The organism is Nonomuraea longicatena, assembly GCF_039525605.1.
In the GTDB taxonomy this organism is placed as follows: domain Bacteria; phylum Actinomycetota; class Actinomycetes; order Streptosporangiales; family Streptosporangiaceae; genus Nonomuraea; species Nonomuraea longicatena.
This window is the reverse complement of record NZ_BAAAHQ010000035.1, coordinates 1-54,825: the sequence shown is the minus strand read 5'-3', so window position 1 is coordinate 54,825 and position 54,825 is coordinate 1. Positions and strand designations below refer to the sequence as shown.

Here is a 54,825-nt window from a genome sequence, read left to right as displayed (position 1 = left end):
CGGATCTCCGACGTGACCGAGTTCCTCGCGGCCGTCCGGCAGGTGGCCGCGGGCGGGACGGTCATCGACCCTGAAGTGGTGCTGCAGTTGCTGGGAAGACAGCGCAAGGGGACACCGATGGACACGCTCTCGCCCAGAGAGCGGGAGGTGCTGGCGCTGATGGCCGAGGGCCGCTCGAACGCGGCGATCGCCGCCCGGCTGGTCGTCACCGACGGCGCGGTGGAGAAGCACATCTCGGCGATCTTCTCGAAGCTGGGCCTCGGGCCCGCACCCGACGACCACCGGCGGGTGCTGGCCGTCCTCGCCTATCTCGAACGCTGACAGCGGCCCGCCGCGACGACGGGCCGTTGCCGATGCGTGGTTACTTCACGTCCACGTGCTTCTGCGGCGACCACGAGGTCCTGGTCTTGCTGGTGCCGGGAACCTTGACCTTGAAGTAGCCGTCCTTCTTGCCGGTGAAGGTCTTGGCGTACTTACCGGCGGCGTCGGACTTGGCCAGGCCCAGGAGCCGGTACTTCTTGGCGTCCTCGGACTTGAAGTAGACCTCGACGACCTTCTTCTTGTACGCCTTGCTGCCCCTGTAGACCTTGCCGTAGACCTTGGCGGTCTTGCCCGCCTTGACCTTCTTCGGCACGGTCAGGGTCACGCGGGTCTTGGTCTTCTTCGACGCGCCGCCCTCGGGGGCGCTGACCGTGAAGTCGAGTTCGCCTCTGAGCGCCTCGCCGCCCCGGTTGGCGGTGACGACCAGCGTCCAGTCGCCGGGGGTGGTGTCGTCGCTGAAGAACGTGTGGCCGGACCACGTGCCGTCGTACTCGTCGCTGAGGGTGCCGAGGTCGTACGACTCGGTGGTCTCGTCGCTGACGAGCGTGGCGCTGACGTTGGTCGCGTCCTTGACGGTGGCGCGCACGTCGACGCGGACGTCCTTGCCCTTCTTCAGCCTGACCGGGTCGGGGTTGACCGAGGCGCCGGTGATGCCCTGCTTGCCGGTGACCTTGACGTTGAAGGTGTCGGTGCTGGTGCTGCCGCCGCGCGTGACCCGGAAGGTGAGCGTCCAGTCGCCGGACGGGTCTTCCCTGTTGATCGTGAACGTGCCGGAGCCACTGGCGCTGGTCGGCAGCGAGCCGTCGGTCCCCTTCGACGGCGGGCTGTAGCTGAGGCTGACTCCGCGCGAGCCGCCGGTGGCCGGGGTGATCTCGGCGCTGACCGAGGCCTGTGCCTCGTTGCCCGCCGTCCCGAGCGGGTCCCTGAGGGTGAAGTCGAACGACGCCTGGGTGCTGCTGGCGTTGGGGATGTAGGCCCCGCTGACGGAGACACCTGAGATGTCCCCGGCCAGCGCCACCTGAGCGGCGCTGGCGGACGTGGCCGTGAGGCCCGCACCGCCGAGGAGAACAGCGGCCCCCGTTGCGGTCGCGAAGAGCAACCGCACCTTTCTCATCATCTGCACGATGTCCTTTATGGGATGTAAATAACGATTGGTGCGGGGGGAGCCTAGTGTGACGGACGTGCCCCCGTCATAAAGATCGAGGGAATGGCGGGTGGCCTGGGCTGGTTGCTACATCTGGCACACTGGTAGCTGAACCGAAGCGGTACCGGTTCCCGCCGCGCGCACCCAGCCGGTGTGCGACCGCGCGCAAGCCCTTCTGGCGACCCGGCGACCGCACCTCGAAAGGACCTTGAGATGAAGCCCGACATCCACCCCGAGTACCACGTCACCCAGGTGACCTGCACCTGCGGGGCCTCGTTCACCACCCGCAGCACCGCCAAGAACGGCGTGATCCACGCCGACGTGTGCTCGGCCTGCCACCCGTTCTACACGGGCAAGCAGAAGATCCTCGACACCGGCGGCCGGGTGGCGCGCTTCGAGCAGCGCTTCGGCAAGAAGGCCCAGAGCAAGTAGCTCCCGAGACGCCGGCCCGACGCACCACCATGTGCGCTGGGCCGGCGTTCTTGGTGAACGGCCGGGGCGGCAGGCCCGCACGATCGAAACGAAGGACGCACGGTGAATCTCGACGAGTTGCTCAAGGAGTACGCCGAGCTGGAGAACCAGCTCGCCGACCCTGCCGTGCACGCCGACCAGGCGAAGGCGCGCACGCTCGGCAAGCGCTACCGCCACCTGACCCCGATCGTCGGCACCTACCGTGAGCTGCAGACCGTCCGCGAGGACCGCGACGCGGCCAAGGAACTCGCCGCCGAGGACGAGGCGTTCGCCACCGAGGCCGAGGAACTGAGCGCCCGCCTGCCCGTCCTTGAGGAGAAGCTCCGCCACCTGCTCATCCCGCGCGATCCCAACGATGACAAGGACATCATCATGGAGATCAAGGCGGGCGAGGGCGGCGAGGAGTCCGCGCTGTTCGCGGGCGACCTGCTGCGGATGTACCTCCGCTACGCCGAACGGCTCGGCTGGAAGACCGAGGTCATCGAGTCCCAGCACTCCGACCTCGGCGGATACAAGGACGTCACCGTCGCCATCAAGGCCAAGGGCGACGAGGGCGTGTGGTCCAGGCTCAAGTTCGAGGGTGGCGTCCACCGCGTGCAGCGCGTGCCCGCCACCGAATCGCAGGGCCGCATCCACACCAGCGCGGCCGGGGTGCTCGTCTACCCGGAAGCCGAGGAGGTCGACGTCCAGATCGACCCCAACGACCTGCGCATCGACGTCTACCGGTCCAGCGGTCCCGGCGGCCAGAGCGTCAACACCACCGACTCGGCGGTCCGCATCACCCACCTGCCCACCGGCGTGGTCGTCTCCTGCCAGAACGAGAAGAGCCAGCTCCAGAACAAGGAGTCGGCGCTGCGCATCCTGCGCGCCCGGCTGCTGTCCATCGCCCAGGAACAAGCCGAGGCGGCGGCCCAGGCCGAGCGCAAGTCGCAGGTGCGCACGGTCGACCGCTCAGAGCGCGTCCGCACCTACAACTTCCCGGAGAACCGCATCTCCGACCACCGCGTAGGCTTCAAGGCGTATAACCTCGACCAGGTTCTCGACGGTGAACTCACCGCCGTCACCCAGGCCCTCATCGACGCCGAAATGGCGGAGAAGCTCGCACAACACTCATGACATTCCTGCTGGACGAGATCGCGCACGCCACGGCCCGACTGGCCGAGGCCGGTGTGCCGTCCCCGCGCACCGACGCCGAGGAGATCGCGGCGTTCGTCCACGGCGTGCGCCGGAGCGAACTGCACACGGTCAGGGACGCCGACTTCGACGCCCTGTTCTGGGAGGGCGTCGCGCGGCGTGAATCGCGCGAGCCGCTCCAGCACATCACCGGCCACGCCTACTTCCGCTACCTCGAACTCGATGTCGGCCCCGGCGTCTTCGTCCCCCGGCCCGAGACCGAGGTGATGGCCGGGTGGGCGATCGACACGCTGCGGGCGATGGACGTCACCGCGCCGCTCGTCGTCGATCTCGGCACCGGCTCCGGCGCGATCGCGTTGTCGATCGCCCAGGAGGTGTCGCTGGCCGAGGTGCACGCGGTCGAGGTCGACCCCGGGGCGTACACGTGGGCCAAGCGCAACATCGCCGAACACGGCCAGGGCCGCGTCCACCTGCACCCGGAGGACCTCGCCGAGGCGCTGCCCGAGCTCAACGGCAAGGTCGACCTGGTCATCTCCAACCCGCCCTACATCCCGCCGGGCGCGATCCCGCGCGACCCCGAAGTGCGTGAGTACGACCCCACCCGGGCCCTGTACGGCACCGGCGACGACGGCCTCGGCGAGGTCCGGTCGGTCGAGCGCACCGCCCGCAGGCTGCTGCGTCCCGGCGGCTGGGTGGCGGTCGAGCACGCCGACGAGCAGGGCCGCGCGGTCTACCTGACCTTCCCCGAGGACACCGGCTGGCGCGACGTCCGCCTCCGCCAGGATCTCACCAGGCGGGACCGCTTCGTCACCGCCCGCCTGGGCCAGGACTAGGATGCACGCCAGCGGCGAGGTGCCACAGCCCAGAAAGGGGGAGGCCTCGCGGGAGCCGCTTGCCGCCGGCTGAGCGAGGCCGACACAGCGTGGGAAGACGTTTCGACTGCTCGGACGCCGCACAGCGGGCCGAGGGACTGACCGAGGCGGCGGCCGCGGTCCGCAGGGGCGAGCTCGTCGTCCTGCCCACCGACACGGTGTACGGCATCGGAGCCGATGCCTTCACGCCCAGCGCCGTCTCGACGCTGCTCGACGCCAAGGGGCGCGGGCGCGAGATGCCGCCGCCGGTGCTCGTGGGGACCGTACGGGCGGGCAACGCCCTGGTCGAGGACCTCGGGCCCTACGGGCAGGACCTGATCGACGCGTTCTGGCCGGGGCCGCTCACGATCGTGTGCAAGGCCAACCGGGCGCTGTCGTGGGATCTCGGCGAGACCAAGGGCACGGTCGCGCTGCGCATGCCGCTGCACGCGGTCGCCCTCGACCTGCTGAAGGAGACCGGGCCGATGGCGGTCTCCAGCGCCAACCGCTCCGGCTCGCCCGCTGCCACGACCGCGGCCGACGCCGAGGACCAACTGGGCGAGTCCGTCGCGGTCTACCTCGACGCGGGGAAGACGACCGACAGCATGCCCTCGACGATCGTCGACCTGACGACGGCGGTGCCGCGCCTGCTGCGCGCGGGCGCGATCCCGGTGGAGAAGCTGCGGGGCATCATCGGCTACGTGGCCACCGACGGCAGCTGAGCCGGGGACGGCGCTGATCGTCTCGATCAGCGCCACCATCCGTCACGGCCCAGCCGCCCCCACGCCTCCCGCCGACCCACTCCCGGCCTCTCCGAGCGCCCCTCCCCGCCCGGCACCCCACCGCGACGCCGCCCTCCTGCCCTCGGGTGGGGCAATCTCATACCTGCTCACTATTCCCTGTGACGGGGCTGCTTGCCGCGCCTACCGTGGTCGGCGGAGGTGGGTGGGACGTGGGCAAGTTCGAGGGAATGGACCCGGAGTCGGTGCGCGGCCTGTTGGCCGAGCTCAAACGGGCGACCAAGGAGCTGCGTGCGGCCGAGGACCGGGTCAACCGGGTGATGGGCACGGCCGGGCTGGCCACGCGCACGACACATCGGCCGACGCAGGTCGTGGAGTCGATCGACGCGATGATCCGCGATGTGACGGCGCGGCTGGCCCTACTGGAGAAACGGGAGGACGAGCGGAAGAACGACGGCACGGCGAAGGCCCCGACCCCGGCGACGGAAGCGGTCAAACCTGACGAGTCACGATCACGGGAACCCCGCTCCACCGATCCGCCCCCTGCGAAACCCGACGAACCACGCCAGGACCCGCCCAAGGACTCCAAGGACGGCAAGGCCCCAGAAGCCGACGCTCCGAGAGAACCCAAGGACTCCAAGGACGCTGCGGACGGTAAGGATTCCAAAGCGGACGCCCCCAGGGAGTCCAAGGACTCCGGGGACGGCAAGGACTCCGGGGACGGTAAGGATTCCAAAGCGGACGCCCCCAGGGAGTCCAAGGACTCCGGGGACGGCAAGGACTCCGGGGACGGCAAGGACTCCAAAGCCGATGCCCCCAAGAACCCCGAGGTCAGTACGCCCGTGAGAGAGGGCCCGCCACCGGACGAGCCGCCCCGAGAGAACCCGCGACCTGCGGAGACACCCAGCTCGGACAAGAACCGCGACGACCAGGCAAGGCCGCAGGTCGTGGAGGTCGGCGGTGTCAAGATGCTGCAACTGCCCCTTGACCCGGCCACCGCCGACGAGATCGCCGACCTGCTCGACGAGGCCGAAGACGTCCGGCCCCAGGATCTGCCGGAACTGCTCGCGGAGGCCACCGAACCCACCCAGGTGGAGCCCGGAGCCCCGCTGCCCGGCCGCGAACCCGACGTCCCGGTGCCGGACAAGGTCGGCCCCGCTCACGACGATTGGGAGCCGGACGCCTACGACCGGGCCGCGATCGCGAACATCATGAAGACCCTGGAGGAGACCGCGCCGGACAGACCCGGCCGCGATCCCTATCCTCCCGGTGACACTTCCTGAACCCGGTCAGGAGAAGGCGTGCGGCGCGCCCGTGGCCCTGGGTATCCAGCGCGGGGTGTCGGCGGCGACGTCGCTGATCGAGGTCAGCACCGCCTGGCGGTAGAGGCCGAGGCGGGTGCGCCATTCGGCGATCTCACCGACGTAGCGGGCGCCCACGGGGGCGTCCCACGTCCGCGCGTCCTTGCCCATCTGGTAGCCCTTGTCGAGACTGGTCGTGAGCGTGTCCAGAAGGGGCAGGACGGCCTGCCAGGCGCTGACCAGCCTCTGGTATTCGGGGTTGAACTCCCAGGCCCGTGGCTGCCCGTCCAGAGCGCCGGAGCCGGTGCTGGGCGGCGTCTCCCCGGGCTGGCGGGGCTGCGGCGCCGGGGGATCGACGTACATCATGAACACCTCCCTGAGGTCGTCCTTCTCGCCGTGGCCGACGAGGGCCGGGTGCGCGGACCTCCACACCCTTCTCACGCACAGTACGTGAGTGCCGCCGTCAGGTAAGGCCGAACGCCCGGCTCCGCCGCGCCACCGGGCCCGGCAGTGGTGCAGCACGGGCGCAGCGGGCGCGTGCAACGGGCGGGCCCGGCGCCGGGCCAAGCGGGCGGGCCAAGCGGGCGGGCCCAGTGAGTGGGTGCAGTGAGTGGGTGCGGCGAGTGGGCCCAGTGAGCGGGCCCAGTGAGTGAGGGTGCACAAGGCGGGTGCGGTCGGGGAAGGCCGAGGAGATCCCGTATGATCCCCGAACCACCTTCGATCACGCTCCGGGGTCGGCGGAGGCGCTGTGCGCCTCGGGTTCCCGGGGGTGGGCGCAGGGGCAGAGAGAGGCCGAACAGACCGGCGGTACAAGCCCCGCCAGACCCGGACACGACATCTGAAGTGCGAAAACGTGCTCCGGGAACCGCCGGTTATACATGCTCCTTATCTCGGCGAAATATAAGCTGGTCTGTGTCGTTATCCGGTCACGAGTGGCCGGAGTATCCGGGAAACTGGGGACCGTGCGCGAGTACCTCTTCATGGCGTTGGTCGCGGCGGCGGTGACGTTCCTTCTCGTCCCGCTGGTTCGCCGCTTTGCCATCCGCATCGGCGCCATGCCCGAGGTGCGCGAGCGCGACGTGCACACGACCCCGATCCCGCGCCTCGGCGGCCTGGCCATGTACGGCGGGCTCGTCGCGGGCCTCCTGGTGGCGGGCCAGCTGGCCAAGACCGGCGCGGTCCTCGCCGTCGACAAGACCATCGTGGCCCTGATCGTCGCCGGCGGCCTGATCACCTTCACCGGCTTCCTGGACGACTGGTGGGGGATGGACCCCTTCATCAAGCTGGGCGGGCAGATCGCGGCCGCGGGCACCCTCGTGTACTTCGATCTGCGCCTCATCTGGCTGCCGTTGCCCAGCAGCTGGGGCGGCTCGTATGGCCTCGACTCCCTCCTGAGCACGGTGATCACGATCCTGATCGTGGTCATCGCCATCAACGCGGTCAACTTCGTCGACGGCCTCGACGGGCTGGCGGCGGGCACCGTGGCCATCGCCGCCGCGGCCACCTGGACCTACTCGGTCTTCCTCGACCAGGCCGTCGAGCAGAACCGCATCAACGCCACGGCCGCCATCACCGCCATCCTGATCGGCGTGTGCCTGGGCTTCCTGCCCCACAACTTCCACCCGTCGAAGATCTTCATGGGCGACACCGGCGCGATGCTGCTCGGCCTGGTGCTCGCCTCGTCGCTGATCAGCGTGACGTCGGTCGATCTGTCGACGATGGGCGACATCAACAAGTTCGGTGTGCTGCTGCCGCTGCTGCTGCCGGTCGCGGTGCTGGTGCTCCCGCTCACCGACCTGATAACCGCCGTGGTCAGACGCACGTCCATGGGCCTGTCGCCGTTCGCGCCCGACCGGGGACACCTGCACCACCGGCTGCTCGACACCGGCGCCTCCCAGCGCCAGACCGTCCTGATCATGTACGCCTGGTCGGCGCTGTTCGCTTTCGGTCTGGTCACGATGTCGGTCTGGGGAGTGCCCTTTCTGCTCTTCCCGGTTGTGATTCTCCTCGCAATCGGGCTGCTGCTGCTCGTGGCCCTTCCGAGGTGGAGAAACAGGGGAGCGCCGCACTCTTCGGCCCGCCCGAAGCGCCCGGACGATGACGACGACGGCCCGCCCACCGGCCCGATGCCGCCGATCCCGCCATCGGGCGAGGTCACCCAGCAAGTGCGGCGGCCCGACCAAGGCACCGTCCAGAGCTTCCGTCACAACCCGTGATCACAAACTAGAAACGGCAGGTAAAGGCGGCCTTCCAAGAGCTTGTGATATCTTTCACGAGCAAGGCCCCCTCACTGCTCACGCTCGGGGGGTAGCAAACGCTCGCTTGATAACCGTGACCTTGGAGCTGCCATGCAGGCCAACGACGTGCGCCTACTCAAAAGCGCCGCGCTCCCCACACTTGCGGTGGGCGCCGTTGCCACCGTCGTGGCGGTCCTGGTCGCGGGAGGCAAGGGCGCCATCGGCGCCGTGGCGGGGGTCGCGCTGGTCGCGGTCTTCTTCAGCATCAGCGTGGTGGTCGTCTCCTACGCGGCGCGGATCTCCCCGCAGATGATGGCCGCCGCGGCCATGATCAGCTATCTCGTCAAGGTCGTCGTCATCATGGTGGTCCTGAACACCTTCGGCGACACCACCGCCTGGAACTCCACGGCCTTCGCCTGGAGTGTCGTGGGCTGCACGATCGTCTGGACGGCCGGCGAAGTACGAGGCTTCGTCAAGACGAAGATGCTCTATGTGGACCCGGAGGCCAAGGTGCCTGGGCAGAGTGACTCATGAGCAAGGTAAAGGGGACAGGGTCCGATATGACTAGTCCCCTGTCAACTGCTATCGTCGGGCGCGCGATGAGCGAGGACAAGCTGCGGCCAGAGGAAGACGCCCAGGGCTTCGCCAGCGCCGCGTGGTCGATCCCCAGCACCCTGCTCGCCGGGATGGCGATCTACGGCGGCGCGGGCTGGCTGCTGGACCGCTGGCTCGACACGTCCGCGTTTTTCCCCATAGGTGTCGTGGTCGGGGTCGTGCTCGCCGTCTACCTGGTCTACCGGAAGTACGGCCGCTAGCCCCCACGCAGCGCCGCCCGCCCTGCTGAGGAAACCCCTGTGATCTACTACGACGTTGAAGGGAACGCCGCGTGACTGCGCTGACGGTCCTCGCTGACGAGTTCAAGGCCCCCGGGCCGCAAGAGCTCTTCGACCTCCCGGCCATCGGTGGGGTCGCCTGGCTCACCAAGCCGGTTCTCCTGGCCATTCTCAGCTCGATCATCGTGATCGTCTTCTGCTGGAGTGCGTTCGCAAAGCCGAAGATCGTGCCGCGGGGCGTCCAGAACGTCGCGGAATACGGCTACATGTTCGTGCGCGACCAGGTCGCCCGCCCGTTCCTGGGCAAGGACGCCGACCGCTGGATGGGCCTGCTGCTCACCCTTTTCTTCATGATCTGGGTCTGGAACCTCATGGGGGTCATCCCCTTCATCCAGTTCCCCGTTGCCTCGCACATCGCCTTCCCCGCAGTGCTCGCGATCACCATCTACGTGATCAAGGTCTACCTCGGTGTCAAGCACCAGGGCCCGATCGGCTACTTCAAGAACATGATGTTCCCCCCGGGACTTCCCAAGCCGATCTACGTCCTGCTTGCGCCGATCGAGTTCCTGTCCAACATGATCATCGCGCCTTTCACCCACGCCGTGCGACTGTTCGCCAACATGTTCGCCGGTCACATGCTGCTGGCCTTCTTCAGCATGGTGGGCTTCTGGTTCCTGTTCGAGCAGCTGACCCCGCTGGGTGCGCCCATCGGTGTGCTGGGCGTGGTGATGACCATCGTCTTCACGGGCTTCGAGTTGTTCATCCAGTTCCTGCAGGCATTCCTGTTCGCGATGCTGGCGGCGATGTACATCGGTAACTCGCTGCACCCGGACCACTGAGATCCACATACCCGAGTATGTCCAGACCGGTGATACTCCGCTTCACCGGCCGTCCAGTAAAGGAAAACATCAATGAGCGTTCTCGCTGAGGTCTCCGGCAACGTCACCGCCATCGGTTACGGTCTCGCCGCCATCGGCCCCGGCATCGGTGTCGGCATCATCTTCGGCCAGGGCGTGCAGGCCATCGCCCGCCAGCCTGAGGCGTACGGCGTCATCCGGCAGAACATGCTCCTGGGCTTCGTCCTCACCGAGGCCCTCGCCCTGATCGGTCTGGTCGCGCCGTTCATCTTCCAGGGCATTCAGTAGGACCTGAAGACCATCTGACGAAAGGCTGCACCCATGATCAAGGCAGCTACGCTCCTCGCAGCTGAGGAGGAGTACAACCCCCTCCTGCCGCACACGTACGAGCTCGTCGTCGGTATCTTCGCGTTCGCTGTCGTCGCCTTCTTCCTCATCAAGGTCCTCACCCCGCGCATCCAGAAGACTCTGGCCGAGCGGACCGAAGCCATCGAAGGTGGCATCAAGAAGGCCGAGGAGGCCCAGGCCGAGGCGCTGTCACTGCAGCAGCAGTACCGCGACCAGCTGGCCGAGGCGAGGCACGAGGCGGCGAGGCTGCGCGAGGAGGCTCGCGAGCAGGCCGCGCAGATCAAGGCCGAGCTCCGCGAGGAGGCCCAGGCCGAGGCACGCCGCCTCGTCGAGGCCGCGCACGCGCAGATCGAGGCCGACCGTCAGGCGGCCTTCTCTCAGCTCCGCAACGAGATCGGCCGCCTGTCGACCGACCTGGCCGGCCGCATCGTCGGCGAGTCCCTTGAGGACGAGGCCAGGCAGCGCCGTACCGTCGACCGGTTCCTCGACGAGCTTGAGAACTCCGCGGCGGTGCGCTGATGCCGGAAACGAGTGACCGATGAGGGGTCTCAGCAGGACCTCGCTGGCCGAGGTCGAAGAGCGCTTCAACGCCGCTGCGGGCAGCGCCGACCTCGGCACCCTCTCCGACGAACTGTTCGCGGTCGCCGACCTGCTCGACCGCGAGCACGGCCTGCGCCGCGCCCTGTCCGACCCGGCCAGGGCCGCAGAGCAGAAGGTCCAGATGGTCGACGCCCTGCTGGAGGGCAAGGTCGGCCAGGCCGCCATCGCGACTGTCAGTGCCGCCGTCGCGGCCAGATGGTCGCGCGCCGGTGACCTCACCGACGTGCTGGAGCGCCTCGGCGTGGTCGCGGCCTCCGCCGAGGCCGAGGGACAGGGCAAGCTGGACGACGTGGAGGACGAGATCTTCCGCTTCGGCCGGATCGTCGCGGCCAACCCCGGCCTGCGTCGTGCCCTCACCGACCCCGCCGCCCCCGCGGGGGCCAAGGAACAGCTCCTGCACGGGCTGCTCGACGGCAAGGCCGCGCCGTCCACGTTGCGCCTGGTGACGCAGCTGGCGCTGCGCCCGAGAGGACGTAGCCTGGAAAGCGGTCTGGAGGAGTACGGGCTGATCCTGGCGCAGCAGCGCCAGCGCCTGGTCGCGGTGGTGCGCAGCGCCATCGCCCTCACCGAGGAGCAGAAGCAGCGCCTCACCGCGTGGCTGCGCACCTCGTACGGCCGTGACGTGCACCTGAACGTCGAGGTCGACCCTCGGGTGCTCGGTGGATTCTCGGTCCGCATCGGAAACGAGATCATCGACACCACCATTGTGGGACGAATCGAAGAAGTCCGCCGCCGGTTGGCCGGCTAGGCGAATAGGGAGACAGAGTAGAGATGGCGGAGCTTACGATCCGGCCGGACGAGATCCGGGACGCGCTTGAGCGCTTCGTCCAGGCGTACGAACCGGAAGGCGCCGCGCGCGAGGAGATCGGGACCGTCGTCGACTGTGGCGACGGCATCGCCCACGTCTCCGGCCTTCCCTCGGCGATGGCGAACGAGCTGCTCGAGTTCGAGGACGGCACGCGCGGTCTGGCACTGAACCTCGATCCTCGTGAGATCGGTGTCGTTATCCTGGGCGACTTCAGCAAGATCGAGGAGGGCCAGACGGTCCGCCGGACGGGCCAGGTCCTGTCCGTGCCGATCGGCGACGACTTCCTCGGCCGCGTGGTCGACCCGCTGGGCAGCCCGCTCGACGGCAAGGGTGCGATCGAATCCGAGGGCCTGCGCGCCCTGGAACTGCAGGCGCCCTCGGTCGTCCAGCGCCAGCCGGTCAAGGAGTCCCTGGCCACCGGCATCAAGGCGATCGACTCGATGACCGCGATCGGCCGGGGTCAGCGTCAGCTGATCATCGGTGACCGTGGCACCGGCAAGACCGCGATCGCCGTGGACACGATCATCAACCAGCGCGAGAACTGGGCGTCCGGCGACCCCAGCAAGCAGGTGCGCTGCGTGTACGTGGCCGTCGGCCAGAAGGGCTCCACGATCGCGCAGGTCAGGGCCCGTCTGGAGGAGGCGGGCGCGATGGAGTACACCACCATCGTCGCCGCCCCGGCCTCCGACCCCGCCGGCTTCAAGTACATCGCCCCGTACACCGGTTCTGCCATCGGGCAGCACTGGATGTACCAGGGCAAGCACGTACTCATCGTTTTCGACGACCTGACCAAGCAGGCCGACGCCTACCGTGCCGTGTCGCTCCTGCTGCGCCGCCCGCCGGGCCGTGAGGCCTTCCCCGGCGACGTCTTCTACTTGCACTCCCGCCTCCTGGAGCGCTGCGCCAAGCTCTCCGACGACCTGGGGGCCGGCTCGATGACGGGTCTGCCGGTCATCGAGACCAAGGGCAACGACGTCTCGGCGTTCATCCCCACCAACGTCATCTCCATCACCGACGGTCAGGTCTTCCTTGAGACCGACCTGTTCAACGCCGGCGTCCGCCCGGCGATCAACGTCGGTATCTCCGTTTCCCGAGTCGGTGGCTCGGCCCAGTCGAAGGCCATGCGGAAGGTGGCGGGCACGCTGCGGCTGGCCCTGTCGCAGTACCGCGACCTGGAGGCGTTCGCCGCGTTCGCCTCCGACCTCGACGCCGCCTCCAAGGCGCAGCTGGAGCGCGGTCTGCGCCTGGTCGAGCTGCTCAAGCAGCCCCAGTACAGCCCGTTCCCGCTGGAGCGCGAGGTCGTGTCGGTGTGGGCGGGCACCACCGGTGAGCTCGACGAGGTCCCGGTGGAGGACATCCGCCGCTTCGAGAGCGAGTTCCTCGACTACCTGCAGAGCAGCAAGAAGGGGATCTACGACAGCATCCGCGAGACCCGCGAGCTGTCCGACGACACCGTCACCTCGCTCAAGGACGCCATCACCGAGTTCAAGAAGGGCTTCACCACCTCCTCCGGCGAGCTGCTCGTCAAGGATGAGCCGGTGGCCCCGCTCGGTGCCGACGAGGTCGGCCAGGAGAAGATCCGCAAGGTCGTCCGCCCGGCGGAGAAGAAGTAGCCCATGGGTGCCCAGCTAAGGCTGCTGCGGCGGCGGATCAAGTCGGTCACCTCGACCGCCAAGATCACGCGCGCCCAGGAGCTCATCGCTTCCTCGCGGATCGTGAAGGCGCAGCAGCGGATGCACGCGGCGATCCCGTACGAGCGCGAGATCACGCGCGCCGTCACGGGCGTCGTCAGCAACGCGGCCAGCGTCGATCACCCGCTGACCGTGGCGAAGGAGAACCCCGCAAGGGCGGGCGTCCTCATCGTCACCAGCGACAGCGGGTTCTGCGGCGGCTTCAACGCCAACGTGCTGCGCGAGGCCGAGGCCCTGCGCGGGCTGCTGGAGAGCCGAGGGATGAGTGTCGTCCCGTTCGTGACCGGCCGCAAGGGCGTCACCTGGCACTCCTTCCGCAACCGTGAGATGGGCGGGCAGTGGGTCGGCTTCTCCAGGAAGCCGTCCTACGCCGACGCCAAGACCATCGCGGGTGAGCTGATCGAGTCGTTCAAGGACGACAACGGGATCGACGAGATCCACATCATCTCGACCGAGTTCGTCTCGATGCTCACCCAGAACGTGGTGGTCAAGCGGGTGCTGCCCCTTGAGATCGAGGAGACCGAGGCCGCGCCGTCAGATGTGGTCCCGCCGTACTTCGAGTTCGAGCCGACCGCGGGCGACGTCCTTGAGTCGCTGTTGCCGCGCTACGTCGAGTCCCGGATCTTCAGCGCGCTGCTGCAGTCGGCGGCCTCCGAGGAGGCCGCGCGCAGGCGCGCGATGAAGTCGGCGACCGACAACGCCAACGAGCTGATGCGGGCTCTGACGCAGCAGATGAACCAGGCGCGGCAGGCCGAGATCACCCAGGAAATCAGCGAGATCGTCGGTGGCGCCAACGCGCTGGCTGACGCCGCAGCGGGGAAAGAGTGAAATGACTGCAGAGGCTGTAGAGACAGTAGAGAGCGCGGCGGCCGGCGTCGGCCGTGTGGCCAGCGTCAAGGGTCCCGTCGTCGACGTGGAGTTCTCCGTCGACTCGATGCCCGACATCTACAACGCGCTCACCGTCGAGGTCGTCCTCGGCGGCGAGACCAAGAAGCTGACCCTTGAGGTGGCCCAGCACCTGGGCGACAACCTCGTCCGGGCCATCTCCATGCAGCCCACCGACGGCCTGGTCCGCGGTGCGGCTGTCACCGACAGCGGTGCGCCGATCTCGGTGCCGGTCGGCGACGTCGTCAAGGGCCACGTGTGGAACACGCTCGGTGAGGCGCTCGACGTGCCGACCTCGTCCCTCAAGGTCACCGAGAAGTGGGGCATCCACCGTCCCCCGCCCGCCTTCGACCAGCTTGAGTCGCGCACCGAGATGCTGGTCACCGGCATCAAGGTCATCGACCTGCTGACGCCGTACGTGCAGGGTGGCAAGATCGGCCTGTTCGGCGGCGCGGGTGTGGGCAAGACCGTCCTCATCCAGGAGATGATCCGCCGAGTCGCGCGCAACTTCGGTGGTACCTCCTGCTTCGCCGGTGTCGGCGAGCGTACCCGTGAGGGCAACGACCTCTGGCTGGAGATGGAGGAGGCGGGCGTTCTCAAGGACACCGCACTCGTCTTCGGCCAGATGGACGAGCCGCCGGGCACCCGTCTGCGCGTGGCGCTGTCGGCTCTGACGATGGCGGAGTACTTCCGCGACGTGCAGAAGCAGGACGTGCTGCTGTTCATCGACAACATCTTCCGCTTCACGCAGGCGGGCTCCGAGGTCTCGACCCTGCTGGGCCGTATGCCCTCGGCGGTGGGCTACCAGCCGACCCTGGCCGACGAGATGGGTGTGCTCCAGGAGCGCATCACCTCGACGCGTGGTCACTCGATCACCTCCATGCAGGCGATCTACGTGCCCGCCGACGACATCACCGACCCGGCGCCGCACAACGCGTTCGCGCACCTCGACGCGCAGACCGTGCTTTCGCGGCCGATCTCGGAGAAGGGCATCTACCCCGCGGTGGACCCGCTCGACTCCTCCTCCCGCATCCTCGACCCGCAGGTCGTGGGCGAGGAGCACTACGCGGTGGCCCAGGAGACCAAGCGGATTCTGCAGAAGTACAAGGAACTGCAGGACATCATCGCGATCCTGGGTATCGACGAGCTCTCCGAAGAGGACAAGGTCACGGTCCAGCGGGCCCGCCGGATCGAGCGCTTCCTGTCGCACCCGATGTACGCCGCCGAGGCGTTCACCGGCCAGCCGGGCGAGAACGTGCCGCTGGACGAGACCATCGCCTCCTTCAAGGGGCTGTGCGCCGGCGAGTACGACCACCTGCCCGAGCAGGCGTTCTTCATGGTCGGTGGCATCGACCAGGCCGTGGCCAAGGCCAAGGAACTCGAGCGCTGATCGCCCACTGACCCACCTGTCCGGAAATTTCCGGACAGGTGGGTCTGAGCGGAAAGGAACCTGACGTGGCCAAGCTACACGTAGGGGTTGTCTCGCCAGAGCGGGAGATCTGGTCGGGCGAAGCCGACATGGTGATTGCCAAGACCGTGGACGGCGAGATCGGTATCATGCCGCAACACGCACCTGTTCTCGGCGTGCTCGTCGAGGGCGGCGTGCTGCGCGTGAAGCGGGAGGGCGAGGCCGACCTGGTCGCGGCCGTCCACGGAGGGTTCGTCTCCGTGGCCGACAACGAGGTCTCGGTGCTCGCCGAGGTGGCCGAGCTCGGTTCCGAGGTCGATGTCGCGGCGGCCCGTGACGCTCTTGAGCGCGCGCAGGCCTCGATCGAGGCCAACCAGGAGGACGCCGACGCGGCCATCGCCGCCAAGCGTGCCAAGGCCCGGCTGCGCGCGGCCGGCGAAGACGTCTGATCTTGTCAGAGGGGGCGGCGATGGCGGCGGCACTGACGGTTTTCTGTGGTGTGCTGCTGTTCGCCGCCCTGATCGTGCTGCGCGGGTTCACGCTCGCGCGCACGCGTGGGAGCGTGCCCTGTCGGCTGCGCGAGAACTCCCGCGCCTGGCGTAGCGGGGTAGCCCGCTACGCCGACGGAGAGGTCCACTGGATCCCGCTCATAGGTGTGCGACTCAAGCCGCGCCACGCGATCGCGAGGCGCGGCTTGGTCGTTTCCGAGCGCAGGGAAATCGAGGGCGGCCTGTACGCGATCGACTGCGCGGGCGTGTCGCTGGCGATGAGCGCCGACGCGATGACGGGCTTCCTCGCGTGGCTGGAGTCCGCTCCCCCCAGCGCCTATCTCGACGCGTGATCCCCGCCCGTCAGGGCGTCCTCCCCGCTCGTCGCGGGACTCTCCGTTCGTTATGACAGTCTCCCCATCCATTGCGGGACTCTCTCCGTCCGTTACGGTCTTCCCCCATCCGTTACGGCGGAAGCCGCGCCCACCCGCCGCCCGCCGTCCCCGCTGACGGCCTCCCCGGCGCCACGCGAACGCTCCCTCATCCCGCCGCCACGCCGCCCCGCCGGCCATCCGAGCGCGCCTACGGGGTCCCGCCCGTCGGCGACCGGAAACCGGTTGAGGGGGGCGGAGGGGAGGCGTCGAGGGGCGGGTTCGGGTGGGATCCAGGCGAGCGGGGTGGCGAGTTCCACGCCCGCGATCGTGGCCCCGAGCTGACGCGCGACCGTGCCCTTGGTCTCGCCGAGATCCACGACGACTGACCGGCGATCCGTCGAGCGCGTCCACGGGCAAGGAACCGGGCACGAGTCGCCGGGTGTTCGAGGCGGTGAGTCGGTCGGCGTGACCCCTGCCGGGTTGCGCGTGCCGCTGTCGGAAGGGAACGTGAACCCTGGCGCGTGGCTGCTGTCGGAAAGGGAACGTGACCCCTGCCGCGCGGCGCGTGGCTGCTGTCGGAAAGGGCCGGAGGCTACCGGGTGCCGCCCGGCTTCCACAGGATCTCGCTGCCGGCGTGGGCCACGCGGCACAGGATGAACAGCAGGTCCGACAGCCGGTTGAGGTATTTGGCCGTCAACGGGTTCGTGTCGTCGTGGGCCGCCAGCGCCGCCCAGGCCGTACGCTCGGCCCTTCTGACCGTGACCCTGGCCACGTGGAGTTGCGCGGTGGCCGGATCGCCGCCGGGCAGGATGAAGCTGCGCAGCGGCGAGAGGCCGGTGTTGAAGGCGTCGCACTGCGCCTCCAGCCAGTCGATATAAGACTGCTCGACCCGCAGCGGCGGGAACTCCGGCTCGGCCACCACCGGGGTGGCGAGGTCGGCACCCAGGTCGAACAGCTCGTTCTGCACGCGGACCAGCACCTCGGCGACGGCGGAGGGCAGGGTGCCGTAGGACAGGGCGAGCCCGATGGCCGCGTTGGCCTCCTCGGCGTCGGCGTACGCGGCCAGGCGCGGGTCGGTCTTGTGCGTGCGGTTCATGTCGGCGAGCGCGGTCGTGCCGTCGTCCCCGGCGCGGGTGTAGATCTTCGAGAGGACGACCGGCTTGTCCTTGTCTGCTCGCGTCATGGCATCAGCATCGCACAGCCCCCGATCGGCGATGTGACCGGAAGCCGGGCAGTCAGGGCGCGGGGTGGTCGGCGGTGGTGCGTAGCCACAGGGTGAGTGACCAGTCCTGGTCGTTGGCGAGTGGGTCAGGGCGGTGGGCCGGGACGCCCTCGACGCAGCTCGGCATCACGAACGCGCAGGTGGCGGCGCCGTCGCCGGTGTAGTGGGCGAGGTTGGCGCGGAAGATGTCCGCTGCGGTGCCGTGGTCGCCGACCTGGGCGAGGGCGACGGCCGTCAGGACGCTCCAGTGGTGGGGGAAGACGTCGCCGTACTGGCGGTTGCGGCCGAACCAGAAGCCGTCCCAGTGCCTGATGCCGATGTCGCGCAGCCGGACGTGCGGCTGAGGGCCACCGAAGGCGCGCAGCCAGCGGACGGCGCGCTCCAGTTCCTCCGGGTAGCCGCCGTCGAGCGCGAGGAGGGTGACGAGCGGCGCCACCATGGACTGCTCGTAGTTGACCTCGTGGCTGGGCAGCGCGCCGCCGAGCCCGGCGAAGTGGGCGGCGTGCTTGGTCAGCTCCTCCCTGAGCGCGGTGGCGCGCTCGCCGTCGCCGAGCAGGTCCGCGACCAGGTTGACGACCTCGGGCAGACCGATGAGCAGGTGGTCGCGGGCGCCGAGGGCGTAGGCGCGCTCGATGACACGGGCGGCCAGGTCGAGGTCGGCCGGGCTGCCGTACAGGCGGTACTGGTCGGCGAAGAAGTGGGCGAGCCAGGGCACGTTGTAGAGGCGGGGCCGGCGCTCGGGGAAATGGCTGCCCCGGTTGACGGTGCCGTCCTCCGACACCAGCCAGGTACGGGCGAAGGCGGCCCAGGCGTGCAGCGCCTCGTCGACGGCGGCGGTGTCGCCCCAGCCGCGCAGCCGGGCCTGCTGCAGGAGGGCGGGCATGGCCAGGCGTTCGGCGCCGTCGGTCCAGTCGCCCCAGCCGGCCGTGGGCTGGGTGAGCCCGGTGTCGTTGTCGAAGCACACGAAGGCGTGCCGTTCCGGGCCGTCGAGGTGCAGCGGCCGGTGGTCGGCGAGGATGCGGGCGACGCGGCGCTCGACGAGTTCGCGCTGGGGGAGGTGGAACAGGACGGCGGTCCTGCTGCCGCCGGGCAGGTCCACGTGGTGGACGCCGTGCTCGGCGGAGACGATCGAGCGCTCGCCGACGCGCAGGGCCGTACCCGTCTCCGCGACCAGGTCGCCGATCTCGGCGGGCGGGTCCGTCGCGGCCAGGAAGTCGGCGACGCTCGCGTGGAAGTCGGTCTCCAGCTTGAGCGTGTGGCTCTGGCCGGGGGCGAGCGTGATCTCGGGCTGCCCGCCGAACGCCTCGGGGTTGCGGGCGTGGTCGGTGACGTGCAGCAGGATGTGGCCGCGCGCGTTGGAGCCGGAGCCGATGTTCCTGGACTCCACCGAGTACGCCCACAGCGCGCCCTCGCGCACGATGGTGCCGAGCACGGGTCCGGTGCCCGCCATGGGCTGGGCGAGGACCCACGACCAGGCTCCGCCGGTCCACACGTGCGCGTGGCAGGCGCGCGACAGGCTGTCCTCGGCGGAGTCGTAGACGTCCCTGATCGGCAGCGAGAGGGCAAGTGAGCCGATCGTGAGGGGATCGTCGCCGGTGTTGGTCCACGTGTACGTCTCGACGAGCGGCAGGCGGTGCTCGCGGGTCACGGTGAGTTCGAGGCCGGGTACGGGTTCGTGGGCGCCGCCTCCCGCCCCCCACCGGCCGGAGCCCCGTGAGGTGACGGCGAATCCGCTGCCCCACCGGTGGGCCGGGGTGTGCCAGACGTCGGTGCCCTCCTGGAGGAGGAAGGGATGTCCGGGCAGGCCGGGGTGGGTGAAGCGGAGCGGGAAGCCGTCCTCGTGGAACGTGACGATCATGTGGGCCTCGGCGGGGTCGGTGGGGCTCGACGGATAAATACAAACAGTCTTCATTAATCCCGGCAAGCCCGACATGACAAATGTCATCGCCTGGGCACTCACCGTGCATGCCGGGCCGGTGATTTCAACGACTACCTGGGCATACCGTGCCGACGGCACCATGGGGGCATGCTGCAAATCACGGACCTTCGCAAGCGATTCGGGGACAAGGTCGCCCTCGACGGCGTCGGGTTCACCGTACGCCCGGGCGAGATGTTCGGTTTCGTCGGCGCCAACGGTGCGGGCAAGACCACCACGATGCGGATCGCGATGGGCGTGCTCCGGGCCGACTCCGGCTCGGTGACCTGGCAGAACGCGCCTGTCGGGCCCGGGGAGCGGCGCCGCTTCGGCTACATGCCCGAAGAGCGCGGCCTCTACCAGAAGATGCGCGTCGCCGAGCAGATCGAATACTTCGGCCGCCTGCACGGCCTCAGCCAGTCGCGGGCCGCGACCGCCACCGCCGAGCTGCTGGAGCGCCTGTCGCTGACCGAGCGCCGGGGCGACGCCGTCGAGGCCCTGTCGCTGGGCAACCAGCAGCGGGTCCAGCTCGCCGTCGCGCTCGTGCACGACCCCGAGGTGCTGATCCTGGACGAGCCGTTCTCCGGCCTGGACCCGATCGCGGTGGACGCGCTCGCCGGTGTCCTCCAGGAGCGCCGCGCCGGCGGGGTGCCGGTGGTCTTCTCCAGCCACCAGCTCGACCTCGTCGAGCGGCTCTGCGACGCCGTGGGCATCATCTCCGCCGGTCGCATGGTGGCCAGCGGCGCCGTCGCCGAACTGCGCTCGGCGGGCAACAACCTGCTCAGGGTCGTCGTGCGCGGCGCCGTACCCGGCTGGGCCGACGGCCTGCCCGGGACGCTGACCACGGAGGGGGACGCCAGCGTGCTCGTCACCGGCCACCGCGACGACCAGGAGATCCTGCGGCGCGCGGTGAACGCGGGACGGCTTGAGCACTTCGGCGTCGAGCGGCCCTCGCTCACCGAGATCTTCAAGGAGGCGACGGCGTGAACAGCCTGATGCTGGTGGCGCGGCGGGAGATCACCACGCAGGTGCGCTCCCGCGCGTTCGTGATCGGACTGCTGGTCACGGTGGTGCTCATGGGCGCCCTGGCGTTCGCCCCCAAACTGTTCGGCGGGCCGGACTCCTACCGGCTCGGCACCGTCGGGACCGCCCAGCTGCCGCTGAAGGCGGCCGCGCCGGACACCGAGTTCGAGTGGCGTTCCTTCGCCGACCGGCAGGCCGCCACCAAGGCGCTGCTCGACGGCGACCTGGACGCGGTCCTCGTCGCGGGCGACAAGGTGCTGACAGACGGCGAGATCGACTCCCAGCTCGGTGTGCTGCTGCAGAGCGTCAACCGCGAGGTGAAGCTGGGCGCGGCCGGGGTGCAGATCCCGCCGCTCGCGATGGAGTCGGTCGGAGGGGACGCCCGCTACGAGTCGGCACGGTCCGGCATCGCGTTCGTGCTGATCATGGTGCTGTTCCTGATGCTGTTCGGCCAGGCCATGATGGTCGCGATGGGCGTGGTCGAGGAGAAGGGCAGCCGGATCGTGGAGATCCTGTTCGCCTCCCTCCGGCCCTGGCAGCTGCTCGGCGGCAAGATCGTCGGGCTGGGCGTGGTCGGCATGATCAATCTGGTCGTGACGCTGGCCGCGGGCCTGATCGCCGCGTTCGCCTCCGGGCTCGCGGCGGACTTCCCGCCCGGTATGACGAGCATCGTGATCTGGGTGCTGGTGTGGTTCGTCCTGGGATACGCCTTCTTCGCGACGATGGCGGCCGCGTTGGCGTCGCTGGTCTCGCGCCAGGAGGAGGTCGGCAACGTCCTGACCCCGATGACCATGCTGCTCATGGCGCCCTACCTGATCAGCTTCTACGCCATGAACGAGCCCACGAGCGTGTTCGCGCAGGTCATCTCGATCCTGCCGCCGTTCTCCTCGATGGTGATGCCGGTGCGGCTGGCCTCCACGGAGGTGCCGCTGTGGGAGGTGGGTCTCGCGGCCGTGCTGATGGCGGCGGCCGTGGTCGTGATGCTGTCCATCGGCGCCAAGGTGTACGAGCGGGCGGTGATCCGTACTGGGGCGCGGGTCAAGCTGGTCGACGTCCTGCGGTCCAAGTAGGCGGCAGCGTTCGTGGACGACCTGGAGCACGCCAGGGCGAGGACCTGGCTGATCGTCGGCTTGCCGCTGGCGCTCGGCGGGGTCCTCCCCGCGTTGATGATCCTCAGGAACGTGGTTCACCCGCTGCTGCCCTGGTGGCGGCTGGGTGTCGCGGCCGTTGCCCTGGTCGTCTTCACCTGGCTGGGCGTGCGGGTCAGCAGGGCGCTGGTCGAGGGCGGGCCCTACCCCCTGCGGGAGGCGAGCGTCTCGGGGGTGCTCGCGGCGGTGGCCGGCGGGGTGGGCGGGGCCGAGCCGTACGGCTGGGGCTTCGTGCCGCTGGCCTGGCTGGCGGTGGCCTCCGGCGGGGTGCGGCGGTGGGTCGCGGTGGTGCAGGCGGCGGGGACCGCGGTGTTCCTGATCGGGTCCGCGCTGTTCTGGGTCGCGCGCGGGGAGAGCACGATGACCGTCTTCGGCCTGGACTGGACGGCCTGGGTCGTCGTGGTCGTCGTCATCTACGCGGCCATGTGCGCGGTTCTACCGCCCAGCACCCGCCTGTGGCTGTGGATCTGGCAGTTGGCCAGGCAGGCCCACGAGGGCAGGGAGGCGCGGGCCAGGCTCGCGGTGGCGGAGGAGCGGCTGCGGTTCTCCCGCGACATGCACGACATCGTTGGACATCAGCTCTCCGCGCTGGCGGTCAAGTCGGCCCTCGCCGTACGGCTGGCGGAGGGCGACGGCGACGCCGCCAAGGCCGAGATGACCGAGGTCCGCGACCTGACCAGGAAGGCGCTGCGCGAACTGCGCGAGGCCGTACGCGGCTACCGGGAGCTGGACCTGACCGCGGAGCTGCACAGCGTGAAGAGCGTCCTGGAGGCGGCGGGGGTGCGCTGCGAGCTGCGGCTGCCCGGCCGCGACGCGGCGGGCGACGTGGTCGGCGACGTGGCGGGCGATTTGGCCGGCGCCGCCGCGCCGGTGCTGGCCGTGGTGCTGCGCGAGGCGGTGACGAACGTGCTCAAGCACTCGGAGGCGGGCTTCTGCGCCATCACGTTGCGCCTGGGACCGGAGGGAACCACCCTTGAGGTGCGCAATGACGGGGTAGCACGTAGACAGGCGGCCGATCTGGGCAGCGGCCTCGCGGGGCTGGGCGAACGGCTGGCGGCCGTGGACGGCACGCTGTCGGCTCGGCCGGCGGGCGACGGGGAGTTCCACCTGAGGGCGGTTGTCCCTCGCTGAGGGGGTAGGAGAGGTGGACACTGGAATCACGGGAGGTGACATGCGCGTCCGGGGGAAACGGGGAGCACAGGTGATCCGGGTGGGATCCCGGCTCGACGCGGGGACGTCCGCCGGAGTGCGCCCGCGCCTGCACGACGCGGTCGACGCGGGCGGGGGCGACCTGGTCCTCGACCTGTCGCGGCTGGAGATGATCGACGCCACCGGGCTCGGGGTGCTGGTGGGCACCCACCGGCGCGCGCTATCGGCCGGACGCCGCCTGGTGCTGCGCAATGTGCCACCCCGGATCATGCGGATACTCGCGGTCACCAGACTCAACCGCATTCTCCATCTGGAGATCGCCGCCCAGGCCGTGGCCTGACCCTCCGATTTTCCTCAGCGCTTTTGGCTATTTGCGGACGCGATGAAATGGGGGAATATCGCGCCACCGAATCCTCAGGTCGCCCCGAGGCTGCGGCCACAGATGTGAACCGCCACCTCGATGAGCTTGTCCAGTTCCGGCTGGTGGTCCGACATCAGCCATTCGATGAGCAGTTCTTGCAGCGCTCCAATGACGGCGAGCGCCACCAGCCGCCGGTCGATCGGCACGGTCACCGGGAATTCGGCGGAGGCGTCTTCGATGAGCTGGGCGAAGGAGGCGACGGCGCGCTGCCGCGACACCGCGAGCACATCGCCTGACCTGCGGACCTCCAGGTGCATGATGCGGGCCCGGCGCCAGTCGGCGGTCGCGAATTCCATATACGCGCGCACTCCGGAGGCGATTCTGTCCATGAGCGTGGCAGGCGCTTCCTGTAACGCTTTGGCCACGACCGCGAGGCTTTCCTCGACGCATCGCTCGTGCAGTGCCTGAAGGAGTTCCTCGCGGCCGCCGAAACATTCGTAGAAGGCGCGGTTGGAGATCCGCGCCTCCGAGCAGAGCCTTTCGATCGTCGTAGCGGAGAAGCCCGGTTTCGCGTACAGCGTGTAGGCGGCCGTCATCAGCCGCTCACGCCTGTCCGCCAGCCTTTGCTCGGCCGACATTCCCCGGTAAGACCGGTTCACATTCACACCCGTCCAACATGATTGTGGCCCCCAGAGCCCTCAATTATGGACGGATGATCCCTTTTCGGAAAGAGTGCACGATCGCCACTTGCATCTGCCGTGCACGGGACATCGAACCTGACCGGCCACTCAGTGGTCGGGCAGCCACGATCCGTGGAATCCGGCGGGAACGCGGCGCGGCAGCGTCACGGACGCCACCTCCTTCAGATCGCGGGCGTCGGCGACGAGCAGCCGTGAACCCCTACTCGCGGTGACGATCGACAACAACCATCCGTCGTCCTCCGAGATGGCCCCCTCGGCGGGGACGAACACCGCCTCGCCGGTGCGTCCCCCGGTGGCGAGGCTGGCGGCCGACCCCGTCAGATGATCATATTTGACGATCTGCTCGACTCCGACCGTGTACAGGAACCGGTTCTCACGGCCCACCCGGGTCTCGTTCAGCGTCGGGAACTCCACGCCCCTGTCGTCGAGCAGTTCCTCGGTGACCGCGCCGGTGGTCGGGTCGAGCGTCCAGCGGTACGGGTTCGCCACGCTGATCTCCGCGGCCGCCCCGGCGAGGTCCGCGCGACCGCTGATGCCCTCCCATAGTCCGGTGAACGTCTCGCCGGTGTAGCGGACGGCGTTGAGCACGACGCGGCCCTGCTCGTCCTCCCAGGCGTTGCCGACGTGGAAGACGGCGCACGGATCCACCTCGAACCAGCGGGTCTCGCCGCCGGCGCGCGGGGTGATGCCTATGCGGGCGCCGTAGCTCTCGTCGTAGGCGAACGGCATGGCCGAGTCGCGGTCGAGGTCGAGCGTCACCGGCAGGTCCAGCCAGACCAGGTGCCGCTCGGTGATCGCGAAGTCGTGCATCAGCGTCGGGCCGGGGCCCTCGATCTCGCGGCTCTCCACCAGCTCGCCGTCCGCCGACAGACGGTGGTAGGTGAGGAACGGCGGGAAGTAGCCGTAGCCGAAGAGGTGGAGCTCGCCGGTGATCGGGTCGAGCTTGGGGTGGGCGGTCATGGCGGTGGTCAGCTTGCCGCCGAAGTCGCACGGGCCGATGGTGTCGAGCTCGGGCGTCAGCTCATAGGGGTAGGCGGCCTCGACCAGGGCGAAGATCCGGTCGTCGTGCCTGATCACGTGGGTGTTGGCCGTGCCGGCTGTGAGGTCGAGGCCGGATTCGCTCAGGAAGGGCGCGTTCTCGGTGAAGTGACGGGTGCGTACCCAGCGGTTGCGATACCACTCGGCGCGCCCCTCGTGCAGGCGGATGCCGTGGATCATGCCGTCGCCGGCGAACCAGTGACCTGGGTCGTCGCCGGGCTTGGGGTTGGGGCCGTTGCGGAAGTAGCGGCCGGTCAGCTCGGGCGGGAGCGTGCCGGTGAGGGGAAGGTCGTGCGCCTCGATCTCGTCGGGGACGGCGGCGAAATCGCCGGTCAGATAGGCCTTGCCCATGCGGATCCTCCAATCTCGATATGTCAAAAGTAGAATCTCCAGATCTGACATGTCAATAGTGGAATGACGCGGGATGTCTCACCCGCCCTCCCATCGCATCCGTCTTTCGTGTCTTTGTGTAGACCCATCCCCTTTATGTCCGGGTCCTATGTCGGGTTTCCGGGCAAGACCCATCCCCCCTCACGGCCCAGCCACCCCCACCCGCCGCCCACCGCACGGGCCTGAGGGCCTCCCCGAGCGCCACCCCCCGCCCCACGTCGCGACCGCAACGCCGCCCCTGACGCCCCTCCCTGGGGGCGGGGCCGGCGTGGGGCGAAGAACGGCGCCGCCTACGTGGCCAAACCGTGACTGACCAACCCGAAGGACCCGCTCACCGGCTACCCGCATCTACGGCGACACCGGCGCAGGACCTGCGCCTCGGGTCGGTCTCGACACGATCGCTCAGCGGCTGTCGGCCGACCCGGCCTCGCCGTGTCACGCCGGCCAGACCGAGCTGTTCTCACACGGCCGATGGGTGGCGCCCCGGTTCACCGAGGCCGAGAGCACGGCGTATCCGCAGTTGAAGACGAACGTCCCTGCGGTGGCGAACGCGCTCACCGGCGTCCCCGGTGAGCGCGTTTCCGTGCATCTGGGAACGGGCGGCGGCGGGCGGCGTGCTCAGAGCCGCCCCTGGGACCCCGTCCCCTAGAACAACGTCGGGTTCTCCGGCTCGATGCCGCGTAGCGCGGCGTAGTCCAGGGTGACGCAGTCGATGCCGCGGTCGGCGGCCAGCACCCGTGCCTGCGGCTTGATCTCCTGGGCCGCGAACACCCCCCGCACCGGCGCCAGCAGCGGGTCGCGGTTGAGCAGTTCGAGGTAGCGCGTCAGCTGTTCCACCCCGTCGATCTCGCCCCGCCGCTTGATCTCCACCGCCACCGTCGCCCCCGCCGCGTCGCGGCACAGGATGTCGACCGGACCGATCGCCGTCATGTACTCGCGCCTGACCAGCGAGTATCCCTCGCCCAGCGTCGTGATGTGCTCGGCGAGCAGTTCCTGCAGATGCGCCTCGACCCCGTCCTTGATCAGCCCGGGGTCGACGCCGAGTTCGTGGGAGAAGTCGTGGAGGATCTCCTCCATGGTCAGCACCAGCTTCTCACCCGTCTTGCCGTGGGTGACGGTCCAGGTGCCGCCGTCCTCCTTCAGCTTGCACGGCGGGTTCATCCAGTTGAGCGGCTTGAAGGCGCGGTCGTCCGCGTGGATGCTCACGCTTCCGTCCGCCTTGATGAGAATCAGCCTCGGCGCCATCGGCAGGTGTGCCGTGAGCCGCCCCATGTAATCCACGCTGCATCGCGCGATGACCAGCCGCATGACGGCCCACCCTACCGGCTCTGGAAAACTGGGGGGCATGGCCTTTGAAATGGTGGGAGTGGTCGGTATCGGCATGATGAGTGCCGTTATCGCCGAGGTGTTCGCCCCCGCCCCCCTGCTCGACCAACTCGTCACCGCAGGTCTCGACCCCTTCTCGCGCGCATGAGCCCCCGCCGCGCCCGCCGCAAGGAGTCCACCCGCCCCTTCGCCTACCCCCGGGGCACCGAGCAGGTCGAGGAATGGCCGGACGGAGAGTGGAAGGTCCGCCTGCTCACCGGCTCAGGGGAGAAGGACTACCGTTGCCCCGGCTGCGACCAGGAGATCCCGGCGGGCAGCCCCCACCTGGTCAGCTGGCCCAACTGGACCGGAGGCGACGAGGAACGCCGCCACTGGCACACGATCTGCTGGCGCAAGAGACTCGACCGCGGTCCCGGCCGCAGCCGTTACTGAGCCCGAAAGGAACGAAGTGGAGATCCGCGCGGCCACCGTGCTCCCCGCCCGTCGCGAACCGATCGAACTGCACACCGGCGACGGCCTGAGCCTCGTCGGCGAACTGGCCCTGCCCGCCGAGCGCGACCCCGTCGCCACGCTCGTCACCCTGCACCCGCTGCCGACCCACGGCGGGTTCATGGACAGCCACGTCTACAAGAAGGCCGCCAACCGGCTGCCCGCGCTCGCCGACCTCGCCGTCCTCCGCTTCAACACCCGGGGCACCTCCTCGGAGCGCGGCACCTCGGAGGGGACCTTCGACGGCGGCGACGGCGAACGGCACGACGTGGCCGCCGCGCTGGAGTACGCCGAGTACCACGACCTGCCGCACGTGTGGGTGGTCGGCTGGTCCTTCGGCACCGAACTCGCCCTCAAATGGGCCCGCGACCCGCTGGTCGAGGGCGCGATCCTGCTGTCGCCGCCGCTGCACCGGGCCACCGACGCCGACCTCGACGGCTGGGCCGGCTTCGGCCGCCCGATGACCGTGCTCGTGCCCGAGTTCGACGACTACCTGCGGCCGGAGGAGGCGCGGGCCCGCTTCGCCAGGATCCCGCAGGCCGAGGTCGTGGGGGTCGAGGGGGCCAAGCATCTGTGGGTGGGGGAACCTTACGTGCGGATCGCGCTGGACGAGATCGTCAAGCGCGTCAACCCGGCCAAGCATCCGTTGCCTACGCATTTGCCCTGATGCGTACCGTCCCACCTGTGGGTACTCCGGACTGCCCTGCGTGAGCCGCGCCGGGGGGCTACGGTGTGGTCCGTGCAGCTCTACACGCGATCAACCGGGACCGGCGTCCCGGTCGTCCTGCTTCACGCCTTCCCCCTGTCCTCCGCGATGTGGCTGGCCCAGCGCGAGGGGCTGGCGGGCGGCTGCCGGGTGATCACCCCCGACCTGCGCGGCTTCGGTGGCTCACTGCTCGGCGACGACGAGCCGTCGATCGACCTCATGGCCGACGACGTGGCCCGGGTCCTCGACGCCCAGTCGATCGACCAGGCCGTGATCGGCGGCCTGTCGATGGGCGGTTACGTGACGATGGCCTTCGCCAGGCGCCACCCCGACCGCATGCTGGGCCTGGTCCTGGCCGACACCAAGGCCGCGCCCGACCCCGAGCCGGTCAAGGACAAGCGCGAGGACATCGCCAGGCGGGTGCTGGAGGACGGCACCGCCGTACTCGTGCGCGAGGTCCTGCCCGCGCTGACCGGGCGGACGACCAGGCAGAGCCGTCCCATGGTGCACGGACGGGTGCGCGGGCTGGTCCAGGCGGCGCCCACGGCCGCGGTGGCCTGGGCGCAGCGGGCGATGGCCGCCCGCCAGGACTCCTTCGAGACGCTGGCGGCGCTGAAGGTGCCGCTCCTGGTCGTCGTGGGGGAGGAGGACGAGATCTCGCCGGTGGCCGACGCCGAGGCGATGGCGCAGGCGGCTCCCGGCGCCCGGCTGGAGGTCATCCAGCGGGCCGGGCACCTGACGGCCGTCGAGCAGCCGGAGGCGTTCAACGCGGTCGTCGCCGCCTTCGTCAGGTCCGTGCCTGGCGGGGCAGCACCAACTCGCGGATGATGAGCGCGATCGCCGCGGCGACCGGGATGGCGAGCAGCGCGCCCACGATGCCGAGGAGCGCTCCGCCGAACAGCGCGGCGATCACGGTCACGGCCGGGGTGACGTCCACCGAACGCTTCATCACCCTCGGGTAGATGACGTAGTTCTCGACCTGCTGGTAGACGACGAAGAACACGGCGCAGACGAGTCCGGCGGGCACCGAGTCGAGCAGCGCCACCCCGGTCACGAGCACCGCCCCGATGGTCGCGCCGACCAGCGGGATCAGGTCGGTGAGCGCGATCACCAGGGCCAGCGCCAGCGCGTACGGCACCCCGACGATCGACAGGAAGATCCAGCTCAGCACCCCCGCGATCACCGAGATGAGCACGTTGCCCGCGACGTACCCGCCGATGCCGGACAGGATCTCCTCGCTGATCGCGCTCGTCCGCTCGCGGCGGGAGGCCGGAACCAGCTTCAGCAGGTACGCCTTGATGGTGTGCAGCGACCCGAGGAAGTACAGCATCAGCACCAGCAGCGTCACGGTGTTGAAGACGCCGTCGAGCACCACCAGCCCGGCTCCCATGATGCCGCTGGCCAGCGTGGGCCCCAGTGTCCCCGCCACGAACGAGCTGGCCTGCTCCAGGATCCGGTACTCCGCGTCGAGCTGTCGCAACGTCGGATTGGCGCCCAACTCCCTGATGTAGCCGGGCACCGCGTCGATGAACTCGGCGAGCTGCTGGCTCACCGGTGGTGCGACGGCCAGCCCGAACAGCGTGAAGGCCACGATCACCCCGGCGAACACGATCGAGATCGCACCCCTCCTGGACACGCGCCGCCGCTGGAGGGCCTCGACGGCCGGATTGAGCCCGACTGCCAGGAACATCGCGACCACGACCAGGATGATCGTGTTCAGCGACTTGACCACCATCTGGCCGATGGCGATGGCGGTCAGCACCCCGAGGCCGCCGATGAGGCCGAACAGGAACGGGCCTCGGGACAATGGTTTTCCGGGCAGTCCGAAGCCGGACTTCGGCTCGGGAGAAGTCTCGACATCCGCCGACACGCAGGGCTCCATGGGTCACGAGCGGGCCAGTAAAGGACAAAAAGAGAGCCTAGCGACCCGAAGGTCGCCAGGCTCTCTTTCAGCCGTCACTTAGCCCCCGTGATAGGCGCCCCTCTTATTCCTGCCACCATTCGCTGTCGTCGTCCGCCTTGGCCTCCGTCTTGGGAGGCGTGGCGGGGGCCGACGTGGTGGCGGCCTTGTCGGTGCCGCTGGAGGCGGCGATGGCGGGCTTGGCGGGCGCGGACGTCACCGCGGGCTCCGGCTCCATGCCCGGCAGCGGAGCACCGCCGAGGAGCTGACGCAGCTGCGCGAGGTGGCTGGTGATGCTGTCGCGCTGACGGGTCAGCTCGTCGACCTGGCGCTGCATCGAGGAGCGGGTGCGCTCGGCCTCGGCCTTGGCCTCGCTGACGATCGTCTCGGCGCTGGACTTGGCGTCGGACACGATCTGCTCGGAGCTCTTGCGGGCGTTGGCGACCAGCTGCTTGGCGTGCAGGTCGGCCTCGCGGCGGCTCTGCTCGGCCTGCTGGGTGGCCTTGGTGGCGCGGGACTCGGCGGTCGCCGCCCGCTGCTCGGCCTCGGCGACCAGCTTCTGCGTGGCGGCCTGGGCGGTCGCGTGGCGCTCGGCCTCCTGCCGCTCGGCCTCCTCGCGCCGCGAGGCGAGCTGGATCTCGAACTCGGCCTCGTCCTGGGCCCGCTTTGCCTCGGACTCCTCCAGCACCCGCTGAGCCTGGGCGCGCATCTCGTCGGCCTGGCGCTTGGCGGTGGTCAGGACCTCGTCGCGCTCGCGCTTGGTCGAGGCGCGCAGCTGGGCGACCTCGCGCTCGGTGGTCGTGCGCAGCTTGGCGATCTCGCGCTCGGCGTCCGCGCGCTTCTCCGCCACCTCGTGGTCGGCGGTGGCGCGCAGCTTGGCGGCCTCGCGCTCGGTCGTGGCGGTCAGCTCGTCGGCCTCGCGGCGGGCGGTCGAGCGGATCTCCTCGGCCTCCCGCTCGGCGCTGGTGCGCATCTCGTCGGACTCGCGAGTGGCCTGAGCGCGCTTGTCGGCGGCCTCCGCCTCGGCGGCGGCGCGCACGTCGGCGGCCTCGACCTTGGCGGCGGCCTTGATCTCGTTGGCCTCCGACCGGGCCGCCTGCACGAGCTCGGTGGCCTGCTCCTCGGCCAGGCGCAGCAACTGCTCGATGCGGGCGCCTAGGCCGGAGTAGGTCGGCCGTTCCTGCTCCTGCAGCTGGCGCTGGGAGTCGGACAGGCCGCGCTGCAGGTTGGTCACCTGCTCGCGAGCCTGGCGCAGCTCTCCGTCGAGCTGCTTCAGATGATCGTGGACCTGGTGGCGGTCGTAACCGCGCAGCACCACGTCGAACTCACGCGCTGGGGCGTCCTCGAAGAAGTTGTTGAGCTGGGCGTCGATGTCGGACTGCATGGAGGCTCGATCCTGGGTTGTCGAGACGGCTACATCGGCCGGACGGGGGGTTCGGGGCATCCGAGCCAGGCGCCTGTGCCTCGCGGCAGGCTCCATGTCCGGCGGAAGGCCAGCGTACTCCGCCGTTGCCGCCGAGGAGGCCCCGTCCGACTTTCTGCGTGACTAGTTACATTTGAACGTTTTGCGGTTGCTAGCGGTCGGCGGCTTGGACCAACTCGGTGAGCATCCCTCCCACATCCTTGGGATGCAGGAACGCGATCGACGAGCCCATCGAGCCGTGTCTGGGCCGCTCGTCGAGCAGCCTGACGCCCTTGCTTCCGACCTGTTCCATCGCTTGGCCCACATCGGGGACGCCGAAAGCCACATGATGCACGCCTTCGCCCCGCTTGGCCAGGAACTTCCCCACCGGCGAGTCGGCGCTGAGCGGCTCCAGGAGCTGGATGTAGGAGCCCCCGCCGGCGCCGTCGGCGATGTGCAACATCGCCTCCTTGACCCCTTGCTCCTCGTTGACCTCGCGGGCGACCACCGTGAGGTCGAAGAGCTCCGTGAACAATGCGATCTTCTCCTCAAGGTCGTGACAGGCGATCCCGATGTGGTCGATGCGCATGAACATTATGAGGTCCACCTCCGTGGCGATCATCCGGCTACCCGTAGGTATCGTGTCAAACGACCCCTCGTGCGCACAGGAGGACCCGCCATGACCGCATCCGTCATCGTCGCCGGAGCTCGTACGCCGATCGGCAGATTGCTCGGCTCACTCTCCGGACTGTCCGCCGTCGAACTCGGCGGCATCGCGATCAAGGCGGCCCTGGAGCGCTCCGGCGTGTCGCCGGAGCAGGTGGAGTATGTGATCATGGGTCAGGTGCTCCAGGCGGGTGCCGGCCAGATCCCCTCGCGCCAGGCGGCGGTGAAGGCGGGCATCCCGATGACCGTGCCCTCGCTGACCGTCAACAAGGTGTGCCTGTCCGGCCTCGACGCCATCGCGCTGGCCGACCAGCTGATCCGCGCCGGCGAGTTCGACATCGTGGTCGCGGGTGGCATGGAGTCCATGAGCAACGCGCCGCACCTGCTGCCCGGCCTGCGCAAGGGCGTCAAGTACGGTGGCTCGGCCGTCGTCGACTCGATGGCGCACGACGGCCTGTTCTGCGCTTTCGACCAGGTCGCGATGGGCGAGTCCACCGAGCGGTACAACGCCCGGCTCGGCATCACCCGCGAGGAGCAGGACGCGGTCTCCGCCCGCTCCCACCAACTCGCGGCGGCGGGCATCAAGAACGGCGTCTTCGACGACGAGATCGTCCCCGTCGAGATCCCGCAGCGGCGCGGCGAGCCGGTCGTGGTCAAGGACGACGAAGGCGTCAGGGCCGACACCACCCCCGAGACGCTGGCCAGGCTGCGGCCCGCCTTCGCCGCCGACGGCACCATCACGGCGGGTTCCGCCTCGCAGATCTCGGACGGCGCCTGCGCGGTCGTGGTGATGTCCAAGGCGAAGGCCGAGGAACTGGGGTTGAGCTGGCTCGCCGAGATCGGCAGGCACGGCAACGTCGCGGGCCCGGACACCTCACTGCAGTCGCAGCCGGCCAACGCCATCAAGCACGCCCTCGCCAAGCAGGGGCTGGCGGCCGCCGACCTCGACCTGGTGGAGATCAACGAGGCGTTCGCGAGCGTGGTGATCCAGTCGGCGAAGGAGCTCGGCCTCCCGCTGGAGAAGGTCAACGTCAACGGTGGCGGCATCGCCGTCGGCCACCCGATCGGCGCCTCCGGCGCGCGGATCGTGCTCGCGCTCGCCCACGAGCTCAGGCGCAGGGGCGGCGGACTCGGTGCCGCCGGCCTGTGCGGCGGCGGCGGCCAGGGCGACGCCCTGATCATCCGCGTCCCTTAGACGGCCCGCCGGACCCGGCGTTCGCGACGTCCTGCCCGGCGTACCGGGCATCGGTACGTCCCGGACCTCGGGGTGACGGAGAACGCCCCGGATCTCAGCCGAGCGGCGCCGCGCCGCTCAAGGCGTCGCCGTGAACGAGAACAGGGCCGCTCCGAAAGGGCCCGAGAACGACAGTACGGCGGCCGCTTCGCGGTCCGCCGTACTGTCTGGGGTGTTCGTGTCCGCCGGTGGCGGGCACCCCGTGCTCATGCGCCCAGGATCCTGGCGAGCAGGGAGGGGCGTCCCTGCCGGGCCTCGCGGACGCGGCGCTGCTCGGCCGTCTGCCTGCGCAGGTCCTCCTGCTTGTTCTTCATGATCATGTATTCGATCTCGGCGTTCATCGGAGTGCTCCTTGGCTGGTGACTGCTTTCCGCACTCCTAAGACTCGTCCTAAGACCCCCTGCCGCACATGAGGCGAATGCCTTATCTCCGGGTCTCCCGGGGGCGGGGCCATGCCTAGGGCTCGTCGGAGTGCTTCACCGTCACCTTGGTGAAGCCGAGCGAGCGCAGCAGGCCCTCCAGCATCGTCCGGGTGTTGGTGTCGGCCCGGGTCCGCAGGTCGCTGGCGCCGGCCGCCTCGGCGATCTTCTGCTCGGCCAGCACGTACAGCTCGCGCTGGTCGGTGGGGGAGGCCGACAGCAGGTCCTGCACCCGGTCGAGGAGCCCGCGCTGCTGCGCGAAGACGTACGAGCGCCGGTTGTCCAGGTTGGGCTTCTCCAACTGCGCCCGAGGCAGCCGTACGGTCACCTCGCGCCGGTCGGCCGACACGCTCACCGCGTCCTTGGCCAGCGCGGAGAAGTCGACGTAGGCGTCCACCCCGCCGGCTCCGACGAACAGCGTGCGGCTGCCCTTGACCGCGTCGGGCAGGAAGTTGGCGTCCTTCTCCAGGTCGACGACCACCTGGAAGGTGCCGGTGGCCGCCTCGAAGCGGCTGAGGTCGGTGATGGAGCGCAGCAGCGCGGGCCCGCTGCGGTCGATGACCTGTTCGCCCGCCGGGTTGAGCCGGCTCCAGGCCAGCAGCGCGCCCGCGACGAGCAGCGCGGCCGCCACCAGGGCGCCGACGAGATATCGCCACCTGCGACGGGGTGTCACGGGAGTTGTCGTCATGCGGGCACTTCTACCCTTCTGACGATCATCAGTGCCAGCTCTGGGGTGACATTCCCGTCGGATATACCGGATATACGGGGGTGGGCGAGACCGGGATGGCCGTGGCCGCGTCGCCGCCCCCGAAGTGCACGCCCGACAGCTTGCAGCTCTGGAACTCGTTGAAGAACATGCGCAGCCACTCGCGCCGCTGCGGCTCGCTCAGCCCGGAGAACCAGGCGGCGGCGTACTGGTGCTCGGGCAGCGGGCCCCCGGGCAGCGGCTCGCCGCGCAGCCAGGCCATCACGATGTCGCGGAAGCCGGAGGCGGGGGAGGCGTCGCAGCGGGTGGCCAGCGACTCGATGTACTCGTAGGCGGCCTCGTCGGCGAATCCGGCGGACAGGTCGGGCACGTGGATCCGGGCGAGCCCGCCGGAGTGCTGCAGCGACTCGTCGACGGGACGCTGCTCGACCCGGGTGAAGGCGGCGGGGGTGCCGGACAGCCGAGAGGCGATCTTGGTGAAGGTGGCGCCGAGTTCGGTGAGCCCCGCCCGCATGCCCGGGTGGACGCACACCGTGATCGGCCACTCCTGGCAGCTGTAGGCGATGGCCTGCGCGGCGGCCGGCTTGGGCTCGGTGAGCAGCCGGGTGACACCGGTGCCCGCGGCGATGACGGCGAGCAGCGCGAAGGCCAGCACCAGCGCCTGCCGGGTGACGACGGCGGTCCAGCCCAGCAGCAGCGCGCAGGTGACCCCGAGCAGCCAGAGCGTCTGGTCGAGGAAGGCCGCCCCGTTGAGCCCCTGGAACAGGTCGTACGGCTCGCCCGTGCCCGGCGCCAGCCGGTCGGCCCAGGTGCGGCCCTCGGCCAGCCAGGTGAAGACCGCGTAGCAGCCGAGCCCGGCGACGGGCGGGGTGACGGGGTGCGGCACCAGCCATCCGGCGACCCACCCGATGACCGAGTAGAGCGCGAGCCCCGCCATGCCCATGCCGAGCCCCGACACGCTGAGCCGTCCGGCCTGCTCGGTGAGCAGGGTCTTGACCGCGAGGACCAGCACCGTGGCGGTGAACGAGCCGAGCACCACGGCCACGATGGCCAGCGGCAGCTTCAGCGCCCGCCAGGCCGACAGCGGCCGCCCGCGCAGCGCCCGCCGCTTGCGCAGCGCCACCCACGCGGCGAACGCGGCGGCGACAGGTCCGGTCAGCGTCAGCGAGCCGATCACGGCGACGACGATGTTCTCCCACGCGTCGACGCCGGGGATCAGCACGCTCCACGCCGCCAGCGACCCCAGCGCGAGCAGGACGGCCACCGTGACCGCCGCGCCCTGCTTGAGCTCCTCGCGAGCCACTCCCGCGTGCTCACGCACCCGAAACCCCGTTGACGTTCATCAAAGCACCCCCCGTGCCCTTCGGTGGCGGAGAGTCCGCGGTGTCCAGGCCGTCCCCACGGCCGATCGGACTTGGCTTCTCCGTCACCCTTCGTGCGAGAACCATAACTGAGCGTGATGATTGGCGTCCGCGTTCTTGGTCAAGCGATGACGCGGGCCCGGCTACGGATTCCGGCGAACCAGCGCTAACGTAGCGCTGTGCCACAGCCGAAGTCCCTCAACCTGCCGTTCGATCCGATCGAGCGCGCCGCTGAGAGCTGGCGTGTTCACTTCGGGCCCTCGTCCGCCATGGCCGCCGTCACTTCGATCATGAGAGCGCACCAGATCCTCCTGTCGCAACTTGACTCGCTCCTGAAGCCGTACGACTTGACCTTCGCCAGGTATGAGGCGTTGGTGCTGTTGACCTTCAGCAGAACCGGCGCGCTGCCGCTGTCGAAGATCGGCGAGCGGCTCATGGTCCATCCGACGAGCGTCACCAACACGGTCGACCGGCTGGAGCGCTCCGGGTTCGTCACCCGGCTGCCCAACCCCCGTGACGGGCGCGGTGTGCTCGCCGAGATCACCGAGGCGGGGCGGCGGACGGTGGGGCGGGCGACGGCCGACCTGATGGCCGCCGAATTCGGCATGGACATGTACGGCGAAGCCGAACTGACCGCCATGTTCGGCCAACTGCGAACGCTGAGGGTGGCCGCGGGTGACTTCGCGGTCTCCGGCATGCGGCAAGATGAGGAACATGGCGGACTTCTCTAGGCCCGGATCTCTCTACGGAGCGGTCGACCTGGGCGCGCGCAAGCAGGCACTGGACGCGCAGGCGAGGAGGGGTGCCACGGGGCCGCAGGCCGCGGCCGCCCCGATCGAGGTCACCGAGGACACCTTCAACAGCGAGGTCGTCGAGCGGTCGCGGACCGTCCCGGTGATCCTCGACCTGTGGTCGTCGCGCTCTCCCGGCAGCGCCCAGCTCAGCCCGGCGCTGGAGAACGTGGTGGGCTCCCTGGGCGGCCGAGCCGTGCTCGCCCGGGTCAACGTCGACGTGAGCCCGCAGATCGCGCAGGCCCTGCGCGTGCAGGCGGTGCCGACGGTGCTGGCCATCTTCCAGGGCCAGGCGGTCACCGGCTTCCAGCAGGTGCTGCCGGAACCTGAGATCAGGCGCTGGCTCGACGAGCTGATGGGCGCGGTCGAGCAGTTCTACGAGGCCAACCCCGACCTGCGGCCCGACCTGCCCGAGGCGGCCGACGAGCCGGAAGGGCCCCCGGCCGACCCCGACCTGGTCGCCGCCGAGGAGGCCATCGACAAGGGTGACCTCGACGGCGCGAAGGCCGCCTACGAGCGGCTGCTGGCGCGGGTGCCGGGCGACGAGGACGCCAGGATGGGTCTCGCGGGCGTCGGGCTCATCCAGCGCACGATCTCGGCCGACCCGGCCGAGATCGCGCGCCGTGCCGAGGACCCGGGCGACATCGAGGCGCAACTGCTGTCGGCCGACCTTGAGATGCTGGCCGGTCAGGTCGACGAGGCGTTCGCGCGGCTCGTGGCCACGGTCAAGCGCACCTCCGGCGACGACCGCGACCGGGTGCGCAAGCACCTGCTCGGCCTGTTCGACGCGCTCCCGGCCGAGGACCCGTCGCTGGCCAAGGCGCGCCGGGCGCTGGCGAGCGCGCTGTTCTGACCCGCCGGCCCGGGTCTAACCTGGGTGTATGCGGGTCGTCACGATTTCGGCGACGTACGGCACGGCCGGGCACCTCATCGGACCGGCCGCCGCCGAGCAACTCGGTGTGCCCTTCGTCGACCGCGCCATCCCGAATGCCGTGGCACGGGAGCTCGGCTGCTCGCTGGAGGAGGCGCTGGCCCACGACGACCGCGCCGAGCACGGCCTCGGCAGGCTGTTCTCCGGGGCGATCCGGCTGCCGACGGTCGCCTTCGGCGGGGTGGACATGTACGTTCCGGGGGCGCTGCCGCTGCCTCCGGAGGAGTTCGTCCGAAGGACCGAGCGCGCGCTGAAGGAGACCGCCCGCCTCCAGGGCGGTGTGTTCCTGGGGCGGGCGGGGGTGCTGGTGCTGCGTGAGCATCCGGGAGCGCTGCACGTGCGCCTGGACGCCCCGCTGGAGCGCAGGGTTCGGCAGACGGCCACCCTCGCGGGCGTCTCGGAGAAGGAGGCGCGCCGCGTCATCGAGGACAACGACCGGGCCCGCACGGCGTACGTGCGGCACTTCTACCGTGCGGATCCGGCCGACGCCTGTCTCTACCACCTGGTGCTCGACAGCACCACGATCCCGGTACCGGTGTGCGTCGAGCTGGTCGTCACCGCTGCCGAGGCGCTGAACTGACCTCCAGACGGCGTTCGTCGCAGCGGCGCGGGGCGCTGACCGGGTTGCATCGCGCGATCTTGCCGTCGGGCAGTTCGGCGACGTAGTCGGTGCCGTTGCGGGCGGCCAGGCCGACGATCGGGAAGTCCGTGCTGATCATCTGGGCGCCGCTGTCGAGTGCGGCGCGCAGCCGGGTGGTGTCGCCGGAGCGGGCCTCGACGAAGGGCACGTCGGAGCGGGTCCTGACGTAGTAGCCCTTGCGGACGAAGTCCTGGATCTGGGCGGTGTTGCCGTTCTGCGGGTCGTTCCAGCCGATGAAGGCGGCGTCGTCGCGGCCGGGCCGGGAGTTGGTGAACATCACCCGGCCTTCCAGGCTGGGCCGTCCGGCCAGGTAGTGGGCCTGGAGCGCGCGGTCCAGGTTGTCCATGAAGAACATCACCTTGCCGCGCGAGCGGTCGAGGCGCGGCCAGCCGTGCTGGAGCACCGACTCCTCCAGCGTCAGCCCCTCCCTGCGTACGGTGTCCGGCGTGATCAGCCGTTCTTCGGGGAAGACCGAGCGGATCTCCGCGTCGAGCGCGTCGAGCAGCGCGGTGTTCCAGGGCGGGCTCTTGGCGCCGCCGACGGCCTCCTTGGCCGGGTCGGTGCGCTTGAGCTCGGTCAGGACGGTGATCGGCACGTGGCCGGGGTTGGCGTCCGACCACTGCTTGACCTGGCGCAGGCACGTGACCAGCGCCGAGCAGTTGGTGCCGTAGTCGTGGTCGCCCCAGTGCAGCACCTTGAAGCCGGGCTTGGCGAGGTCGGGGTCGGTCAGGTCGGGCAGTCCGGCGTCGCGGCGCACGAGCGGCTTGGTGTACAGGCCGCCCTGGGGGTCGGGGAAGACGTCGAGTTCGATGCCGCGCACGCGCTGGGTGGCGAACTGGTTGGGGATCGCGGTGTGCGAGTACTGCAGGTTCCACCAGTTGCGGTCGGTCCTGCGCTGGACGTCCTTCTCCTCGTCGGTGACCTCAAGGTGGTAGCTGTTGTGGGTGGCGATGGTCTGGACGTGGTTGATGCGCAGGCCCGCTTCGGACGCGGTGGCGGGGGCGGCTGCCGTGAGTAAGGCGAGTCCGGCGGAGGCGAGCAGGACGGCGGTGCGCATGTGTCTCCTTCGTGCAGGTGGTGCGGGGTGACGCTAGTGGGAAAGACGAACCCCAAGTACCAGCATTTCCTGACTTGTGCTGAACAATGCGCGCGACCTCGCGGAGGGACCGTTCACTCTCCGGAGGTGGCACCATGGAAGGCACTCTTGGTCAGGCCTGAAGGAGCGGAAGACGTGGCGACCGTCCCGAGTGTGTCGTACTCCATCACCGTGCGGTTGGAGGTGCCCGCTGGCGGCAAGGCCGTCAGCCTCCTCACCCACGCCGTAGAGTCGGCGGGAGGGGTGGTCACCGCCCTCGACGTCACCAACGCCGGTCACGAGAAGCTCCGCATCGACGTCACCTGCGCCGCCCGCGACACCGACCATGCCCAGGCCATCGTCGACCAGCTTGAGGCCGTCGAGGGCGTGGTCATCCACAAGGTGTCCGACCGCACCTTCCTCATGCACCTCGGCGGCAAGATCGAGATGAGCTCCAAGGTGCCGCTCCGCAACCGCGACGAGCTGTCCATGGCCTACACGCCGGGCGTGGCCCGCGTCTCCATGGCGATCGCGCGCAACAAGGAGGACGCCAGGCGCCTGACCATCAAGCGCAACACGGTCGCGGTCGTCACCGACGGTTCGGCCGTCCTCGGGCTCGGCAACATCGGCCCCGAGGCCGCGCTGCCGGTCATGGAGGGCAAGGCGGCGCTGTTCAAGCGCTTCGCGGGCATCGACGCCTGGCCGATCTGCCTCGACACGCAGGACGTCGACGAGATCGTCCGCACGGTGCAGGTGATCGCCCCCGGCTTCGGCGGCATCAACCTGGAGGACATCTCGGCGCCGCGCTGCTTCGAGGTCGAGCGCAGGCTGCGCGAACTGCTCGACATCCCGGTCTTCCACGACGACCAGCACGGCACCGCCATCTGCGTGCTGGCCGCGCTCACCAACGCGCTGCGGGTGGTCGGCAAGAACATCGAGGACGTGAAGATCACCATGGCGGGGGCGGGCGCGGCGGGCACCGCCGTACTCCGGCTGCTGCTGGCGGCGGGCGCGCGCAACGTGGTGGTCTGCGACTACCTGGGCGCCGTCCACAGCGGCCGCGACGACCTCGACGAGTCGCTGCGGTGGATCGCCGAGCACACCAACGCCGACGGCTACGCGGGCGACCTGCGCGGCGCGGTCAAGGACGCCGACGTCTTCGTGGGCGTCTCGGCCCCCGGCATCCTCACCGGCGACGACATCGCCACGATGGCCTCGGACGCGGTCGTGTTCGCGCTGGCCAACCCCGAGCCCGAGGTCTCGCCCGACGACGCCCGCGAGCACGCGGCCGTGGTGGCGACGGGGCGCTCCGACTACCCGAACCAGATCAACAACGTGCTGGCCTTCCCGGGCGTCTTCCGCGGCCTGCTCGACGCGCAGGCGGCGGGGGTGACCCAGGAGATGCTGCTGGCGGCGGCGGGTGCGCTGGCCGCGGTGGTGACACCGGAGGAACTCGGCCCCAACTACATCATCCCGAGCGTCTTCCACCCCGACGTGGCGACGGCGGTGGCCGCCGCCGTGCGCGAGTCGGCGGGCGGTCGCGCGCGAGGCTTCACAGAGGCCTGATCCGGCACTGGACACACAGCCCTCCATCGTGTGTCCTAGGTCCGATGTGTCCTAGGTGTCCGTTCGAGAGCGCCACGGCCCAGCCGTGGCGCTCACCCGCCTCACGGCGGGTTCCACCCCGTCCGTCACGGCCGGCCGCCCCCACCGCCTCCCGCCGCACTCCGGCCGGCGGCCCCGAGGGCGCCACCCGGCCGCGACCCCGCCCCGCCCGACGACGTCCCGTCGGCCGGATCCCGGGGACGGGAGAACCCCCTGCGGGGCGCGACGATCAGGGAGGCGACCATGCGCTGGTTGGCGGGACTCGGGATGTCGGCCGTGTTGGTGCTGGCCGGATGTTCCGTGGTGGGCACCTCGGACGACAGGCAGACGGCCGAACGGCTCGCGAACGAACACTTCCCCGGCCAGTTGACCGTCGTCGAAGTCCGCAACCTGCTTCTGGAGGACAGCGGCTCCGAGGTGACGTTCGCGCTGAAGGGCGACCCCGACACCGCCGTGCGGCTGCGGGTCGACGCCGAGAAGGGCACCTGCCGGCGCAAGCCCTGCGGTGAGCAGTTGACGGCGGCCGTGGCCCGCGCCAAGACGCACGGTGACACCTGGCGGCGCCTGGCCGACGGGTTCCGCTCGTGCGGGCATCCGCTCGTGGCGGCCGACTGGCCGCTGAGCGAGGTCTGGGTCGAGGGCGCGCCCACCAACGAGACGATCAAACCGCTTCTCACGACGATCGGCGGTTGCCTGCCCGACGAGCGGGCGCTGTCGGTGAGCTTCGCCGTCCCCGAGGTCGTGGCCGGGCTGCCCGCGACGGACGCCCGACTGCCGACGCTGCTCCGGGTGACCGACGGCAAGCGCCTGGCCGCGCTGGCGGGGCGGGCCCACGTGGTCGCCTCCTACGCCCAGCGGGCCGACCGTACGGCGCCGCCGGTCGTCTCGGCCCGGGTGGTGCGGCCGTTCGCCGAGCGGCAGGAGTTCGAGAGGAAGGTGAAGGCGACGGCGAGCGCCTGGCTGCTGGCCAACCGGCCGAACGCGGCGGCCGCGCACGTGGTGGGCATCTGGCGGCTGGCGCCCGGCACGGTGGACCGGCTGGCGGGCTACGTGCTGTTCTGCGAGCCCGCCCAGAAGAACTGCCAGGGGGATCGGGCGCTGGCCATGACGGTGGACAGGGAGGGCGCGCTCCAGGGCACCCCGCAGATCGTCACCGACATCAGGGATCCCCAGGGCGTACTGCGGCTGCCCGGTTCGGGGTGACCTAGGACGGATCCTCGCGGCGGCGGGGCGCGGGCGGCGGGGAGTAGCTCTGGCGCGGCCAGATGCTGCCGTACCACCAGACCAGGCCGCCGGTGAGCACCAGCCCGCCGGCTGTCGCGAGTTTGCCCATCAGGTCGGCGGGCGGTCCGGTGAAGGGCAGGTCGTCGCGCTCGCGGCCCCAGCCCCGGCCGCCGCAGTCGTCGTCCCAGCCGTTGTCGCAGTCGTTGTCGCCGTCCTCGCCCCAGCCCTTGTCGCCCCAGCCTTCGTCGCCACCGTCACCCCAGCCGTCGCGATCACCCCAGCCGTTGCCCCGCCCGTTGTCACCCCAGCCGTTGCCCCAGCCGTTGTCCCGCCCGTTGTCGCCCCAGCCGTTGTCGCCCCAGCGGTCGAAGCCCAGGCCGCTGCCGCGCCAGCCCTGCCGCCCGCACGGGTTGTCGATGGTGGCGCTGTCGACGAGGGTGTCCTCCTCGCCCTCCACGATGGAGTACGCCTCGATGTTGAGGCGCTCGCCCCTGGGGACGCGCAGCGACTCTCTGACGGTTCTGCGCGGGCTGATGCTGCCGTCGGCCAGGGTCCTGTCGTCGCTGGTCAGGGAGTAGCGCACGACCTCGCGTCGCTGGCTCCTGAGCTTGACGAACACCCGCCCGCCGTCGCCGCAGCTGACCTTGCCAGCGTCCACCGTGAACGGGTCGCTCTGGCCGCCGGGCCAGGCGGAGGCGCTCTGGGCGGCGGCGGGCGCGAGGACGGCGATTCCCAGTGGCGCCGCCAGTGCTGCGATGATGAGGCGGGTGCCAACGGCCATTGCTTCCCCCAGCATGGTGATCTTTGCTACCTACAGTGCCCAATGTGTCACCATCAGTAACATCAGTAACCCGGGGGAGCGAGATGGGCCACTCCTCCCTCATGATGGAGGCATGGCGGAGGCGATCTACGTCGGCGGACTGCTCGTGGCGACACCGGCGCTGGCCGACCCGAACTTCCGGCGCAGCGTGGTGCTGATCCTGGAGCACGACGTCGACGGCGGCACCCTGGGCGTGGTGCTCAACCGGCCGAGCGACGTCACGGTCACCCAGGTGCTGCCGGTGTGGGAGGGCCTGGTGACGGGGCCGTCGGTGCTGTTCGAGGGCGGGCCCGTGCAGACCGACAGCGCTCTGGCGCTGGCCGCGGTGCCCAGCGGCGAGGAGCCGCTGGGCTGGCGGCGCCTGCACAAGGGCACGCCGTCGGTCTCACGGCTGGGCACGGTCGACCTCGACGCGCCGCCCGAGATTCTCCAGGGCGAGATCGCGCAGATGCGCATCTTCGCCGGGTATGCCGGATGGAGCGCCGGCCAGCTCGAAGGGGAGATCTCCGACGGCCACTGGTACGTCGTCGACTCGGAGGCGGGCGACACCTTCCACGACGACCCCGGCTCGCTGTGGCGCCGGGTGCTGCGCCGTCAGCCGGGCGAGTTGGCCTTCGTCGCGACGTGCCCTGACGACCCGACGATGAACTAGAGGTCCCAGCCGGGGCGCAGCGCGTTCTCCGTGAGGGTGACCGCCGCCTCCATGCGGTCGGTGATGCTCGCGAGGTCGCCCTCCGGCGTCGGGCACTCGAAGCCGACCCGCATGGTCGACACGGCGAAGACCACGACGAGGTGTGCGACCTGGTCGGTGAGCACGTCGGTGCCGCGCCTGCGGGCGATCTCCTTGGCGAAGACCCGCTCCGTGGCCGCACCCCGGGCGGCGGACTTGCCGACGAGGGCCGGATTCAGTTCGAGCAGCCGCCGGATTTTCAGGAACCTTCCCCGCTCCTCCTCCGTTGAGGCGGACATGTCCTGAATCACCGCCCGCACCGCGAGCGCCATCGAGGTGAACGGAGGCTCGTCCTCCGGTCGGCTCGTGAGGACCTGCATCATCGTCTCCTCTCCCTGATCGTGGAAGTGGAGCGGGATGTCGTCCTTGCTGGGGAAGTAGCGGAAGAACGTACGTGGGGAGACGTCCACCACCCCCGCTATCTGCTCGATCGTGGTGGCGTCGTACCCTTGTTCGAGGAACAGATCCAGCGCCGCGTCGAGCAGCGCGTTGCGCGTCTTCTCCTTCTTGAGCTCGCGCAGTCCCACAGACTTCACTCCCTCGCTACCGCCGTGTCACACACTGACATTAGTCAGGGGGTGTCGATTAAAAACCCTTTGTCATGTGTCATAGTATGACATAAGTTGTCTGAGGCTTTAGAGACGCATGCCCTGGATGGGGCGGCAAGCAGTGAGGGGGACAGGTATGGCGAACACGAAGACGGTGGGCTCACCGCCATCGTCGGAAGGGGGCGCGAGCGTCGGCAATCCATGGCTGACGCTCCTCGCGGTCAGCCTCGGCGTCATCATGGTGATGCTCGACGGCACCGTGATGGGCGTCGCTGCTCCGAAAATGGGAGCAGAGCTCAAGGCGACCCTCTCCGACATGCAGTGGGTGACCAACGGCTACCTGCTGGCGCTCGCGGTGTTCCTCATCACCGCCGGCAAGCTGGGTGACATCTACGGCCACCGGAGGGTCTTCCTCGTCGGTGTCGTGGGCTTCGCGCTGAGCTCGGCGGCCATCGCGCTGAGCGACTCGGTCACCTCGCTGATCATCTTCCGCGTCCTCCAGGGACTGTTCGGCGCGCTGCTCCAGCCCGCCGCCCTCGCGCTGCTGCGCTCGGCCTTCCCCAAGGAGAGGCTGGCCCAGGCCATGGGCGCCTGGGGTGCGATCATCGGTCTGTCCAGCGCCGCGGGCCCGATCCTCGGCGGGCTGCTGGTCGAGAAGGTCAACTGGCAGTCGGTGTTCTGGATCAATGTGCCCGTCGGCGTCGTCGCGCTGGTCGTGGGCATCATGGTCCTCAAGGAGAACCGCGCCGGGGTGCTTTCGAAGATCGACTGGCCGGGTGTGGTGCTGCTGTCCGGCATGATGTTCGCCCTCGTCTGGACGATCATCAAGGCTCCGGAGTGGGGCTGGACCGACTCGCTGACCCTGATCTGGGCCGCGGTCTTCGTGGTGCTGGCCGCCGCCTTCATCTGGTGGCAGGGCCGGGCGAAGGACCCGCTGGTTCCGCTGTCGCTCTTCCGCAACCCGTCCATCTCCATCGGCACCGTCCTGATGATGATGGTGGCCTTCGCGATGTTCGGCGCCATGTTCTTCCTGGGCTTCTTCTTCCAGGGCGTCCACGGACTCGACCCGCTGGAGGCCGGTCTGCGGATGCTGCCGATGAGCGCGGGCATGATCGTCGCCTCGCCGCTGGCCGCCGTCGCCCTCGGCAAGCTCGGCCCGAAGATCACCATGTCGGCGGGTCTGCTGATCACCGCGCTCGCGATGTTCCTCATGTCGCGGATCGGGATGGACGCCTCCTTCGTGGAGACCGGCCTGCCGTTCCTGCTGCTGGCCTTCGGCATGTCGCCGGTGTTCGTCGGCGCCACGGAGATCATCGTGGGCAACGCGCCCATGGAGCTCAGCGGCGCCGCAGGCGGCATCCAGCAGTCGGCGATGCAGGTCGGCGGCGCCCTCGGCACCGCGATCCTGGGCGCCGTCATGGCGGGCACGATCTCCGACAAGCTGGGCGGCTACCTCGGCCCGGTCGGCCAGGCCATGCCGGCGCCGGCCCTTGAGGGGCTGGAGAAGGCGGCCGCGTTCGGCACCGTCCCACCCGAGCTCACCCAGGGCCTGCAGCAGCAGGTCGTCGACGCGCTGTCCAACGCCGTGCGGCTGTCGTTCATGGACGGCATGAACACCGCGTTCACCGTCAGCACGATCGTGGCGCTCATCACCGCGGCGCTGGCGCTGCTCGTCCGCTCCGGCCGCAAGGTCGAGGGCGAGCCGGTCCACATCGGCTGACCCCCCCGCGTCAGGAACGGCCCCCCGTCTGCTCGTCAGACGGGGGGCCGTTCCTGTGGTTCGGGCCGCGTCGTTCAGGCCGGGTGACGACCGGCTCGGTCCGGAAGTGGGAGGCGGCGTGGTCGTCCGGGCCGGGGTGACCGCCGGTTCGGGCCGGTAGTGGTTCAGGCCGGGGTGACGAGCAGGTCCACGCGGCCGGACGGGGGTGTCCTCACCGTGAGGACCCGGCGCCGTTCGTCCCAGTGCGCCTCGCCGAGCGAGGCCCGCCCGCCGCGTGGGAAGCCCGACCTGGGCAAATAGATCTCGGTCGGGCCGGTCTCGTTCGCGTCGAAGACCACCCGCAGCGTCCGGCTCGCGGCGTCGTGGGAGACGCGCAGCGGAACCCCGCCGACCGCGCGCGGGTACGGCCGGTCGTACACGCCGACCAGCGGCCCGGCCTTCCCCTTCTCGTCGTAGGGCCCCCACGCCCCGGGGTCGCGCGACCAGTACGCCCGGCCCATCCCCGTCTCGTCCGTCAGGTCGAGCACCCGTCCCACCAGGTCGGATGCCCCCGGCCGGGTCATGTCCAGGCCGAATTCGCCCAGCAGCACCGGCGCCCGCATCCGCTCGGCCGTCCGCAGGACGTTGTCGCGCCACCAGCCGAGCGTGCGGTCGGTCCACTCCTTCGAGCCCGCCGTGTAGTCCTCGCCGAGGTCCAGGGGGAGCGGGTACAGGTGCGGCGCGAAGGCGATGCGCGGCGGTCCGCCACGCGGGTCGGCGAAGTGCGGCAGCGCCGACGGCAGCCCCCAGTTGACGCCGACGGCCTGCGGTTCGAGGAAGATCCAGTTGTCCGCGTCCACCGCGCGGATCTCGGCGATGGCCGTGCGGTAGAGGTCGGCCAGCGGGCCGGTCTCGAAGGCGGCGCCCTGCACCGAGCCGCCCCACGGCTCGTTCATCAGGTCGTAGCCGAGCACCGCCGGGTCGTCCCTGAAGCGGGCGGCGACCGCGCGCCACGCCTTGGCGTACCGGTCCATCAGTTCGGGGTGTTCGCCGGTGGTGTTCCAGAAGTGGTCGAAGGCGCGGATGACGCCGGGCTGCAGGTAGTACAGCTCCCAGGTGGGCTGGCCGGTGGCGACCGGCAGGCCGTCCAGGTGGGTGGCCCAGGCGGGGGCGCCGTTGCCCGCGCTGCGATCGGGGGTGATGCCGTCGCCCCACAGGTCCTGGTGCATGTCGAGCATGACGTGGTAGCCGCGTTTGCCGTACCAGGCCACCCGCTCCGCCACCTTGTCCAGATATTTCGTGTCGTAGGTGCCGGGGGAAGGCTCGACCGCGCGCCACTGGAGCAGGAAGCGGACGAAGTTGGTGCCCATGTCCCGGTACTCCCGCTCGACGTCGGCCTCGGTCAGTTCGGGCAGGCCGTCCGGGGTGCTCTTGGCGCTGCTCGCGGTGTTGAAGCCGTGCAGGACCAGCGCCCTGCCGGAGTCGTCGGTCACATACCTGGCGGTGGGCGCGGGGGCGGCCCGGCCGGCCGCCGCGGCGCCGCCTGCGGCCGCGACGGCGAGAGCGGTGGCCGCCGCGATCAGCCGGGCGCGCTTCATTCGTGGAACTCCCGGGCTTTCGTGGGGTTCTGGGCGCCCGCTAGCCTGCCGAACATGAGCTTTGGTCGCAATAGTCTGCCCGCGATCGTCACCGTCCTGATCGTCGCGGGCTTCTGGCTGTACGGCGCCGCGCTCGTGACCCGGGTCGGCCACCTGGCCGTTCCGTCGGCGGTCGGGTTGCCGTACGGGCTGCCCGGCGGCTCCGCCCTGCCCGGAACCCTCGGAGCGCTCACGGAACTTCTCGCCGGGCTGGTCCTGGTGGCCGTGGTCGCGAGCACCCGGCGCGGGTTCTGGACCACCTGGGGCGCCTTCGCGCTCGGGGCCGCGCTGGCCAACCTGCCCCGCTCGGCGTTGCCGGCCCACAGCGCCGAGGCGGGACCGGGAACGTACGGGCTGCTGCTCGCGGGCGGGCTCGTCGCCGGCCTGCTGTGGGGAGCGGCACTGGGGTGGACGGCGGGGCTGGCCGCCCTTCCCCGCCGCCGGGAAGGGGACCGCTCGCGTGCGGGCATAGACTCGAGAGGGTGAGCACGAAGATCCTTCCCGAGCAGGAGACCACGCCTCGCACGTCGCACGGCGACGGCGATCACGAGCGGTTCTCGCACTATGCCGACAAGCACAAGATCACCGAGAGCATGGTGACCGGCACGCCGATCCGCGCCCTCTGCGGCAAGATCTGGGTCCCCAGTCGTGACCCGAAGAAGTACCCGGTCTGCCCCGAGTGCAAGGAGATCTACGAGGGGCTGCCGTCCGGTGGCGGCGAGGGCGACGACAAGCAGTGAGTGTTGATCACGGGTGATCGCCCCCGGTAGGGCTACGGTCGGGGTATCCGACCAGCCCATGCCGTATCGGGGGAATGCATGGCCCGGCGTGCGACCGCCGTCGCTCTGGTGTGCCTGCTCGCAGCCGGGCCCGCGCGACCATCCGCAATCACCGTAGGCGCCGAGGGCGCCGTCACCGCGTCCGGCCTCTCGTGCGCCAGGACCGCCGGGGCCGCGCCCGGCCGGCGTGAACCGCGCCCGCCCGGCCCGGGAGAGGTCAGCGAGGTGCTCTCCGACCTCGCCGACCAGCGGGGCGGCGCGCCGGCGCCCAGTCGGATCACCGTGCCGACCTGGGTCCACGTGCTCACCGACGGCACCAAGAGCGTCCCTGACGCCTCCGTCAGGGCCCAGATCGCCATCCTCAACGCCGCCTACGGCGGAAAGCACGGCGGCGTCGACACCGGCGTGCGCTTCCGGCTCGACGGCATCACGCCCGTCGCCAACACCCAATGGTTCGCCGACCCGCTGGCCCACGAGTCGATCATGAAAACCCGGCTGCGGCGCGGCGACGCCCGCACGCTCAACCTCTACATCGGCCAGCTCAGCGAGCTCGTGCTGGGCTTCTCCACCTACCCCTTCTGGTACTCGGGCAGCCCCCGGCTCGACGGCGTCGTCATCGACTGGCGCACCCTGCCCGGAGGGACGCTGCGCGACTTCGACCGGGGCTTCACCGGCGTCCACGAGATCGGCCACTGGCTCGGCCTGTTCCACACCTTCGAGAACGGCTGCGAGGAACCGGGCGACGGCGTCGCGGACACCCCGCCGCAGGGCTCGCCGACCGAGGCGTGCCCGGTGGGCAAGGACACCTGCCCGCGCGGCGGGCTCGACCCGGTGCACAACTTCATGGACTACTCCCACGACCGGTGCATGAGCGAGTTCACGCAGGGGCAGGCCGAGCGCATGCATGAGATGTGGGCCGCATACCGTATGAAAACAGCCGTTTAACATGGTCTGGTGACAGCACCGAAGACTCTCGGCACTCCATACCAATCCCCCCGCATCTTCGGGGCCGATCACCGTACCGCGACCATCGGCATCCTGATGGTCGTGACCCTCATCGCCTTCGAGGGAATGTCCGTCGGCGTCGTCATGCCCGAGGTCTCCAAGGTGCTCGACGCCGAACGTCTGTACGGCATCAGCTTCTCCGCCTTCCTCATCGCCAGCCTGTTCGCCAACGTGGTCGCCGGGCTGTGGTCCGACCGGCGCGGCTACCGGGTGCCGTTCGTCGCCGGTGTGGTCCTGTTCGTGATCGGCATGGGCCTGGCGGGCGCCGCCACCTCCGGAGCGGTGTTCGTGATCTCCAGAGGGGTTCAGGGCCTCGGCGCCGGAGCCGCGATGGTGGCCCTCTACGTCGTGATCGCCAGGGTGTACCCGGCCGAGGTCAGGCCCAAGGTCTTCGCGGCGCTGTCGGCCGCCTGGGTCGTGCCCGCCATGGTCGGCCCCGCGATCGCCGGACTGGTCGCCGACCACGCCGGATGGCAGTGGGTCTTCTGGGGGATCATCCCGATCGTCGTCCCCGCCCTGATCATGCTGGTCCCGGTGCTGACCCGGCCCGTGAGCGTGGACGTCGAGCCCAGCACCGGCCCCCGCTCCCGGCCCGGCCCGATGACCGTCGCCGCCACCCTCGCGGCGGGCGGCGCCGGGCTGCTGCTGTTCGGCGTCGAACTGCTCTTCGGCACCGAGGGCAGCGCCGCCCGGCCGCTGGAGGGCACCCTCGCCACGGTCGCCGCGCTCGCCATGCTCGGCTTCGGCCTGCACCGCCTGCTTCCCCCCGGCGCCCTGCGCTTCCGCCGGGGGCTGCCGACGACCGTCATGATGCGCGGGCTCTACTCCGCCGCCTTCTTCGGCGTCAACGCCAACATCCCGCGCGCCCTCAGCGACGTGAAGGACTTCGACACCACCAGCGCCGGCCTCGCGCTCACCGCCGGGGCGCTCGGCTGGTCCTTCGGCTCCTACCTGCAGAGCAGGCGCGAGAGCGAGCCCCACCGCCGTATGCGCTTCGGCGGCGCCTGCGTGAGCGCCGGCGTGCTGGTCACCCTGCTGTCCGTGGTGCCCGGTGTCTCCGGCTGGATCGCCGCGCCCGCCTGGATCGTCGCGGGCCTGGGCATGGGCCTGGCCATGACCACGGTCAGCGTCACCGCGCTCAAGCAGTCGCCCGTCGAGGAGCAGGGCGCCAACTCGGCCTCGCTCTCGGTGACCGACATGCTCGGCTCCGCCCTCGCGATCGGCATCGCGGGCGCGGTCTCCAACGTGATCGGGTACGCGAGCGCGTCGCAGGTCGCCACCGGGTTCCTCGTCATCGCCTCGATGATGGCGTGCGTCGCGCTGGCCTCCGTGGTCCTGGCGGGCCGTACGCGGGAGGCGTGACTTCACCGGGAGACGATTTCCGTCCCGTGCGTAACGGGCACAACAGATCAGGGGATGAGCGGGCCGAGGAGTGATAGGACAGCGGCGAGGAGGTGTCACGGTGGATGAGCACCCTCGGCGTACGGGCGGACAGGACACCTGGGAGTCCCTGCCGCCGTCCGCGCGCTTCTACGGCGCGCCCACGGTCCCCAAGGGGCCGCCTCGGGGCGTGAGCCGGTCCCTGGCCAAGAGGGCGGGCGTGCTCCTGGCGCTCCTGCTCGCCGCCCTGCTCGCCGTGGGCGTCGTCGCGCTGGCCGCCGACCTGGTGACGCCGGAACCGCGCGACGGGCGACTGGTGGACGGCCTGGCCGGGGTGACGATCCCGCTGCCCGTGGGGTGGAGCGAGGGCACCGTACCGCCGGTCACGGGTTTCACCTCGGTCGTCAGGCGCGGTGAGTCCGCCCTCGTCATGGCCCGCAGGGTCACCGGCGTCACGGCCCCGCCGAAGAAGGCGGCGGCCGACGCCGCCGACCTGTACTCCCGGCTGCTTCTGAAGGGCGACCGGGTCGCGCTCGTCGACGACCGGGCCGTGCCCGGCGGTCACACCCGGGCCTTCCGCGCGGAGTACCGCGACGTGGTCAACCGCCCGGCTCACCTGCGCGTGACACTTCTCACTCGCAGCGAACGGCACATCCTGCTCGTCGGGCTGGCCCAGCCTGCGGATAACGCCAGTACGTCGGCGGTGGACGCGGTCCTGGCGAGCGTGCGATAAGCCGCGTGACGCCCATAGCACGCAAGGAGCCGGTTGGCCAGGATCCCGCGTGCACGGCACGTCTTGTCGGTGACGCCGATTACTCTTGGGCCACTGTGGAAAGAGCGAAGCACACGAGCCCCGGGAGTGATGGCGTGAGGGAGCTGACCGGCACGCGCTCGGCGGCGGGAGGCGACCGTTGAGCACGTTCGCCGCCTCCCATCTTTCCCCCTCCTACCCGGATCGGGCGGCATGGGGCACCGCGCCCAAGCTGCGCGCCTGGCAGCAGGAGGCGTTCGACCTCTACTTCCGGCGCGAACCGCGCGACTTCCTCACCGTCGCCACCCCCGGCGCGGGCAAGACCACCTACGCCCTGCGTATCGCCAGCGAACTGCTGGCCAACGGCGTCATCCGGGCGATCACCATCGTCACCCCCACCGAGCACCTCAAGCGCCAGTGGGCCGACGCCGCCAGCCGGGTGGGCATCAGCATCGACCCGGAGTTCAAGAACAGCCAGGGCACCACCTCGCGCGACTACCTCGGCGTCGCCGTCACCTACGCCCAGGTCGCCATGCACCCGGCCCTGCACCGCGCCCGCACAGAGGCGCGCAAGACGCTGGTCATCTTCGACGAGGTGCACCACGCGGGCGACGCCAAGTCGTGGGGCGACGGCATCCGCGAGGCGTTCGAGCCCGCGACCCGCCGCCTCCAGCTCACCGGCACGCCGTTCCGGTCCGACGACAGCCCGATCCCCTTCGTCGAATACAGCGAGGACGCCGAGGGCTTCCAGCGCAGCGTCTCCGACTACTCCTACGGCTACGGCCCCGCCCTCGCCGACAACGTCGTGCGCCCGGTCATCTTCCTCGCCTACTCCGGCGAGATGAAGTGGCGCACCCGCGCCGGCGACGAGATCGTCGCCACCCTCGGCACCCCGCTCACCAAGGACCAGCTCTCGCAGGCGTGGCGGGCCGCGCTCGATCCCAAGGGCGACTGGATCCGCCAGGTCATGCAGGCCGCCGACCGGCGCCTCACCGAGGTCCGCAGAGGCGTCCCCGACGCGGGCGGGCTGGTCATCGCCACCGACCACGAGGCCGCCCGCGCCTACGCCCGCCACCTGCGCAACATCAGCGGCGAGGGCGCCACCGTCGTGCTCTCCGACGACCCGGGCGCCTCCAAGAAGATCAAGCAGTTCGCCGGCTCACAGGACCGCTGGCTGGTCGCCGTCCGCATGGTCTCGGAAGGCGTCGACATCCCGCGCCTGTGCGTCGGCGTCTACGCCACCTCCACCTCGACGCCGCTGTTCTTCGCCCAGGCCGTCGGCCGGTTCGTCCGTGCCCGCAAGCGCGGCGAGACCGCCTCCGTCTTCCTGCCGTCGGTGCCCACGCTCATGGGGCTGGCCAACGAGATGGAGGTCGAGCGCGACCACGTCCTCAACCGCCGCCCGCCGGAGGACGGCCTCGACGACAGCCTCCTCCAGGACGCCAACCGCCAGAAGGACAACCCCGACGTACTCGGGGACGAGCTCCCGTTCGAGACGATGCACACGAACGCGACCTTCGACCGGGTGCTGTTCGACGGCGGTGAGTTCGGCACCGGAGCCGAGGTCGGCTCGGCCGAGGAGGAGGACTTCCTCGGACTGCCCGGTCTGCTCGAACCCGACCAGGTGGCCACCCTGCTCCGCAAGCGCCAGTCCGACCAGCAGGCGGCCAAGCGCACCAAGGCGGCGGCCGCGCCGCCCGAGGTGTCGCCCCACGAGCGCATGGCCGAACTCCGGCGTGAGCTCAACGGCCTCGTCGGCGCCTGGAACCACCGCACCGGCCAGCCCCACGGGATGATCCACTCCGAGTTGCGCCGCGCCTGCGGCGGCCCGCCCATCGCCCAGGCGACGAGCGAGCAGATCCAGGACCGCATCGACAAGATCCGCCAGTGGGCGACCCATCGCCGCTGAGGGCCACCGGTGGCGGTCCGGGTCGGATCTTCCGCCGGATCGCCGCTGAAGGCGTCGGTGGCGGTCCGGGTCGGCTGTTGCGCCGAACCCGCTCACCGTCCTGACGGCCCGGCGGGCTGCTCGGCTCCTCTCGGCCGGTCGGGGTCGTACGCCTGACCGGCCCCGCCGCCGACACCGACTCAGCGGTCGGCTTCGGTCTTCTTGCCGCCGTGGTCACTCAGCGCCCTCACCCGCTCGTGGGAGGCAGGGGCGTCCCGGCGCGCGTCGAGGGCGTCGCGGGCGGCGGCGGCCTGCTCGGGGCTGAGAACCGGATGCGACCGGATGTCGAGGAGCGCCCTGGCGAGCAGGTCGTCGCCCTCGGGGCTCATGACGTCCACTCCCATGGCCCGCGACAGGTGGCGGTGGAGGATCGGGATGGCCAGCGCCATCGCCACCCCGACGGCGGCGCGGGCCCTGCGGTCGGCGAAGGGGGGGGCGGCGCGGTCGCGGTCGGCCTCGGCCACCCAGTGCTCGCTCATCTCCACCATGCCGTCGAAGACGGCCGCCGCCCGGCCTTCGACCAGCGCCCTCACGAGGTATGGCTGGTAGGCGCCGAGGGTGGCCCGGCTGAGGGCGACGTAGTTGACGTCGAGGGCGGTCACGTCGGCGGCCTTGGCCTGATCGTTGATCTTGCGGATCGTCTTGACCAGGTAGGCGTCGCACTCTTCGCGCAGCGCCTCCTTGGAGCCGAAGTGGTGGCGGACCAGGCCCGAGGACACACCCGCCGTCTCGGCGATGCCCCTGATGGTGGTGCGCTCGAAGCCGTGCTCGCCGAAGTGCCGTAGCGCGGCGTCCCTGATGCGGGCGCGTGCGGTCAGGTCCTCGGGGTCCGGCGGCAGTGTCGTCACCGTCACCACCCTATCGCCCCGGCTTCACGCGCTCGAAGTGCACTGCACCGGTGTGCAGTTTCCGGCGGATGGGTGTCAGGACTTCTGGGCCCGGTGCCGATGGGCGGTGCCGGGCGCCGTGGGGATGCGGTGGTCGGTGTGGCCGTCGTACGGGCGGTAGTCGCGGGGCCGGGGCAGGGGGACGCTCAGGGAGGCCGTGCCGTTCGTGACGTGGACCGGCAGGGTGAGCAGGCCCTTGCGGTGCTTCTTCAGCGGGCCCTCGTGCAGCCACACGCGCAGCTTGCGCCCGCTCGTCCGCAGCAGGACCTTGGCTGTGTCGCACTCGGACGCCGACGCGGGCCACGTCAGCCGCAGGTCGCGGCGGCCGACCAGGCGGGCCGCCGTGGGCTTCGGGCTGTAGGGGGCGCAGTGGGCGCGCTCGGGGACCGCCTGCGCCGCCGCCGGATGCGCCCGCCCGCCGGACGGCGTCGCCAGGATCGTGGCCGTCTCCAGCGCCGCCAGTGTGAGGACCGCGCCGAGCCTGGCCGGGTTGCGCCCGCGTACGAGCAGCCAGAGGCTGAGTGGGGCGAGCAGCAGCCAGGCCAGGCCGAGAGTTTGGGCGAGCATGGGGGACCTCACACGACGGAGACGATATGACTCTCCGTAACAGTGTGCACACCTTGTGTGCCCGCGTCTTGGACATCAGCCGACCCGTCGCGATCCGGATGCTCCTATCGATGTCAAGCCGCGAGTTCATGATCGTTCGTGGTGATGATCTGGTAGAGCTC

Annotated in this window: 59 protein-coding genes (1 of these 59 only partly in view); 40 read left to right on the top strand and 19 right to left on the bottom strand. The window is 70.2% G+C overall.

Going from position 1 to position 54,825, the window contains the following annotated elements:
* Positions 1-321, top strand: partial view of a response regulator transcription factor gene (locus tag ABD120_RS27845; RefSeq protein WP_343953079.1) — the 3' portion only. It extends 315 nt beyond the left edge of the window; 321 of the gene's 636 nt are visible here — the last part of the coding sequence; the start codon falls outside the window, past its left edge; its stop codon occupies positions 319-321.
* Between the two features lie 40 nt (positions 322-361).
* Here the strand turns inward: ABD120_RS27845 and ABD120_RS27840 are convergent, their stop codons facing one another.
* Entirely contained in the window at positions 362-1,438 is a 1,077-nt protein-coding gene (locus tag ABD120_RS27840; protein ID WP_343953078.1) for a hypothetical protein, read from the bottom strand.
* Between the two features lie 240 nt (positions 1,439-1,678).
* Here ABD120_RS27840 and rpmE point away from each other — a divergent pair, with 240 nt between their 5' ends.
* From rpmE to ABD120_RS27815, 5 genes are all read left to right on the top strand, one after another.
* Positions 1,679-1,897 (top strand): 50S ribosomal protein L31, encoded by a 219-nt coding sequence (gene rpmE, locus ABD120_RS27835; RefSeq protein WP_343953077.1) that lies wholly within the window; start codon positions 1,679-1,681, stop codon positions 1,895-1,897.
* Positions 1,898-1,999: 102 nt separating this feature from the next.
* Positions 2,000-3,052, top strand: a complete 1,053-nt coding sequence (gene prfA, locus ABD120_RS27830) for a peptide chain release factor 1 (protein ID WP_343953076.1) — start codon at positions 2,000-2,002, stop codon at positions 3,050-3,052.
* Entirely contained in the window at positions 3,049-3,903 is an 855-nt protein-coding gene (gene prmC, locus ABD120_RS27825; protein ID WP_343953075.1) for a peptide chain release factor N(5)-glutamine methyltransferase, read from the top strand. The genes prfA and prmC overlap by 4 nt, the downstream gene beginning before the upstream one ends.
* Before the next feature lie 89 nt (positions 3,904-3,992).
* Entirely contained in the window at positions 3,993-4,643 is a 651-nt protein-coding gene (locus ABD120_RS27820; RefSeq protein ID WP_343953074.1) for an L-threonylcarbamoyladenylate synthase, read from the top strand.
* 230 nt (positions 4,644-4,873) lie between these two features.
* The gene (locus tag ABD120_RS27815) at positions 4,874-5,944 is read left to right on the top strand and encodes a hypothetical protein (RefSeq protein ID WP_343953072.1); all 1,071 of its coding nucleotides are present in this window, start codon (positions 4,874-4,876) and stop codon (positions 5,942-5,944) included.
* Positions 5,945-5,950: 6 nt separating this feature from the next.
* On the opposite strand, the gene ABD120_RS27810 is transcribed toward ABD120_RS27815, so the two are convergent.
* Positions 5,951-6,403, bottom strand: coding sequence for a hypothetical protein (locus ABD120_RS27810; RefSeq protein ID WP_343953071.1), 453 nt, complete (start codon positions 6,401-6,403; stop codon positions 5,951-5,953).
* Between the two features lie 521 nt (positions 6,404-6,924).
* On the opposite strand from ABD120_RS27810, the gene ABD120_RS27805 reads away from it, so the two are divergent.
* The 12 genes from ABD120_RS27805 to ABD120_RS27750 all read left to right on the top strand — a co-directional run bounded on the left by ABD120_RS27805 (position 6,925) and on the right by ABD120_RS27750 (position 16,470).
* Positions 6,925-8,178, top strand: a complete 1,254-nt coding sequence (locus tag ABD120_RS27805; RefSeq protein ID WP_343953070.1) for a glycosyltransferase family 4 protein — start codon at positions 6,925-6,927, stop codon at positions 8,176-8,178.
* A gap of 132 nt (positions 8,179-8,310) precedes the next feature.
* Positions 8,311-8,733 carry a Cg1360 family ATP-synthase-associated protein gene (locus tag ABD120_RS27800; RefSeq protein WP_343953069.1) on the top strand — a complete coding sequence of 141 codons (423 nt, stop codon included), beginning with the start codon at positions 8,311-8,313 and terminating at the stop codon, positions 8,731-8,733.
* Positions 8,734-8,798: 65 nt separating this feature from the next.
* Entirely contained in the window at positions 8,799-9,014 is a 216-nt protein-coding gene (locus ABD120_RS27795; RefSeq protein WP_343953068.1) for an AtpZ/AtpI family protein, read from the top strand.
* 71 nt (positions 9,015-9,085) lie between these two features.
* Positions 9,086-9,871, top strand: coding sequence for a F0F1 ATP synthase subunit A (atpB, locus tag ABD120_RS27790; protein WP_343953067.1), 786 nt, complete (start codon positions 9,086-9,088; stop codon positions 9,869-9,871).
* Positions 9,872-9,943: 72 nt separating this feature from the next.
* Complete coding sequence (atpE, locus tag ABD120_RS27785; RefSeq protein WP_343953066.1) at positions 9,944-10,177, top strand: ATP synthase F0 subunit C; 234 nt, start codon at positions 9,944-9,946, stop codon at positions 10,175-10,177.
* 33 nt (positions 10,178-10,210) lie between these two features.
* Complete coding sequence (locus ABD120_RS27780; RefSeq protein WP_343953065.1) at positions 10,211-10,756, top strand: F0F1 ATP synthase subunit B; 546 nt, start codon at positions 10,211-10,213, stop codon at positions 10,754-10,756.
* Between the two features lie 19 nt (positions 10,757-10,775).
* Positions 10,776-11,585, top strand: coding sequence for a F0F1 ATP synthase subunit delta (locus ABD120_RS27775; RefSeq protein ID WP_343953064.1), 810 nt, complete (start codon positions 10,776-10,778; stop codon positions 11,583-11,585).
* A gap of 23 nt (positions 11,586-11,608) precedes the next feature.
* Complete coding sequence (gene atpA, locus ABD120_RS27770) at positions 11,609-13,258, top strand: F0F1 ATP synthase subunit alpha (protein ID WP_343953063.1); 1,650 nt, start codon at positions 11,609-11,611, stop codon at positions 13,256-13,258.
* Positions 13,259-13,261: 3 nt separating this feature from the next.
* Entirely contained in the window at positions 13,262-14,164 is a 903-nt protein-coding gene (locus ABD120_RS27765) for a F0F1 ATP synthase subunit gamma (protein WP_343953062.1), read from the top strand.
* Between the two features lies 1 nt (position 14,165).
* Positions 14,166-15,611 (top strand): F0F1 ATP synthase subunit beta, encoded by a 1,446-nt coding sequence (gene atpD / locus ABD120_RS27760; RefSeq protein ID WP_343953061.1) that lies wholly within the window; start codon positions 14,166-14,168, stop codon positions 15,609-15,611.
* Positions 15,612-15,676: 65 nt separating this feature from the next.
* Complete coding sequence (locus ABD120_RS27755; protein ID WP_343953060.1) at positions 15,677-16,078, top strand: F0F1 ATP synthase subunit epsilon; 402 nt, start codon at positions 15,677-15,679, stop codon at positions 16,076-16,078.
* 20 nt (positions 16,079-16,098) lie between these two features.
* Positions 16,099-16,470, top strand: a complete 372-nt coding sequence (locus ABD120_RS27750) for a DUF2550 domain-containing protein (RefSeq protein WP_343953059.1) — start codon at positions 16,099-16,101, stop codon at positions 16,468-16,470.
* 613 nt (positions 16,471-17,083) lie between these two features.
* Here the strand turns inward: ABD120_RS27750 and ABD120_RS27745 are convergent.
* Together ABD120_RS27745 and ABD120_RS27740 are read right to left on the bottom strand one after the other, a co-directional pair.
* Positions 17,084-17,674, bottom strand: coding sequence for a cob(I)yrinic acid a,c-diamide adenosyltransferase (locus ABD120_RS27745; RefSeq protein ID WP_343953058.1), 591 nt, complete (start codon positions 17,672-17,674; stop codon positions 17,084-17,086).
* A 52-nt stretch (positions 17,675-17,726) separates the two neighbouring features.
* Positions 17,727-19,571, bottom strand: a complete 1,845-nt coding sequence (locus ABD120_RS27740) for a hypothetical protein (protein WP_343953057.1) — start codon at positions 19,569-19,571, stop codon at positions 17,727-17,729.
* A gap of 168 nt (positions 19,572-19,739) precedes the next feature.
* Here ABD120_RS27740 and ABD120_RS27735 point away from each other — a divergent pair, with 168 nt between their 5' ends.
* From ABD120_RS27735 to ABD120_RS27720, 4 genes are read left to right on the top strand one after another with little or no spacing between them, the layout of a single operon-like run.
* Positions 19,740-20,615 carry an ABC transporter ATP-binding protein gene (locus ABD120_RS27735; RefSeq protein WP_343953056.1) on the top strand — a complete coding sequence of 292 codons (876 nt, stop codon included), beginning with the start codon at positions 19,740-19,742 and terminating at the stop codon, positions 20,613-20,615.
* The gene (locus ABD120_RS27730) at positions 20,612-21,721 is read left to right on the top strand and encodes an ABC transporter permease (protein ID WP_343953055.1); all 1,110 of its coding nucleotides are present in this window, start codon (positions 20,612-20,614) and stop codon (positions 21,719-21,721) included. The genes ABD120_RS27735 and ABD120_RS27730 overlap by 4 nt, the downstream gene beginning before the upstream one ends.
* A gap of 12 nt (positions 21,722-21,733) precedes the next feature.
* Positions 21,734-22,930, top strand: coding sequence for a sensor histidine kinase (locus tag ABD120_RS27725; RefSeq protein ID WP_343953054.1), 1,197 nt, complete (start codon positions 21,734-21,736; stop codon positions 22,928-22,930).
* Positions 22,931-22,970: 40 nt separating this feature from the next.
* Positions 22,971-23,288, top strand: a complete 318-nt coding sequence (locus ABD120_RS27720) for an STAS domain-containing protein (RefSeq protein WP_343953053.1) — start codon at positions 22,971-22,973, stop codon at positions 23,286-23,288.
* Positions 23,289-23,362: 74 nt separating this feature from the next.
* On the opposite strand, the gene ABD120_RS27715 is transcribed toward ABD120_RS27720, so the two are convergent.
* The 3 genes from ABD120_RS27715 to nucS all read right to left on the bottom strand — a co-directional run bounded on the left by ABD120_RS27715 (position 23,363) and on the right by nucS (position 26,746).
* Positions 23,363-23,905 (bottom strand): TetR/AcrR family transcriptional regulator, encoded by a 543-nt coding sequence (locus ABD120_RS27715; RefSeq protein ID WP_343953052.1) that lies wholly within the window; start codon positions 23,903-23,905, stop codon positions 23,363-23,365.
* A gap of 192 nt (positions 23,906-24,097) precedes the next feature.
* Positions 24,098-25,399, bottom strand: a complete 1,302-nt coding sequence (locus ABD120_RS27710) for a carotenoid oxygenase family protein (protein WP_343953051.1) — start codon at positions 25,397-25,399, stop codon at positions 24,098-24,100.
* Positions 25,400-26,083: 684 nt separating this feature from the next.
* Positions 26,084-26,746 (bottom strand): endonuclease NucS, encoded by a 663-nt coding sequence (gene nucS, locus ABD120_RS27705; RefSeq protein ID WP_343953050.1) that lies wholly within the window; start codon positions 26,744-26,746, stop codon positions 26,084-26,086.
* A 37-nt stretch (positions 26,747-26,783) separates the two neighbouring features.
* Here nucS and ABD120_RS27700 point away from each other — a divergent pair, with 37 nt between their 5' ends.
* From ABD120_RS27700 to ABD120_RS27685, 4 genes are all read left to right on the top strand, one after another.
* Positions 26,784-26,912 (top strand): hypothetical protein, encoded by a 129-nt coding sequence (locus ABD120_RS27700; protein WP_343953049.1) that lies wholly within the window; start codon positions 26,784-26,786, stop codon positions 26,910-26,912.
* A complete protein-coding gene (locus ABD120_RS27695; protein WP_343953048.1) occupies positions 26,909-27,196 on the top strand; it encodes an ATP/GTP-binding protein in 288 nt (95 codons plus the stop codon). Before ABD120_RS27700 ends, ABD120_RS27695 begins: the two co-directional genes overlap by 4 nt.
* A 16-nt stretch (positions 27,197-27,212) precedes the next feature.
* Complete coding sequence (locus tag ABD120_RS27690) at positions 27,213-27,920, top strand: alpha/beta hydrolase (RefSeq protein ID WP_343953047.1); 708 nt, start codon at positions 27,213-27,215, stop codon at positions 27,918-27,920.
* Between the two features lie 72 nt (positions 27,921-27,992).
* A complete protein-coding gene (locus ABD120_RS27685) occupies positions 27,993-28,787 on the top strand; it encodes an alpha/beta fold hydrolase (RefSeq protein WP_343953046.1) in 795 nt (264 codons plus the stop codon).
* Here ABD120_RS27685 and ABD120_RS27680 read toward each other — a convergent pair.
* From ABD120_RS27680 to mce, 3 genes are all read right to left on the bottom strand, one after another.
* Positions 28,747-29,829 (bottom strand): AI-2E family transporter, encoded by a 1,083-nt coding sequence (locus ABD120_RS27680; RefSeq protein WP_343953045.1) that lies wholly within the window; start codon positions 29,827-29,829, stop codon positions 28,747-28,749. The two genes, ABD120_RS27685 and ABD120_RS27680, sit on opposite strands and share 41 nt — an antisense overlap.
* A 115-nt stretch (positions 29,830-29,944) precedes the next feature.
* Complete coding sequence (locus ABD120_RS27675; RefSeq protein WP_343953044.1) at positions 29,945-31,243, bottom strand: DivIVA domain-containing protein; 1,299 nt, start codon at positions 31,241-31,243, stop codon at positions 29,945-29,947.
* Between the two features lie 190 nt (positions 31,244-31,433).
* A complete protein-coding gene (gene mce, locus ABD120_RS27670) occupies positions 31,434-31,856 on the bottom strand; it encodes a methylmalonyl-CoA epimerase (protein ID WP_343953242.1) in 423 nt (140 codons plus the stop codon).
* Positions 31,857-31,940: 84 nt separating this feature from the next.
* Here mce and ABD120_RS27665 point away from each other — a divergent pair, with 84 nt between their 5' ends.
* Positions 31,941-33,122 carry an acetyl-CoA C-acetyltransferase gene (locus ABD120_RS27665; RefSeq protein WP_343953043.1) on the top strand — a complete coding sequence of 394 codons (1,182 nt, stop codon included), beginning with the start codon at positions 31,941-31,943 and terminating at the stop codon, positions 33,120-33,122.
* Positions 33,123-33,367: 245 nt separating this feature from the next.
* Here the strand turns inward: ABD120_RS27665 and ABD120_RS27660 are convergent, their stop codons facing one another.
* From ABD120_RS27660 to ABD120_RS27650, 3 genes are all read right to left on the bottom strand, one after another.
* Positions 33,368-33,502 carry a hypothetical protein gene (locus tag ABD120_RS27660; protein ID WP_343953042.1) on the bottom strand — a complete coding sequence of 45 codons (135 nt, stop codon included), beginning with the start codon at positions 33,500-33,502 and terminating at the stop codon, positions 33,368-33,370.
* Positions 33,503-33,617: 115 nt separating this feature from the next.
* Positions 33,618-34,268, bottom strand: coding sequence for a DUF4230 domain-containing protein (locus tag ABD120_RS27655; RefSeq protein WP_343953041.1), 651 nt, complete (start codon positions 34,266-34,268; stop codon positions 33,618-33,620).
* 28 nt (positions 34,269-34,296) lie between these two features.
* Positions 34,297-35,607 (bottom strand): hypothetical protein, encoded by a 1,311-nt coding sequence (locus ABD120_RS27650; protein WP_343953040.1) that lies wholly within the window; start codon positions 35,605-35,607, stop codon positions 34,297-34,299.
* Positions 35,608-35,826: 219 nt separating this feature from the next.
* Between ABD120_RS27650 and ABD120_RS27645 the strand changes: the two genes are divergently transcribed.
* Genes ABD120_RS27645 through ABD120_RS27635 form a run of 3 tightly spaced genes read left to right on the top strand, consistent with a single transcriptional unit; the run spans position 35,827 to position 37,949 of the window.
* Complete coding sequence (locus ABD120_RS27645; RefSeq protein ID WP_343953039.1) at positions 35,827-36,378, top strand: MarR family winged helix-turn-helix transcriptional regulator; 552 nt, start codon at positions 35,827-35,829, stop codon at positions 36,376-36,378.
* Complete coding sequence (locus tag ABD120_RS27640) at positions 36,362-37,291, top strand: tetratricopeptide repeat protein (RefSeq protein WP_343953038.1); 930 nt, start codon at positions 36,362-36,364, stop codon at positions 37,289-37,291. The genes ABD120_RS27645 and ABD120_RS27640 overlap by 17 nt, the downstream gene beginning before the upstream one ends.
* Positions 37,292-37,319: 28 nt before the next feature.
* On the top strand, positions 37,320-37,949 hold the full coding sequence (locus ABD120_RS27635) for a cytidylate kinase-like family protein (protein WP_343953037.1): 630 nt from the start codon (positions 37,320-37,322) through the stop codon (positions 37,947-37,949).
* On the opposite strand, the gene ABD120_RS27630 is transcribed toward ABD120_RS27635, so the two are convergent.
* Positions 37,924-39,066, bottom strand: a complete 1,143-nt coding sequence (locus ABD120_RS27630; protein WP_343953036.1) for a phosphatidylinositol-specific phospholipase C1-like protein — start codon at positions 39,064-39,066, stop codon at positions 37,924-37,926. The two genes, ABD120_RS27635 and ABD120_RS27630, sit on opposite strands and share 26 nt — an antisense overlap.
* Positions 39,067-39,240: 174 nt before the next feature.
* Between ABD120_RS27630 and ABD120_RS27625 the strand changes: the two genes are divergently transcribed.
* Both ABD120_RS27625 and ABD120_RS27620 read left to right on the top strand, forming a co-directional pair.
* Positions 39,241-40,650 carry an NAD-dependent malic enzyme gene (locus ABD120_RS27625; RefSeq protein ID WP_343953035.1) on the top strand — a complete coding sequence of 470 codons (1,410 nt, stop codon included), beginning with the start codon at positions 39,241-39,243 and terminating at the stop codon, positions 40,648-40,650.
* A 282-nt stretch (positions 40,651-40,932) separates the two neighbouring features.
* Entirely contained in the window at positions 40,933-41,892 is a 960-nt protein-coding gene (locus ABD120_RS27620; RefSeq protein ID WP_343953034.1) for an SCO7460 family lipoprotein, read from the top strand.
* A 1-nt stretch (position 41,893) separates the two neighbouring features.
* On the opposite strand, the gene ABD120_RS27615 is transcribed toward ABD120_RS27620, so the two are convergent.
* Complete coding sequence (locus ABD120_RS27615; protein WP_343953033.1) at positions 41,894-42,694, bottom strand: hypothetical protein; 801 nt, start codon at positions 42,692-42,694, stop codon at positions 41,894-41,896.
* Between the two features lie 112 nt (positions 42,695-42,806).
* Between ABD120_RS27615 and ABD120_RS27610 the strand changes: the two genes are divergently transcribed.
* The gene (locus tag ABD120_RS27610; RefSeq protein WP_343953032.1) at positions 42,807-43,385 is read left to right on the top strand and encodes a YqgE/AlgH family protein; all 579 of its coding nucleotides are present in this window, start codon (positions 42,807-42,809) and stop codon (positions 43,383-43,385) included.
* On the opposite strand, the gene ABD120_RS27605 is transcribed toward ABD120_RS27610, so the two are convergent.
* Positions 43,382-43,990: a TetR family transcriptional regulator gene (locus tag ABD120_RS27605; protein ID WP_343953031.1), complete on the bottom strand. Its 609-nt coding sequence runs from the start codon at positions 43,988-43,990 to the stop codon at positions 43,382-43,384. The genes ABD120_RS27610 and ABD120_RS27605 overlap by 4 nt on opposite strands.
* 157 nt (positions 43,991-44,147) lie before the next feature.
* Here ABD120_RS27605 and ABD120_RS27600 point away from each other — a divergent pair, with 157 nt between their 5' ends.
* Positions 44,148-45,731, top strand: a complete 1,584-nt coding sequence (locus ABD120_RS27600; protein ID WP_343953030.1) for an MFS transporter — start codon at positions 44,148-44,150, stop codon at positions 45,729-45,731.
* A gap of 164 nt (positions 45,732-45,895) precedes the next feature.
* Here ABD120_RS27600 and ABD120_RS27595 read toward each other — a convergent pair whose 3' ends face one another.
* On the bottom strand, positions 45,896-47,308 hold the full coding sequence (locus ABD120_RS27595; RefSeq protein WP_343953029.1) for a cellulase family glycosylhydrolase: 1,413 nt from the start codon (positions 47,306-47,308) through the stop codon (positions 45,896-45,898).
* Positions 47,309-47,362: 54 nt separating this feature from the next.
* Here ABD120_RS27595 and ABD120_RS27590 point away from each other — a divergent pair, with 54 nt between their 5' ends.
* From ABD120_RS27590 to ABD120_RS27565, 6 genes are all read left to right on the top strand, one after another.
* On the top strand, positions 47,363-47,833 hold the full coding sequence (locus ABD120_RS27590) for a hypothetical protein (protein ID WP_343953028.1): 471 nt from the start codon (positions 47,363-47,365) through the stop codon (positions 47,831-47,833).
* Positions 47,830-48,087 (top strand): DUF3039 domain-containing protein, encoded by a 258-nt coding sequence (locus ABD120_RS27585; RefSeq protein ID WP_343953027.1) that lies wholly within the window; start codon positions 47,830-47,832, stop codon positions 48,085-48,087. The genes ABD120_RS27590 and ABD120_RS27585 overlap by 4 nt, the downstream gene beginning before the upstream one ends.
* Positions 48,088-48,165: 78 nt before the next feature.
* Positions 48,166-49,071 carry a zinc metalloprotease gene (locus tag ABD120_RS27580; RefSeq protein WP_343953026.1) on the top strand — a complete coding sequence of 302 codons (906 nt, stop codon included), beginning with the start codon at positions 48,166-48,168 and terminating at the stop codon, positions 49,069-49,071.
* Between the two features lie 9 nt (positions 49,072-49,080).
* A complete protein-coding gene (locus ABD120_RS27575; RefSeq protein ID WP_343953025.1) occupies positions 49,081-50,493 on the top strand; it encodes an MFS transporter in 1,413 nt (470 codons plus the stop codon).
* 100 nt (positions 50,494-50,593) lie between these two features.
* A complete protein-coding gene (locus ABD120_RS27570; protein ID WP_343953024.1) occupies positions 50,594-51,244 on the top strand; it encodes a hypothetical protein in 651 nt (216 codons plus the stop codon).
* A gap of 178 nt (positions 51,245-51,422) precedes the next feature.
* Positions 51,423-53,171, top strand: a complete 1,749-nt coding sequence (locus tag ABD120_RS27565) for a DEAD/DEAH box helicase (RefSeq protein WP_343953022.1) — start codon at positions 51,423-51,425, stop codon at positions 53,169-53,171.
* A 179-nt stretch (positions 53,172-53,350) separates the two neighbouring features.
* Here the strand turns inward: ABD120_RS27565 and ABD120_RS27560 are convergent, their stop codons facing one another.
* Together ABD120_RS27560 and ABD120_RS27555 are read right to left on the bottom strand one after the other, a co-directional pair.
* Positions 53,351-54,058, bottom strand: a complete 708-nt coding sequence (locus tag ABD120_RS27560; RefSeq protein WP_343953021.1) for a TetR/AcrR family transcriptional regulator — start codon at positions 54,056-54,058, stop codon at positions 53,351-53,353.
* A gap of 75 nt (positions 54,059-54,133) precedes the next feature.
* Positions 54,134-54,664 (bottom strand): hypothetical protein, encoded by a 531-nt coding sequence (locus ABD120_RS27555; protein WP_343953020.1) that lies wholly within the window; start codon positions 54,662-54,664, stop codon positions 54,134-54,136.
* Between the last annotated feature and the right edge of the window lie 161 nt (positions 54,665-54,825).

Excerpts from the sequence above, each read along its gene's own strand:
- ABD120_RS27840 (WP_343953078.1), bottom strand. The coding sequence starts at position 1,438 with ATGATGAGAAAGGTGCGGTTGCTCTTCGCGACCGCAACGGGGGCCGCT.
- rpmE (WP_343953077.1), top strand. The coding sequence starts at position 1,679 with ATGAAGCCCGACATCCACCCCGAGTACCACGTCACCCAGGTGACCTGC.
- prmC (WP_343953075.1), top strand. The coding sequence starts at position 3,049 with ATGACATTCCTGCTGGACGAGATCGCGCACGCCACGGCCCGACTGGCC.
- ABD120_RS27800 (WP_343953069.1), top strand. The coding sequence starts at position 8,311 with ATGCAGGCCAACGACGTGCGCCTACTCAAAAGCGCCGCGCTCCCCACA.
- ABD120_RS27795 (WP_343953068.1), top strand. The coding sequence starts at position 8,799 with ATGAGCGAGGACAAGCTGCGGCCAGAGGAAGACGCCCAGGGCTTCGCC.
- atpE (WP_343953066.1), top strand. The coding sequence starts at position 9,944 with ATGAGCGTTCTCGCTGAGGTCTCCGGCAACGTCACCGCCATCGGTTAC.
- ABD120_RS27780 (WP_343953065.1), top strand. The coding sequence starts at position 10,211 with ATGATCAAGGCAGCTACGCTCCTCGCAGCTGAGGAGGAGTACAACCCC.
- ABD120_RS27775 (WP_343953064.1), top strand. The coding sequence starts at position 10,776 with ATGAGGGGTCTCAGCAGGACCTCGCTGGCCGAGGTCGAAGAGCGCTTC.
- atpA (WP_343953063.1), top strand. The coding sequence starts at position 11,609 with ATGGCGGAGCTTACGATCCGGCCGGACGAGATCCGGGACGCGCTTGAG.
- ABD120_RS27765 (WP_343953062.1), top strand. The coding sequence starts at position 13,262 with ATGGGTGCCCAGCTAAGGCTGCTGCGGCGGCGGATCAAGTCGGTCACC.
- atpD (WP_343953061.1), top strand. The coding sequence starts at position 14,166 with ATGACTGCAGAGGCTGTAGAGACAGTAGAGAGCGCGGCGGCCGGCGTC.
- ABD120_RS27750 (WP_343953059.1), top strand. The coding sequence starts at position 16,099 with ATGGCGGCGGCACTGACGGTTTTCTGTGGTGTGCTGCTGTTCGCCGCC.
- ABD120_RS27745 (WP_343953058.1), bottom strand. The coding sequence starts at position 17,674 with ATGACGCGAGCAGACAAGGACAAGCCGGTCGTCCTCTCGAAGATCTAC.
- ABD120_RS27740 (WP_343953057.1), bottom strand. The coding sequence starts at position 19,571 with ATGATCGTCACGTTCCACGAGGACGGCTTCCCGCTCCGCTTCACCCAC.
- ABD120_RS27735 (WP_343953056.1), top strand. The coding sequence starts at position 19,740 with ATGCTGCAAATCACGGACCTTCGCAAGCGATTCGGGGACAAGGTCGCC.
- ABD120_RS27720 (WP_343953053.1), top strand. The coding sequence starts at position 22,971 with ATGCGCGTCCGGGGGAAACGGGGAGCACAGGTGATCCGGGTGGGATCC.
- ABD120_RS27715 (WP_343953052.1), bottom strand. The coding sequence starts at position 23,905 with ATGACGGCCGCCTACACGCTGTACGCGAAACCGGGCTTCTCCGCTACG.
- ABD120_RS27710 (WP_343953051.1), bottom strand. The coding sequence starts at position 25,399 with ATGGGCAAGGCCTATCTGACCGGCGATTTCGCCGCCGTCCCCGACGAG.
- nucS (WP_343953050.1), bottom strand. The coding sequence starts at position 26,746 with ATGCGGCTGGTCATCGCGCGATGCAGCGTGGATTACATGGGGCGGCTC.
- ABD120_RS27700 (WP_343953049.1), top strand. The coding sequence starts at position 26,784 with ATGGCCTTTGAAATGGTGGGAGTGGTCGGTATCGGCATGATGAGTGCC.
- ABD120_RS27695 (WP_343953048.1), top strand. The coding sequence starts at position 26,909 with ATGAGCCCCCGCCGCGCCCGCCGCAAGGAGTCCACCCGCCCCTTCGCC.
- ABD120_RS27675 (WP_343953044.1), bottom strand. The coding sequence starts at position 31,243 with ATGCAGTCCGACATCGACGCCCAGCTCAACAACTTCTTCGAGGACGCC.
- mce (WP_343953242.1), bottom strand. The coding sequence starts at position 31,856 with ATGTTCATGCGCATCGACCACATCGGGATCGCCTGTCACGACCTTGAG.
- ABD120_RS27665 (WP_343953043.1), top strand. The coding sequence starts at position 31,941 with ATGACCGCATCCGTCATCGTCGCCGGAGCTCGTACGCCGATCGGCAGA.
- ABD120_RS27660 (WP_343953042.1), bottom strand. The coding sequence starts at position 33,502 with ATGAACGCCGAGATCGAATACATGATCATGAAGAACAAGCAGGAGGAC.
- ABD120_RS27655 (WP_343953041.1), bottom strand. The coding sequence starts at position 34,268 with ATGACGACAACTCCCGTGACACCCCGTCGCAGGTGGCGATATCTCGTC.
- ABD120_RS27640 (WP_343953038.1), top strand. The coding sequence starts at position 36,362 with ATGGCGGACTTCTCTAGGCCCGGATCTCTCTACGGAGCGGTCGACCTG.
- ABD120_RS27635 (WP_343953037.1), top strand. The coding sequence starts at position 37,320 with ATGCGGGTCGTCACGATTTCGGCGACGTACGGCACGGCCGGGCACCTC.
- ABD120_RS27630 (WP_343953036.1), bottom strand. The coding sequence starts at position 39,066 with ATGCGCACCGCCGTCCTGCTCGCCTCCGCCGGACTCGCCTTACTCACG.
- ABD120_RS27620 (WP_343953034.1), top strand. The coding sequence starts at position 40,933 with ATGCGCTGGTTGGCGGGACTCGGGATGTCGGCCGTGTTGGTGCTGGCC.
- ABD120_RS27615 (WP_343953033.1), bottom strand. The coding sequence starts at position 42,694 with ATGGCCGTTGGCACCCGCCTCATCATCGCAGCACTGGCGGCGCCACTG.
- ABD120_RS27610 (WP_343953032.1), top strand. The coding sequence starts at position 42,807 with ATGGCGGAGGCGATCTACGTCGGCGGACTGCTCGTGGCGACACCGGCG.
- ABD120_RS27600 (WP_343953030.1), top strand. The coding sequence starts at position 44,148 with ATGGCGAACACGAAGACGGTGGGCTCACCGCCATCGTCGGAAGGGGGC.
- ABD120_RS27595 (WP_343953029.1), bottom strand. The coding sequence starts at position 47,308 with ATGAAGCGCGCCCGGCTGATCGCGGCGGCCACCGCTCTCGCCGTCGCG.
- ABD120_RS27590 (WP_343953028.1), top strand. The coding sequence starts at position 47,363 with ATGAGCTTTGGTCGCAATAGTCTGCCCGCGATCGTCACCGTCCTGATC.
- ABD120_RS27580 (WP_343953026.1), top strand. The coding sequence starts at position 48,166 with ATGGCCCGGCGTGCGACCGCCGTCGCTCTGGTGTGCCTGCTCGCAGCC.
- ABD120_RS27555 (WP_343953020.1), bottom strand. The coding sequence starts at position 54,664 with ATGCTCGCCCAAACTCTCGGCCTGGCCTGGCTGCTGCTCGCCCCACTC.